The organism is Mesorhizobium sp. M0808 (assembly GCF_040320025.1).
Taxonomy (GTDB): domain Bacteria; phylum Pseudomonadota; class Alphaproteobacteria; order Rhizobiales; family Rhizobiaceae; genus Mesorhizobium.
In genome coordinates, this window is sequence record NZ_JAMYOX010000045.1 from 1 (window position 1) to 40,670 (window position 40,670).

General features: G+C 60.1%; 31 protein-coding genes, 1 tRNA gene and 6 pseudogenes. 12 read left to right on the forward strand and 26 right to left on the reverse strand.

The window, feature by feature from the left end:
* Positions 1-191: 191 nt before the first annotated feature.
* The 3 genes from NKI25_RS30965 to NKI25_RS30975 all read right to left on the reverse strand — a co-directional run bounded on the left by NKI25_RS30965 (position 192) and on the right by NKI25_RS30975 (position 4,573).
* A complete protein-coding gene (locus tag NKI25_RS30965) occupies positions 192-2,048 on the reverse strand; it encodes a TPR end-of-group domain-containing protein (protein WP_352707766.1) in 1,857 nt (618 codons plus the stop codon).
* A gap of 524 nt (positions 2,049-2,572) precedes the next feature.
* The gene (locus NKI25_RS30970) at positions 2,573-3,298 is read right to left on the reverse strand and encodes a phytochelatin synthase family protein (RefSeq protein ID WP_352707764.1); all 726 of its coding nucleotides are present in this window, start codon (positions 3,296-3,298) and stop codon (positions 2,573-2,575) included.
* A gap of 363 nt (positions 3,299-3,661) precedes the next feature.
* The gene (locus tag NKI25_RS30975) at positions 3,662-4,573 is read right to left on the reverse strand and encodes a LysR family transcriptional regulator (protein WP_352707762.1); all 912 of its coding nucleotides are present in this window, start codon (positions 4,571-4,573) and stop codon (positions 3,662-3,664) included.
* A gap of 168 nt (positions 4,574-4,741) precedes the next feature.
* Here NKI25_RS30975 and NKI25_RS30980 point away from each other — a divergent pair, with 168 nt between their 5' ends.
* Positions 4,742-5,440 carry a type 1 glutamine amidotransferase domain-containing protein gene (locus tag NKI25_RS30980; RefSeq protein ID WP_353000251.1) on the forward strand — a complete coding sequence of 233 codons (699 nt, stop codon included), beginning with the start codon at positions 4,742-4,744 and terminating at the stop codon, positions 5,438-5,440.
* A gap of 220 nt (positions 5,441-5,660) precedes the next feature.
* Here NKI25_RS30980 and NKI25_RS30990 read toward each other — a convergent pair.
* From NKI25_RS30990 to NKI25_RS31010, 5 genes and pseudogenes are all read right to left on the reverse strand, one after another.
* Positions 5,661-5,928: pseudogene (locus NKI25_RS30990) on the reverse strand (IS481 family transposase); the annotation flags it as partial.
* Between the two features lie 201 nt (positions 5,929-6,129).
* Positions 6,130-6,582: a YidB family protein gene (locus NKI25_RS30995; protein WP_352707758.1), complete on the reverse strand. Its 453-nt coding sequence runs from the start codon at positions 6,580-6,582 to the stop codon at positions 6,130-6,132.
* Positions 6,583-6,935: 353 nt separating this feature from the next.
* Positions 6,936-7,805 carry an MBL fold metallo-hydrolase gene (locus NKI25_RS31000; RefSeq protein WP_352594034.1) on the reverse strand — a complete coding sequence of 290 codons (870 nt, stop codon included), beginning with the start codon at positions 7,803-7,805 and terminating at the stop codon, positions 6,936-6,938.
* Positions 7,806-8,467: 662 nt separating this feature from the next.
* The gene (locus tag NKI25_RS31005) at positions 8,468-9,028 is read right to left on the reverse strand and encodes a hypothetical protein (protein ID WP_353000253.1); all 561 of its coding nucleotides are present in this window, start codon (positions 9,026-9,028) and stop codon (positions 8,468-8,470) included.
* A 7-nt stretch (positions 9,029-9,035) separates the two neighbouring features.
* On the reverse strand, positions 9,036-10,211 hold the full coding sequence (locus NKI25_RS31010) for a zinc-dependent alcohol dehydrogenase (RefSeq protein WP_352625317.1): 1,176 nt from the start codon (positions 10,209-10,211) through the stop codon (positions 9,036-9,038).
* A gap of 1,667 nt (positions 10,212-11,878) precedes the next feature.
* Here NKI25_RS31010 and NKI25_RS31015 point away from each other — a divergent pair.
* From NKI25_RS31015 to NKI25_RS31030, 4 genes and pseudogenes are all read left to right on the forward strand, one after another.
* Entirely contained in the window at positions 11,879-12,403 is a 525-nt protein-coding gene (locus NKI25_RS31015; protein WP_352784238.1) for a YciE/YciF ferroxidase family protein, read from the forward strand.
* A gap of 133 nt (positions 12,404-12,536) precedes the next feature.
* Positions 12,537-12,710, forward strand: a pseudogene (locus tag NKI25_RS31020) (septum site-determining protein MinD); the annotation flags it as partial.
* Positions 12,707-12,979 (forward strand): cell division topological specificity factor MinE, encoded by a 273-nt coding sequence (gene minE / locus NKI25_RS31025; protein ID WP_352594038.1) that lies wholly within the window; start codon positions 12,707-12,709, stop codon positions 12,977-12,979. The pseudogene NKI25_RS31020 and the gene minE, both read left to right, overlap by 4 nt.
* Complete coding sequence (locus NKI25_RS31030; protein WP_352625313.1) at positions 12,976-14,142, forward strand: beta-glucosidase; 1,167 nt, start codon at positions 12,976-12,978, stop codon at positions 14,140-14,142. The genes minE and NKI25_RS31030 overlap by 4 nt, the downstream gene beginning before the upstream one ends.
* A gap of 75 nt (positions 14,143-14,217) precedes the next feature.
* On the opposite strand, the pseudogene NKI25_RS31035 reads toward NKI25_RS31030, so the two are convergent.
* The 3 genes and pseudogenes from NKI25_RS31035 to NKI25_RS31045 form a co-directional block, all read right to left on the reverse strand.
* Positions 14,218-14,442, reverse strand: a pseudogene (locus tag NKI25_RS31035) (DUF982 domain-containing protein); the annotation flags it as partial.
* Positions 14,443-14,535: 93 nt separating this feature from the next.
* A complete protein-coding gene (glf, locus tag NKI25_RS31040; protein WP_353000255.1) occupies positions 14,536-15,678 on the reverse strand; it encodes a UDP-galactopyranose mutase in 1,143 nt (380 codons plus the stop codon).
* Between the two features lie 2 nt (positions 15,679-15,680).
* Positions 15,681-16,934, reverse strand: a complete 1,254-nt coding sequence (locus NKI25_RS31045) for a glycosyltransferase family protein (protein WP_353000257.1) — start codon at positions 16,932-16,934, stop codon at positions 15,681-15,683.
* Positions 16,935-17,272: 338 nt separating this feature from the next.
* Here NKI25_RS31045 and NKI25_RS31050 point away from each other — a divergent pair, with 338 nt between their 5' ends.
* Positions 17,273-18,196, forward strand: a complete 924-nt coding sequence (locus NKI25_RS31050) for a glycoside hydrolase family protein (RefSeq protein ID WP_353000278.1) — start codon at positions 17,273-17,275, stop codon at positions 18,194-18,196.
* Between the two features lie 425 nt (positions 18,197-18,621).
* Here the strand turns inward: NKI25_RS31050 and NKI25_RS31055 are convergent, their stop codons facing one another.
* The 7 genes and pseudogenes from NKI25_RS31055 to NKI25_RS31080 form a co-directional block, all read right to left on the reverse strand.
* The gene (locus tag NKI25_RS31055) at positions 18,622-19,548 is read right to left on the reverse strand and encodes an ArsR/SmtB family transcription factor (RefSeq protein WP_353000259.1); all 927 of its coding nucleotides are present in this window, start codon (positions 19,546-19,548) and stop codon (positions 18,622-18,624) included.
* A gap of 184 nt (positions 19,549-19,732) precedes the next feature.
* Entirely contained in the window at positions 19,733-19,858 is a 126-nt protein-coding gene (locus NKI25_RS36585) for a DUF982 domain-containing protein (RefSeq protein ID WP_502897048.1), read from the reverse strand.
* A 316-nt stretch (positions 19,859-20,174) separates the two neighbouring features.
* Positions 20,175-20,536: pseudogene (locus tag NKI25_RS31060) on the reverse strand (ABC transporter permease); the annotation flags it as partial.
* 106 nt (positions 20,537-20,642) lie between these two features.
* Positions 20,643-20,798 carry a hypothetical protein gene (locus NKI25_RS31065; RefSeq protein WP_353000261.1) on the reverse strand — a complete coding sequence of 52 codons (156 nt, stop codon included), beginning with the start codon at positions 20,796-20,798 and terminating at the stop codon, positions 20,643-20,645.
* Between the two features lie 640 nt (positions 20,799-21,438).
* Positions 21,439-22,314 carry a carbohydrate ABC transporter permease gene (locus tag NKI25_RS31070; protein WP_353000263.1) on the reverse strand — a complete coding sequence of 292 codons (876 nt, stop codon included), beginning with the start codon at positions 22,312-22,314 and terminating at the stop codon, positions 21,439-21,441.
* Complete coding sequence (locus NKI25_RS31075; protein ID WP_353000265.1) at positions 22,311-23,201, reverse strand: carbohydrate ABC transporter permease; 891 nt, start codon at positions 23,199-23,201, stop codon at positions 22,311-22,313. The genes NKI25_RS31070 and NKI25_RS31075 overlap by 4 nt, the downstream gene beginning before the upstream one ends.
* Positions 23,202-23,244: 43 nt before the next feature.
* Positions 23,245-24,537 (reverse strand): ABC transporter substrate-binding protein, encoded by a 1,293-nt coding sequence (locus NKI25_RS31080; protein WP_353000267.1) that lies wholly within the window; start codon positions 24,535-24,537, stop codon positions 23,245-23,247.
* A gap of 448 nt (positions 24,538-24,985) precedes the next feature.
* Here NKI25_RS31080 and NKI25_RS31085 point away from each other — a divergent pair, with 448 nt between their 5' ends.
* From NKI25_RS31085 to NKI25_RS31095, 3 genes are read left to right on the forward strand one after another with little or no spacing between them, the layout of a single operon-like run.
* Entirely contained in the window at positions 24,986-25,861 is an 876-nt protein-coding gene (locus tag NKI25_RS31085; protein WP_353000269.1) for an ROK family protein, read from the forward strand.
* The gene (locus tag NKI25_RS31090; protein WP_353000271.1) at positions 25,858-26,628 is read left to right on the forward strand and encodes a GntR family transcriptional regulator; all 771 of its coding nucleotides are present in this window, start codon (positions 25,858-25,860) and stop codon (positions 26,626-26,628) included. The genes NKI25_RS31085 and NKI25_RS31090 overlap by 4 nt, the downstream gene beginning before the upstream one ends.
* Before the next feature lie 39 nt (positions 26,629-26,667).
* Positions 26,668-27,459: a sugar isomerase domain-containing protein gene (locus NKI25_RS31095; RefSeq protein WP_023722251.1), complete on the forward strand. Its 792-nt coding sequence runs from the start codon at positions 26,668-26,670 to the stop codon at positions 27,457-27,459.
* 89 nt (positions 27,460-27,548) lie between these two features.
* Here NKI25_RS31095 and NKI25_RS31100 read toward each other — a convergent pair whose 3' ends face one another.
* The 4 genes from NKI25_RS31100 to NKI25_RS31115 form a co-directional block, all read right to left on the reverse strand.
* Entirely contained in the window at positions 27,549-29,594 is a 2,046-nt protein-coding gene (locus NKI25_RS31100) for a CHASE2 domain-containing protein (RefSeq protein WP_353000273.1), read from the reverse strand.
* Between the two features lie 15 nt (positions 29,595-29,609).
* Positions 29,610-30,434: a FecR family protein gene (locus NKI25_RS31105; RefSeq protein ID WP_023678725.1), complete on the reverse strand. Its 825-nt coding sequence runs from the start codon at positions 30,432-30,434 to the stop codon at positions 29,610-29,612.
* A complete protein-coding gene (locus tag NKI25_RS31110; protein WP_352843927.1) occupies positions 30,431-31,705 on the reverse strand; it encodes a tetratricopeptide repeat protein in 1,275 nt (424 codons plus the stop codon). The genes NKI25_RS31105 and NKI25_RS31110 overlap by 4 nt, the downstream gene beginning before the upstream one ends.
* Positions 31,706-32,191: 486 nt before the next feature.
* Positions 32,192-33,379 carry a magnesium transporter gene (locus NKI25_RS31115; RefSeq protein ID WP_352848921.1) on the reverse strand — a complete coding sequence of 396 codons (1,188 nt, stop codon included), beginning with the start codon at positions 33,377-33,379 and terminating at the stop codon, positions 32,192-32,194.
* A 247-nt stretch (positions 33,380-33,626) separates the two neighbouring features.
* Between NKI25_RS31115 and NKI25_RS31120 the strand changes: the two are divergent.
* Positions 33,627-34,499, forward strand: a pseudogene (locus NKI25_RS31120) (TIM barrel protein); the annotation flags it as partial.
* 602 nt (positions 34,500-35,101) lie between these two features.
* Here NKI25_RS31120 and NKI25_RS31125 read toward each other — a convergent pair.
* Entirely contained in the window at positions 35,102-35,350 is a 249-nt protein-coding gene (locus NKI25_RS31125; protein ID WP_352843925.1) for a helix-turn-helix transcriptional regulator, read from the reverse strand.
* Between the two features lie 132 nt (positions 35,351-35,482).
* Here NKI25_RS31125 and NKI25_RS31130 point away from each other — a divergent pair, with 132 nt between their 5' ends.
* Positions 35,483-36,223, forward strand: coding sequence for a hypothetical protein (locus NKI25_RS31130; protein ID WP_353000275.1), 741 nt, complete (start codon positions 35,483-35,485; stop codon positions 36,221-36,223).
* A pseudogene (locus tag NKI25_RS31135) lies at positions 36,156-36,382 on the forward strand (DUF2274 domain-containing protein). Before NKI25_RS31130 ends, NKI25_RS31135 begins: the two are co-directional and overlap by 68 nt.
* Before the next feature lie 21 nt (positions 36,383-36,403).
* Here NKI25_RS31135 and NKI25_RS31140 read toward each other — a convergent pair.
* The 3 genes from NKI25_RS31140 to NKI25_RS31150 form a co-directional block, all read right to left on the reverse strand.
* Positions 36,404-37,291, reverse strand: coding sequence for a LysR family transcriptional regulator (locus tag NKI25_RS31140; protein ID WP_352578513.1), 888 nt, complete (start codon positions 37,289-37,291; stop codon positions 36,404-36,406).
* A gap of 307 nt (positions 37,292-37,598) precedes the next feature.
* Positions 37,599-39,782, reverse strand: a complete 2,184-nt coding sequence (locus tag NKI25_RS31145; protein WP_352843249.1) for a calcium-binding protein — start codon at positions 39,780-39,782, stop codon at positions 37,599-37,601.
* A gap of 634 nt (positions 39,783-40,416) precedes the next feature.
* Positions 40,417-40,491, reverse strand: a tRNA-Gln gene (locus NKI25_RS31150).
* Between the last annotated feature and the right edge of the window lie 179 nt (positions 40,492-40,670).

The window sequence follows — 40,670 nt, forward strand, 5'->3', positions numbered from 1 at the left end:
ACCCCCAGCCCTGTGCAGCTTCAGCCGGTCCGACTGCTTCGCAAACCTGCCAAGCAGGCGAGCCTTCTTGCCTTCAACCTTGACAGGGAACATGAGAGACTAGCGGCTATTCATACTCCCCTGAGAGACACGATTGTGCGGCCAAGGTCAGGCATGTGGCCGGTCATCGCTTGTGAGGCAGGGCTTAATGGCTAAGCTGCCAGCTCCAATACGCGCTGCCAGCGCGGATGTTCGTGCAGTGGCGCAAAGTCAGAATCCTGCTTCACCCACGCTTTGGTCTCGTGATTGGCGTGAGGCAGCAGGCGTTCCAGCAGATCGAGCGCCCGATCGAGTTCGCCGAAATAACAGCAAAGGCAGGCGGTGTTGTACTGCGTCAGGATATCGTCCGGATCGATAGCCAGTGCCCGTGCGGACCATTCCCTTGCACGCTCGACTTCTCCAAGGAAGGCGAGAGCATTGGCACCGAGATAGGCCGGCCGGGGGTTCTCAGGGTACTTCGCCAATTCGCGTTCGGCGCGTTCCACGCCTCTGCGAGCCGCATGCCTTTCGTCTTCCGGCCGCCCTAAAGAATGATAAACCTGCAAAAGCAGGACAACGGATTGGTAGTCGTCTGGCTTGATTTCGGCTGCACGTTCGTAATGGTCGGCAGCTTGCCCGAGCTTGCCTTGCGCATAGCAGGCGCGCGCGTAGAAATAGTGCGCTTCGAACAGATTGGGATCACTGGTGATTGACTGTTCGAACTCTTTTTCGGCCTCCTCATATCTTTGGCCGACCGAGAGAGCGAGACCACGCGACGCGTGTGCTTCGGCCAGCCCACTTTCGATATCGAGCGCCTTGCCGCTGTTGGCGAGAATGCTCTCGAGCGAGACCTTCTCGTCGTAATTTAGGAAGAGAAAGGAGTCGCAGTCCGCAATGCCCGCATAGGCGCGCGCATAGAGAGGATCGAGCTCGATTGCCTTGCCGAACATTCGCTTGGCCAGCACATAGTAGGTCTTGGACGTCCGGTGGAAAAACTCTCTCCCCCTCAGATAATAGGTATAGGCCTCGACATTGTCAGTGGGAGCCGCCTTGATCGCCTTCTTTTCGGCTGGCAGCAGCTTGACCTTGAGCTGATCGACAATGGTGTGAGTGATCTCGTCCTGGATGGCGAAGATGTCGGTGAGTTCGCGGTCGTATCGATCGGCCCAGACATGACCGCCATCCGCCCCGTCGATAAGCTGTCCCGTGATGCGGACGCGCTGACCAGCTTTGCGTACACTCCCCTCAAGCACGAATTTGACACCGAGTTCCCGCGCCACTTGCTGCACCTTCACCGGCTTGCCTTTGTAGGTGAATACCGTGTTGCGGGCGAGGACGTGGAGGCCAGAGATTTTCGACAGGTCGGTGATGATGTCTTCGGTAATTCCGTCGGAGAAATACTCCTGCTCGGGGTCGCCGCTCATATTTGTGAACGGCAGGACGGCGATTGAAGGTTTTTCCTTCTCGCGCCTCTCAGGCGATGCTGTCAGTGCGCTGTTCTCGAAGCTGAACGGTGCGGCGAGTGCGACGTGGTAGACTCTGACCGGCCGGTCGATGTTCTTGAGTTCGTGTTCCCCCGTGTCCTCGAAATCCAGATCAAGATTCTTGCCGAGATGGTCGCGAACCGCGCCGGAGATCGCGATGCCTCCGGGCCGGGCGATGCTTTCAATTCGCGCCGCGACGTTGACGCCGTCGCCATATATGTCGTTGTCATCGAAGATGATGTCGCCAACATTGATACCGATGCGAAATTCGATGCGCCGCTCCTCTTGCACGTCGGCGTTGCGCTCGCGCATGCGGCGCTGGATGTCGGTCGCGCAGGCGACCGCGTTCACCACGCTCTGGAACTCGACCAGCATGCCGTCGCCGGTGAGTTTCACGATCCGACCCTGGTGCTCGGCGATCTTGCCGTCGACCAGATCTCGCCGATGCGTCTTGAGCGCCGAAAGCGTACCGCCCTCGTCGAGACCCATGAGCCGGCTGTAACCGACCACATCAGCGGCAAGTATTGCGCTAAGTCTTCGTTCCATGCGCGGCTAGCCTATTTTACGGCGAGTCAGGGTAGCAGGTTCTCACAGCAGCGGCATCACGCTAAATCCGCTCCTCGTAATATTCGGAAGAGAGAGCATTGAAACTTAGGTGCAGACGAGGCGTGGTCACGGAGATGACAGCGGAAGCGATGAAAGCCCGTGCGTCAAAAGTGTCACCGCGGCCTTTGGATTTTTTTACGGCGATCACGGAGCGTCCGCTTACTGCACCTATCCGAAGTCGACAGGCACGTTCTGGAAGGTCCGCTACTGGCGCACCTTACTCGTTCCAGTGGACGAGGCGAACAGCAACAAACCATCCATCTCGGCCATTGGCGGCAGCCAGTTGGTAGAGTTTGACCCTAGAACGCCAGCGTGTGAGACCACCGCCGCCGGGGCGAGCGCATGCCGGGTCGGCACCCACCGGGTTCATCGGCGGGCGGGGGCGGGATGGTTTGTGGGGTCCCGCATCAATGCGCGTGACCCCTCGCTCACAGACTGGATGATCGCGTTGAAGGCGGTGATCACTATTGAACAGAAGCCGCCGATACCAGGACGAAGCCGCGGGTCTTGTTCTCGTTGTCGGAGTCCTGGGTGTTCATGGCATCGAAAAGCTCAGATGTCTTCACCCACACTGGAGGGTATTTATACCGTGCGACATCAAGGATGAGGAAGCGGTCTGATTTCCCATCATAGGCTGCTAGCGGCGAGATATGGCCGCCCTTCTCCTGTCCGATTGCCTTACGGAGGTAATTGACGATCACGAAATGGTTCGACTGGCCGAGATGGGAACTCGCCAGCTTGCGGAACTCGTCGACTGAGCTGTCGGCGGCATGATGGACTTCTGCCTTGACCGGCTGCGTCGCAAGAATTCCACCGATCTGATCGAGGGTCATACCTTTCTTCGCCAAAACATCTCGGGCGAGAATGGCGTCCGTTCGTTCATCGAGGACATTGTCCTGCGTGAAAGTGCGATATGGCTCGTACTCCGGAACCGAAGGCGCCGGTACATTGAGCGCGTTCAGCACCATGACGATGCTGGCGACACCGCAATAGGACTGTGTCTTCTGCGTCAGAAAGTTGCTTGCGAGAGGGAAATAGGCCTCCCGTGCATCGCTTTCGACGAAGTAGTTTTCGCCAATATCAGAACTAAAGCCGGCCAGATTGTCAGGAAGCTTCAGGGTTTCGGCGCTTGCGCTGGTGACGAACAGCCCCAATGCGACCACTGCCCCATGAACGAAGTGCTTAGACATGGCAACGTCTCCGCTGGGTGATCGTGCCACTATACCAGAAGGACGGGCGTGTATCACCATCCCCGTTCGGGGTCGAAGGTCGGGTTCGAGAGGAGGGGCCGTATCCGGCGCGCCCGGCCGACAACTTCGTTCAAAGTTCGGGATCTCCTCATGGCCGGCTGCTCTCGCCGCCAAAACCATCCAAATCGCTCTGAACGACCGAGTTCGACCCTTTTGGCGGTCGTTCAGTTGCGAGCGTCGCATGACGCGATCTGACCCAGAGTTGCCCTTCATCAGCCCATTTCGCTGCCTGACAGCCGACATTCGCGGCAACCGGCACTGATGGCTCTTGGCGGACAGCAACACGACTACAAGAAAGCCAACTTAGGTGGCTTCCGAAGTCATTTCCTTTGCCAGTTCGCCGATCATCGAACGCAACCACCTGTGGGCCGGGTCGTGGCGGTAGCGAACGTGCCAACCCATCTGCACTGGAAAAGTGCCGAGGTCGACGGGCGCGGGTAGTACCTTCAGGCGCGGATCCCGCTCAAGGCTCCGGCAGATGAGGCTCGGCAGCGTTGCGCAGTAGTCCGTGACGGCAAGCATCTCAGGCACGGCTAGGAAGTGCGTGACAGAAACGGCAACCTCTCGCTTGAGGTTTTGTTGCTCCAATGCCTGGAAGAGGCCCGCTCGCAGCCGGCCCGGTGGGAGCACGTTCACGTGCTTGAGTCTCTCGTACTGATCTCGGGAAATACGGTCTCGTACGTCGGGATGGTCCTTGCGCACCACGCAGGCGAGCCCATCGTCGATAAGATGCTGGACGACAAGATTGTCCGGCGGATCGATGATCCGGCCAAGCACCATCGCCGTGGTACCGGAAATGATGCCGGTTTCGGCGAGATCGTTGCCAAAAGCTGTCATGCGGAGCTTGATGCCAGGCGCTAGCTCCCGGGTCCTCGCGACAAGGGCCGGCATCAACACAAGCTCCACGTAGCTGTTGGGAGCAAGCGTGAACAGTCGTTCGGCCTTTGCTGGCTGAAACTCCTGCTGGTTCAAAATGAGATCGTCCAGTTGCGCCAGCGCTGCTTCGATTGTCGGAGCGATCTCCTCGGCCAGTTGCGTCGGCTTTATGCCGTACCTTTCCCGGATGAACAGCGGATCCCGCAGGGTGTCGCGCAGGCGGTTCAACGAATTGGACAGCGCCGGCTGGGTGATGCCCAGTCGCGCTGCTGCCCGTGTCACGCTTCGCTCCTCCATCAGGGCCAGGAAAACCGGGAGCAGGTTCAGATTGTATCTCATCGAGATATAATCCCATCTGAATATCTAAAATCAAAGAAGTAAATTTCTGAAATATGTGGGCAGGTGCGATTATCGGCTCATCGACAAGCCGATGCGGCTGATCGAGCTTCAGTGCAACCGGCCACGGCGCCTCATGGCGCGGCATCACCTGACGAAAGGATGCAAACGATGAAAGTGCTAATGGTACTCACCTCCCACGACGTTCTCGGTAGCACCGGCAAGAAGACCGGCTTCTGGCTCGAAGAGCTGGCAGCGCCATATTACGTTTTCAAAGACGCCGGTAACGAGATCACCCTCGCCTCGCCGAAGGGCGGCCAGCCACCTCTCGACCCGAAGAGCGACGAGCCGATGTTCCAGACCGACCTCACGCGACGCTTCAACGCCGACGAGGCTGCCAAGGCGCACCTCGCAGAAACTGTGCGCCTGGACAGCGTCGACCAGAAGGACTTCGATGCGGTCTTCTACCCCGGCGGCCACGGCCCCTTATGGGATTTGGCCGAAGATCCGAATTCGATCAGATTGATCGAATCCTTCATCGCGGCCGGCAAGCCGATCGCCCTCGTGTGCCATGCACCGGGCGTCCTGTGTCGCGTAACCAATCCCGACGGCACGCCGTTCGTTCAAGGCCGATACGTGACCGGCTTCACCAGCAGCGAGGAAGAGGCTGTAGGCCTCACGCAGGTCGTGCCGTTCCTCGTCGAGGACGAGCTCATCAGCCTCGGTGCGGTCTTCTCCAAGATCAAGGACTGGGGCGTGCACACAGTCGTCGATGGCCAGCTCATCACCGGTCAGAACCCGGCATCATCGAGTGAGGCAGCGGAGGCGCTTTTGGCTGCTCTGAGCCAAATGAAGGCAAAGACCGCCTGAGCGATTGGAAACATCGTGATCTGCTAACGGCTCGCGTCGGCAGATCACCTTCGGAGGCCGGAGTTTGTCATGTCCTGCCGTCAATTCCACGATATTGCTGTCGGATGCCCAGCAGATGATCGAGAGGTCGATGGCCGCCGCTCGCGCGCTGAATGTTCCCTGCTCAATCGCTGTCGTCGACTCGTCTGGGCATCTGCTGTCCTTTGTTCGCCAGGACGGGGTCATGGCAGGATTGCGAAAGGGCGATGCGGGACGCGTCGTCGATGCAGACATGGACGAACTCCCAGCCGGCGCCCCGAGACTTACCCTTTTGCGGATCACCGGTGATGCCTGGCCGACTTGGCTGAAGCGGTCAAGCTTCTTGATGTCGATATGATCATCTCGCCGGGGTTCTCGCGCTCGTAGCGTCGGACCGGTTCGGTCCGGCTCGATATCGCTCAGCCGCGACAGCCGGCACGCTTGAGAACCCGCCTGATGGTGGCGGGCGAGCCGCTCACGCGCTACTAACGGCGCGCTCGCGAGCGGCTTCGTAACCCCCGAGCTACACCACCTGACGGGACAGGACCGACGAGCCTTCCCAAGGCCGGTAACTTGGCTGGCGGGCTGTCCAACTGGGTGCGTCCGAGCAATTGGATTCCCGGTGTAGAGTTGCCACCCTGGATCTCCGGCTGCATTCCTAGCTGTGTCCCCTAGGATACATTGTCGAGCAGGGTCGACTTATCCAAGCCTTGTGTCGGCTCAGGCGTCCATTCACCATTCGGCGTCATCTCGTTGACTGTCTCGGGTAGATCCCGCGCAATGCTTCTGATTAGCTCCTCGCGCGAAAGACCCGTCTGCATCGACATGGATCTGAGTGTACCTTCGTCCATTGCCGCTTCGACTTCCCTTGGCTCGATCGGTTGGTTTGGCCCGCTGCCAACCCACGAGTCGACCTTCGATCCTGCCCCCACCTCCCTGAACCGTTCGAGGATCTCACCAAGGTCAGCCCTCGACACGCCATTCGTTATCTGAGCCAGAATTCTGCGTTGTGGGTCGTTTGGGTTAAGATACCCTGCTCCCGGAATCAATTCACAGAGCTTGTCGCGATTTTGGTATGCCAGAACGCCAAGCATCGCGATCGCCAATCTTCCCAGATTTGCCATTGGTCTCCTCCACGGTTTTGGCCCATGAGCGAATCGAAGCCAAGTCTTGGCGGATGCCGACGCGTGTGGGCTCGAACAACTTCTTGCCGGTCGGCTCGACGGCGGAGAGGACGCGTCCTCGGGGTACTCGTTTTCCATCTGACGTCTTCTCCTGACGCGGAACTTCGGGGCGCTTGGCCGCAGTCGCCCTGCGCCGATCGAACGCCCTAACCCGGCGCCTTCCGGGTTTGTTCCGCTTGTCAGAGTTTGTCGGCGACGGTGGGGGGCGCGACCCGACGGGTAACTCTACCGGCTCGAGAAATAGAGTCTGCCCAACTTGACGATATTTCAGAACGACGGCGGCTCGGTTAGCCTCAGCTACCTTGGACTGCCGCCGGCTCGCGCACGAATTTCAATTTCGGCGGGACGGCGAACACCCTGAACCGCTCAGCCAGGCTGTCAAGAGCTTGACGCATGCCCACTCCCGCAGCAGCCGCACCGTGTCCACTGATGACCATCTGCGGGTTCAGGGCAGCCAGGTGCTTCACGGATCTTTCCGCCGCATCCCAGTCCGGCGTGAAGTAGCGCGGCGGACCGTGCATCTCAAGATCCTGAACGGCGACCTCATAGACTGACTCCTGACCGGTGGTGATGAAAGCGTCCCCTACGATCAGCGAGCGGTCCTTCTCGCGCCAGAGCGAGATATGCCCAGGAGCGTGCCCGGGTGTGTGTAGCCATCGCCATCCGGGCATTCCGGGGATCGATCCGTCGGCAGGTAAGAGTTCCAAACGGTTGCCAAGATCAATTGGCCCGCGTGGAAAAAGCGGCGAAAGCAGCGCCATAAGTCCACCCCCGACCCAGGGATCCGGTGGCGGATAGGATGCGGTTCCGTCCAAATAGGGGCGCTCGAGTGGATGCGCGAAGACAGGCACGTCCCACTTATTCGCAAGGTTTAGAACCGTTCCCACATGGTCGAAATGGCCGTGGGTCAGGATGATCGCGGCTGGCCGTGCGTTCGTGCCAAACCGCTTTTCCGCGACCGCAAGAATGCTGCTGCGGGACGTCGGCAACCCGGTATCAATCAGCATCCAGTTCCGATCTCCGCTGCCCGGTGCGCCGAAGAACACGACATTGACGATTGCTAGCCTCAGATAGCCCAAGTCCGGTGCGATGCTCCAAGCGCCGTCGCCAAGATCCTCGCGCCTGGCGTGGTCGATCTCGGAAAGTCGAATCTGAACGGTCATGTGATCCCGTGCCTCTCTTGTTGCTGAGCAGCCGCTCGAGTAGATCGGCGGCGGTGGTACATCGCCCCGAACTTGGCACGTCCCTCCTTGTTCCTCATTCGCCACCCAGCTCCGGACAGTCCACCACAGGAACAAAGGCTCGACCAATCGGTTCGGCATTACCCGGTCACGCAAGGACGAGCTGGACTGGACAACGAAGATGGCGCGCGCCCGATTGGATGCGGCATTTCGCCAACGCGGTTCCCGGTCCTAACAAGACGGCCGAGTTAGAAGCCGACTGCTGAAAGGAGACTTCGAATGAGCGAAGTGGGGCGCAGGGACGAGCACCAGGTGGAGGCTCCGGTTCCGCAAGCTTCGCGCTTCGCCAGTTTTTCATCGCAGGCTTTGAGTGCTCTCGCACCGGCGCAAGGACGGAGTTCGCCTCGATCTTATTCGTGCGACCTCGCATAATTTGCATGCCCTGGGCGACTACCGCGGCTGCGCCGAACTCGGCCTTCGCACCATCCGCGACGGACTGCGGTGGCAGCCAAATGTCCGGAATACTATTGTCGATGTCGCCGAGAGACCTTTTGGCAGTGGCGCCCGACCGGCTGCCATCCTGTTGACCCACGGCCATTTCGGGCAGCGGCGACGGCAGAGAAGGAGGACAGGCGTGGTGCCGGTCAACCAGGACGTCGGTTCTGGCCGGCAGATGTCGACCTCTCCGTCCGCGCAAGGCCCCGCACGGCGGCCACTCCGCGTGGGAAGCCGCTGCGGTTGCTAAAATCCTGCGGTTGCGCGCGGCCGCGAGCGTGCCGGGCGCTTACCTTTTGGGCGCTCAACCAATCGATGAGCGTCACACCGGCGATGAGGACCAGAGCAAGGCCGACATTGTCACGTTTTGGATTGTCGCGCCGGAACGCCGGCAAGAGTGTTGCTATGTCGAGCGCGTCACCGGCCACACGGCTCCAAAGGCCTGCCTGTTTGTCTACCGACAGCGAGAGAATGCCGCTGCTGACTTCCCGCGCCCCGTAGGCACGGATGATGCTCTCCTTGCCGCGCATTCCGAGTGCGCGGGCGATCCGCTCGGAGGCCACAAGCTCGGCGACACCCAGCGCTATGCTGAACCAGCCGAGTTTGCTTGCAAGCATATCGGAGGCTGTGAGCGCGGTCGGGCCAGACTTTACCACCCTGGGGTCGCTTGGCGATCTGCTGAGATTGCCGAATTTGGTAAGCATGTTCATGGCTCTCCTAGGGCTTCAGTACGACTTTGACGCAACTATCCTGCTTGTCGCGGAATACCTTGTACATCTCGGGTCCTCGTTCGATCCCGACCGTGTGGGTGATGACGAAGGAGGGGTCGATCTGACCTTCTTCGATGCGGCGCAGCAGGTCGTCGGCCCAGCGATTCACATGCGTCTGGCCCATCCTGAAAGTCAGGCCCTTGTTCATGGCCTGGCCCATCGGGATCTTGTCGACGAACCCGCTATACACGCCCGGGATTGAGATGACGCCGGCCGGCCTGCAGACATAGATCATCTCCCGCAGCACGTGTGGGCGATCGTTTTCCATCAGCATGATCTGTTTCGCGCGATCATAGAGAGTGTCTGGTTGGCCAAGTGACACATGGCTTTCCATCCCGATGGCATCGATGCATTTGTCCGGCCCTTTGCCACCCGTAAGCTCATTCAGCGTTTCGATTACGCTCGCGTCCTTGAAGTTGATTGTGATGGCGCCGGCTGCCTCAGCCATGGAAAGGCGTTCCGGCAGGCAGTCGATCGCCACAACCTGCTCGGCCCCGATCAGGATGGCGCTGCGTATGGCCATCTGCCCCACCGGGCCACAGCCCCAGATCGCGACCGTATCGGACGGCTCGATGTCGCACTGAACAGCAGCCTGCCAGCCGGTTGGAAAGATGTCGCCGAGGAAGAGGACCAGCTCATCGGAGAGGCCGTCCGGTACCTTGATATGCGTGGCGTCGGCAAACGGCACGCGAACATATTCGGCTTGTCCGCCCGGGTAACCGCCGGTGAGATGGGTATAGCCAAACAGCCCGGCCGTGGTGTGCCCGAATGCTTTGTCGGCGATATTCTTGTTGCGGTTGGTGCGTTCGCAAACCGAGAAATTCTTGCGCTTGCACTGCTCGCATTCACCGCAAATGATTGTGAAGGGGACGACGATGCGATCTCCCTTCTTGAGGGCGCCGTTTACGCCGGATCCAACTTCCACCACCTCTCCCATCATCTCGTGGCCCATTATGTCGCCAGGCAGCATCGCCGGGATGAAGTTGTGATAGAGGTGCAGATCCGAGCCGCAGATCGCGCAGCTGGTCACCTTGACAATGGCGTCGCGCGGGTCCTCGATTTCGGGATCGGTAACCTGGTCGCAACGTATATCTTCTTTTCCATGCCAAACGAGAGCCCGCATGCTTCATCTCCTGTGGATGCCCGTCTGCAGCGCCGCCGGCAACGCCCTTGGCCGAACTGACGCCGCGCAAACGGGTGCTGAGAAACGGCTGCTTCCTTCATTCCGGAGCCAACCCCGGCCGATTTCCTTCGGACTATGGAGGTTTCCTGCGCCGAACCCGTGAGGCAGCATCGATGTTCCCGCGTCTTTAAAAAACTCGGCCCCGCATTATCAGAAGAGTCGGTTTTCGCGGAGCACCAGGGTCCTTTCACAGCCGTCGCTGCCCGGTTGGGACATGGACTCCGGCTCAGCGGTTTGTTTCACCGGGTGTGGCGGCTTCAGGCCGAAGGCCTTGCCCTGGACGCAGCCGAACTAGGGTCAGTGATCTGCCGGGACATCAGTGATCTTCTTCCTATGTACCCACAGGACCAGGCTGGCAGGCCCATCTCACCTTCACATCCAGCAATCGCAGCTAGCGCCAGGGCAGACCTGAATACTCGAGGGAAGTTGCCCGGACATGGACACAGGGATTTTCAAATCGGGATCGGCAGATATGGATGTCATGCGCTGGGTCCGGACGTGTCGGTGCACAAGCCGCGAACAGGACACGAGCCTTTTTTGCACCAGAGCTGGAACAACAGCGCCGGAGCAAGGTTTGATTCCTGCAGCGTTTTCCTCCAGCTGCCTGATCGGGGTTGTCCGATCGGCCCGCGCCTATTCCCGGGCGCGGGCCATGTCAACGACATACATACCCCGAAAAATCCTATGAAGGCGGTGAAAGACCGGGCCGTCCCGTTGAACCGGATCCGTGGGCGCCGAGCAAATGCGGTTGCGCGCTGGGAACAAGTGAGAAGCCGCCTCAGTCGCCCACGCGCCAGCGTGCTGGAGCTTCTCGGCGAAGCGTCGCGCGGACGTTGAAGGAAAGAGGCGATCACCTGCACGACGAGCAGCCGACTGCAACCGTGCGCAGCAATCCCTGATCCATTGCGCGCGAGCCGTGAGCACCCCCCCGCGGGTGACAGAGAGACTGGAACAGCACAACGTCCGCCAAACTCGAAGTGGCCACGGGAACGCGCGCCTTGCTGGCGGTTGCCGGATTGCGGAACTGGGCCTGAGCCAGGTCGACGTGGGACCCGAGGCGATTGCGATCGCATTTCGCATAAGGCCTTGGACTCACAATGGCAGAACGTCGTAAATGGGGCGGGTTCGAACGTCGGGGAGGCCTTTAGTGTAGGCGCGCGTGGCGCGAGGTCGCATCTGACATTAGCGGGTATGATCGAAGTCCACGGCGAGACCACAACTGACCGCATGGCCAGCGACCATGTTTTCGAGCTCGCGGTCTGAAATCGAGGGCGTCGGAACAATTTGCCTCGGCGCTATGAAGGTGAGCTCTGTCGAGATCAGGCGGTGGCGGCGACTTCGCGTGCCGACATATTTTTCGATAGGATCTTCACGCCGTCGCACCACACACCTCCAATTCAACTTCACCCCACATCAATTGCGGAAGTTTCTCAGATGCGCATTCACATCGGTTAACCGGACCAAAATAGACGCGCCTCCACTCAAGAATGAGCAGTTCGTTCCAGCTTTGGCAGGACAAGCGAGTTGTGGGCCATGGTGAAGGAACAACAAGGCACTGGCCTCGTTAGAGCCGTACATCCATCGATAGCTTTCAACAGGAGATGAGAATGGCGACGACGAGAAGATCACAAGGCAGCTCCAAGGGCTTGGAAGACCTTTTCTACGATGGTCTGAAGGACATCTACTACGCCGAACGGAAGATTCTGACCGCGTTAAAGAAAATGGCAAAGGGCGCAGAGTCCGAGGAGCTGAAGGCCGCGTTCGAAAAGCATCGAGACGAGACAGAAGGTCAAATCGATCGCCTGCAGCAGGTTTTCGACGCGTTTGGCAAGAGGGCTCAGGGCAAGACCTGCCCAGCGATCGATGGCATGATCGAGGAGGGGCAGGAGATTTTGGAGGAATTCGGAGACGCTCCAGCATTGGACGCAGGGCTCGTGGCTGCAGCCCAGGCCGTCGAGCATTATGAAATCGCGCGCTACGGCACTCTTGTGACGTGGGCGGGCTTGCTCGGCCTAAGAGACGCAGTCCCACTTCTGGAACAGACTCTGGAAGAAGAAAAAGCCACCGATGAGGCGCTCACCCAACTCGGCGAAACTGGCGTCAACGAACGGGCAATGCAGCAGGCCGCGTGAGGTGGCGTATTGCTGGGGTGGCCAATCCGAAATTTGCATCTTCTTGAGCAGCGCAAGGAGCGAATTCGGATTTGGCCATTTCCTCTGTCGCTTGCCTGTCGAGCACACGTGTTTTGGCACCAACCGCATTGTACTACTGCGCGCATCCAATGTGGGCGCGCCGGTTACGCTCAGCGAAAACACCAACCCCGCCGCACGCGCCTATATCGACGCGGCAAGAAGACTCGAGGGCGAGGACCTGCCGGTCATTCTGCCTTTCGAGCGGAGGGGCCTCCTCGACCGGCTGTTGGGAAGGAGGGCAGCATGAACCTGCTCGATATCTTCAAGCGCCGCGGCAGCGCGCCCGTGGCGCGCGAACGCTTGCAACTGCTGTTGGCTTACGAGCGTCGAAGCCGCAACCAGCCCGATCTCGTCTCCGTGTTGCGCGAGGAGATCATGGCGGTGATCGCCCGGCAACGCCAACATGTCGACGTGATGGCAGCCGAATCGAAATCGAAGAGGCGACCGAACCCGGCAAAGGGCGATCGCCGAACGCAAGTGCTTGCGCCATCCCTGGCCGACAGGATGCCGGTATGAACGAGGAACCGGCTCGTCGGCCTGCGGCAGATCCTTCTGGCATCGACAGCTTTTTCATGGCTGGTTTCGAGTGTTCCTCGCATCGTCGTGCCGACGGGGTGCGCCTTGATCTGATCCGTGCGACCTCACATGACACCCATGCATCCGGCGACTATCGCCGCTGTGCCGAGCTTGGGCTTCGCACGATCCGCGACGGCTTGCGCTGGCACTTGATCGAAACAGCGCCGGGAGTGTTTGACTGGTCGAGCTGGATGTCGGTGATCGAAGCAGCCCAAGCGGCCGGGGTGCAGGTTATCTGGGATATCTTCCACTATGGTTCGCCAGACCACGTCGACCAAGGTGGCCTCGGCTTTGTCGAGGCCTATGTCCGTTTCGCCGCGGAAGCTGTTCGGGTTCATCGCTTAGCCACCGGAGTGGCTCCCCTGGTATGTCCGATCAACGAAATTTCGTTCTTTGCATGGGCGGTGGAGGTCGGCTATTTCCCGCGCGTCGGGCAGAACAAGCGGGGATGGTTCAAACGCCACCTTGTCAGGGCAGCGATCGCCGGGATCAGAGCAATGCGGGAGGCCGAACCCAGTTGCAGGTTCATCTGGGCTGAACCGCTCATCCATATTGCTCCTCGTGACCGCACTCGCGCCGAGCGGCGGCGCGCCGAAAATGCTCGTCAGGGCCAGTTCGAGGCTTACGACATGCTGGTCGGGCGCGCGGAGCCGGAGTTGGGTGGCAGCGAGGACCTTGTCGACGTCATAGGCCTCAACTTCTATCCGCACAACCAATGGTACTTGAATGGGCCAACGATACCGATGGGGCACCACGAATACCGGGCGCTTTCGGAAATGCTGGCCGAGGTCGACGAGCGCTACAAGAAGCCGATGTTTATTGCCGAGACCGGCGCCGAGGGCTCAGGACGGCCGGCTTGGCTCCATTATGTTTGCGACGAAGTGCGCGATGCGATGAGCCTCGGAGCACCTATTCAGGGCATATGCCTGTACCCGGTGACGGCCTACCCCGGTTGGGACAATTCGCGCCACGCCGAAGTAGGCTTGTTCTCCACCATTCATGCGGACGGTTCGCGCACTCTTCACAAGCCCCTTGCCGACGAGTTGGAACGCCAGCGCCGATTGTTCGAGGCCTTCGAAAACGAGCCAGCAGGCGCGGTATAGCCCCGCCGATAGTGCGCCGCGCTTTACTGGCATCGGCAACGCGGTAAGCCTAAATCTGTCCGCCGAGATAGACGCCTCCTTGGCCGCAGCGATGATCGCCTCGCGTGCGACCCTTGGCGACTTTTCGCCGCGCACGACGGCAAGGCACGCCTCGATTGTTGCGAGTCTCGACTTGCAAGCCGGCCCCGGCCAATCCTTCAGCAGAACCTCGGCCGCGTCCGTTGCCGACACAACAACCCTGTCGCGATCGATCCGGCCGGGTTGAACGACTACCGGCTTTGTGAAACGTCTCGTACGCACGACCCCTCCAACGGCATATTAGTTTCGGCTGATCTTTGCGCCATCTCAAATGTTAATGGTCGCCGCGAACGCAGCTTAGTCCCGGCGCATCGTTCACTCCGCCGCCTCGCGCTGCGTCGGCATCTGCCCGATGCCGTTTGCCGGCATGCTCTTTTGAATGCGCGCGAACGTCGCCAAAGCCTGCCCGACGACCTGATCCATATTGTAATAGCGATATGTCGCCAGACGTCCGACGAACCAGACCTGTGGGCACGCCGCTGCCAACGCTTCGTAGCTCTTGTACAACGCCTCGTTTTCGGGCCGCGGCACCGGGTAATATGGATCTCCGATGTCCGAGGGATATTCGTAGGTCAGGCTGGTCTTCGGACTCTTCTGTCCGGTCAGATGCTTGTACTCGGTGATGCGGGTGTAGTTTTCCGTCTGCGGATAGTTGACGACGGCGACCGGCTGAAACTCCTCGCAATCAAGCGTCACGTGCTCAAAGCGCAGCGAGCGGTAAGGCAAGCGACCCAGCTTCCAATCGAAAAATTCGTCGATTGGCCCGGTGTAGATCATCCGCTGGCACGGAATCTTGTCGCGAATCTCACGATAGTCGGTCTGCAGCATGATCTTGATCTTGGGATTATCCAGCATGCGCTGGAACATGCGCGTATACCCGCCTGCCGGAATTTTCTGGAAAGTGTCGCCAAAGTAGCGATCATCCCGATCGGTCCGCGTTGGCACCCGCGCTGTGACTGATTTGCTCAACTGGGAAGGGTCAACACCCCACTGCTTCCTGGTGTAGCCGCGGAAGAATTTCTCGTAGAGCTCCCTGCCCACGGTGCTCACGACGACGTCTTCGGCTGTGCGGACTTCTTCCACCGTCTCTCGCCGGGAAGCGAAGAACTCCTGCAACTGCTCGGATGTCAGCTTAAGGCCGTAAAGGCGGTTTATGGTGTCTAGATTGATCGGTATCGGCAGCAGCTTTCCGTCGACCAGCGACAGCACGCGGTGTTCGTAAGACCGCCATTCGGTGAACTGCGACAGGTAGTCGACGATCGATTGGGCATTGGTGTGGAATATGTGCGGCCCATAGCGGTGGATCAGGATCCCCGCCTCGTCATAACAGTCATACGCATTGCCGCCGACGTGATTTCGTCTGTCAACGATTAACACGCTTTCTTGTCGTTGCGATGCGATGCGTTCCGCCAGCACGCTGCCGGCGAAGCCGGCGCCGACGATCAGCCACTCGAACATGCTCACGCTCCCCTCAGCAACGGCACGACGCTCTTCATCGCCTGGGCGCGCTGGATGTGGGCCGCCATCGCATTCCAGGTCTTCTCCCAGGACATGTCGGCGAGGTAGGCGTCGGCTTTCTCCACCAGGAAATCGCGGGGACGCGCCAGGATGGATCGAAGCTTGGCTTCGATATCCTCGGCGTCGACAATGTCGACTAGGCCTTCGGCGCCGTAGGTGCGCACGACGTCGACGATCGCTGTGGAAACCACCGGCAGTCCTGCCGCCAGGAATTCAGGAGTCTTTGTCGGACTGATGTAGCGTGTCGCCTCATTGAGCTTGAAAGGCATCCAGCCGGCACTCCAATGCCGGAGGTAGCGTGGCAGGTCGGCATAGGACTTGCCGCCCAGCCAATGCAGGTTGCTTGCCGTGGGCAGCCTCGCCGGATCGATCTTGACCACAGGGCCGAGCATGACGAATTGCACGTCCGGCATTGCTGCAGCCGTCTCCGCTACCAATTCGACGTCGAGCCGCTCGTCGATGACCCCGAAATACCCCACTCTCGGGCGAGGTATGTTGGCCTGGTCGAGTGGGTCCTCACCCGGCTCTCTCGCCTGATGGAAATGTGCAACGTCGATGCTGCTTGGGAAAGGAAAGATCGAACGATGCAGGCTTCGCTTGGCCTCGTAAAGGCTCTGCCCGCCCGTGAAGACGACATCGGCACGTTGGAACAGCGCCTTTTCCAGCTGATTCAACTCTGCGGGTGCGTTCTTGAACGCGGAGAGTTCATCCATGCAGTCGTAGACGCAGACGTCATAGGCGAGATGGTCGCTGAAACGTAGTGCCATGGGCGTGTAATACCACGCGGTTAACCGTTCATGCGGCGTAGAGGCGACGATCTGGTCGACGAATCTGCGCTGGAGCGCATCCGCCTTGGTCGCGGACGTGCCGACTGGAATAACCGGCGTCACAATTTTGATCGTAGGTGAAACATCGTTCACCCGCATCGAAGCGTGGCGCCTTTCGTCGAAGATCGGCTCCTCGAAATAAATTAGCTGCTGCTGTTTTGAGGCGAGCGTCAGGATCTGTTGCGGTCTTTGGAATACAAAATTCCATCGGAGGTGGGAAAAGCAAAGTAAAATTGACGACTGTACGGTGGTATCTGGTTTTAGGGGGGTGCCCACCGCCATTTCCATATAGAAATCCTTCGTTACAATTAGAAATTGCCTCGGATAACATACGTTAATCGAGGCAGCTTCGATGAAATTCGCAGCCATCTCTATAACTTTCATCCCAGTAAGTTGTTCCATAGTTCCAAACTGTCTCGGGCAAGGCCAGCGGTCCGCGCCATTCCGGCCATGGCTCAAGAGAGAAGGTCAAGCCGAACGACCCTGCATCCGGCTGACATGATGGCCGCTCCAGAAGCTGAAGCCCCGCGCCGTGCGTGACCTCACCCAAAATGTGGCGCATTGCCACAGAACGGTTGAAATCGTTCAATCGTTCAACAACCGTTCATGGGCGGAGTTATAAATGAGGGCTGCGAATCGATTCGGCTGAGTCACGCAGACGGTCCAAATCAAAGGGGTCCGCGAAACAATCGCGGGAATGCTTGGGAATGAAGATCGACTTTGAAACCAACGTCTTTCCATTGTTTCACCCGCAGGCGGTGGATGATGTGAAGGACCCTTGTCCGGTGTTCGATGGCACGCTCTGGCACGTCTTCGGCTCCAGCGGCACCGTCACAACCGAGAGCTGGAAAATCCTCCACGCCACAGCGCCGGATCTTTATGGACCCTGGATAGAGCACGAGGCGATCGTTTTGCCGGTAACCGGATCGGGCATTGCGGCGCCCGGCGTCATTCATGAGTGCGGCGTCTTCCACATGTTTATCCAGACCGAATTCATGAAGTCCGGCGGACGTTGCGAGCACGCGGTCTCCAATGACGGCTTTCATTGGGTCGTGCTCAATCCGGCGATATTGTCGCTGCCCGACACCGATGAGGACGGCATCTACGATCCCCACCCCGCAATCATCGGCGGCAAGCGCTATATCGTCTATTCAGGCATGCCCAAATTCACCAGGGTGCCTCAGCCTGATGTCTATCTGGCGCGCAGCCAATCCGATTCTTGGTTCGGGCCATGGAAACGTCTCGGCAAGATACTCGATCATCTCGACGTGCCGCATCACAATGCGCGCGAGCACCCCGATTACGAGTGGGGGATAGAAGGGGCGCAACTGGTTGAATTGCCGGATGGCCGCGTGCTTCTCAACGCTACCTGCTTCCTCCCCGACGGCCCCCGTGGAAGCCGTCAACGCGTTTTCTTTGCTATCGCCGATAGGGTAGAGGGTCCTTATGTCTCTGTCGGCCCCGTCCTTGATCCTGGCGAGCCAGGAGAGAATGGCCATTCGACCGTAATGATCGAAGGCCGGCAATTGACTTTGTTCTACCAGAGCAGACGCGAGACGACGAACCACCGCTGGCGATATGGTCTGGCCAAGTGCGACTTGGATCGGCTCATACTTTCCAGAGTTGCCTAGAGAACGTGATCCAATCGTAGCCGCTGGGCTACCCACCTCGTCCAGGTCGCATTGCCCGACGGACGCCGACAAAAACCCAAGAAAGGCACAGATTAAGCTCGCTCATCACAATGGTGCTGCCAGTCGCCGTTTCTGATCGATGGTCGTCCAGCGATAACCGATGGGCTAGATGTCCCAGGCTGATGACGTAGGCAGTCGGCGAAGCCGGCGACGAGGCAGGTTGAGAGTAAAAAAGGTAAGTTGGTCGCGTCAGATAATATATTTAAATTCTCTCGTCGAACTCCTCGGTGAGACCAGTCGTGCCAATCGGTTTCTCAGCGCCGGTGACAAGATAGCCGCAAGTCTGACAATTGGATGTCGAGTTGGCTCAATGAAAGGAAGCAGCTGAAATTGGGTCACTATTTTTCTAACCGGGGTCGATGATATCAACCGGTTTTGATCCTGAGCAGGATGTCCTGATCGTAATTTCCAAAGCCCTTGCCGAAAATGTTGATGCCGCCGGGGCGCTTGGCGTCGTCCTTGACGCCGATACGGAGACGGATTGAATGATGGTTCTTCAGGTCAAGTGCGGCGAGGCCGGTTTCGGAAATCCTGACCCCGTCGATATAGGTGCCTTCATTGACAATTCGCCAGTTCTTGAGCTTGCCGTATTGCGAGCCCTTGAGCTTCCACCATGAGGGCGTAAAGACGCCGCGCTTGTCGCCGAAATCGCCCGGCGACGTCCAGGTGCCGACATCGACGCCATTGATCGTCAGCGTGATGTCAGAGGGCCAATCGGCGCTGGTGCCCGGCACCTCCGAGGACAGCTCAATCGCCACTTCGAGTTCGGTGATCTCGGCATTGGCGAGCTTGGCATTGTTGGGGAACTGGTATTCGACAAAGCCGCGCGTGAACCACAGCAGCCCGGCTTTCATGCGGGCCGGATCGAGGAAAGTGTTGGGAACATCGAGCAGACCAATGATGCCGTCCGGCGAACAAAGGCCGCAGGGCGCGGTAACCTCGAAGCCGGTATAAAGCCCGATCGGCATCGACACTTCCATCGCGTCGTTCTTGACCGCACGATATTCGCCCTTGAACACGACGAGCACTTCTTCGGCGGTCGGATAACAGATTTTCTGATTGCCTTTCTTCGCCTTCCGGTTCTCGGTGCGGATCAGCCCCGCATCCTCCAGCACCTGGATGTTGGTCGAGACGGTCGATTGCGGCAGCGACAGCACGGCGGCGATTTCGTTGACATTCATCGGCCCTTTCTCATGCAGCAGTTTCAGCATCGAGATCCGCGCCGAGGAGGCAAGCCCCTTGAGCACGGCAATGCCTTCCTCAGGTTGGATCACCAGAAAATTGCCACTCATGAATTTGCCAGTCTATGCTCGTGGAAGAAGCTATCGCCTCGCCAATTCGTGTTCGGTAAGCTTGCGTTGGTGCGCGGGACCGTTGCAACGGCGTTGAAGGAAACGCCGAGCCGGCAATTTGGTTACATGCACGCGGCTACACCTTCGGTACGCATTGAAGCCACACCGCAACAAGGATGTTTGGCTACAGGTCTGAAATTGTTCGCCGCGCAATGTTGGCGTCCTTGGCTGCGGTAATGGACGCCTTACGCGCTATTCTTGGTGGCTTTTTGCAGCGCAGGTTGGCAAGGCACGCCTCGATTTGCAGCAAGCCGCGAGTCGCAGCGAGGCTTCGGCCAATCCTTCAGCAAAACTTCGACCGCGTCCGATACCGCGAAAGCGGTCCTTAGAGCTGCGGGCCTGGCGAACTGATCGCATTGCTGTTCCGTCCGCTTCCGTTAGTTCTGGAACACGAAGTCACAATCAAGGTTCGGCGGCCGCAGCAATGTCTCCCTCCCAATGCATGGCTGCAGATCGGTGCGCACCGATCGACCCTCGCCCCCTCCGGGAGGCCGCGGGCGCGGGGACAGCTCTTGTGGCGCAGATCACGACACGGGCGGTGCGCCCCTTTCGACGCAAAACGCAGGTCACGCGGAGACGCGTCGGCCGGCAAGTCGCGCCTGTAGGAGCACAGCCGCCAGCAGAAAAAAACGCGGATGACGCTCTGCCAATAGGCTGAGAGGGAAATCCAGCCCAGGCCGTTCTCGAAGTTCAGAACATTGAACAGGATACCGAGCAGCAGCACCCCGGCTAACGTCGTGATCACCGAGCCGGAGCCGCCGGTCAGCACTGTGGCGCCACAATAACCGCGGCGATGGCAAACAGCTGCCAGCCAACCCCTTATGGGCTGCCCGGCACCAAACTGGGCGGCAAGAATGACGCCGGCCAGCCCCGCGAGGCCGCCACTGGCTAGGTAAACCATGAATTTGGCGCGATCGGCCCGGAGGCCATCAGCCGCGCGGAATGTCCTGACAAGACGGCAGCGGGCTGGGAGCGGGTGGGCAGACCGGCCGTGAGGACGCGTCACACGCGATGAGCGCCGGACGCGCTAGTCGTTAGCCGGCCTGAATTGGTTTGCCCTTCTTCTTCCGGGGCAGCTTGGTTTCCGCGTCCGCAGCAATCGGCTTCGACGGCGATGTTTCAGCGGTCAGTCGCTGCTCGCGCAATCGCGCAGTTTTCGCCTGGCGTGCAAGCCGCTCGGAGTCGGTCAAGGTGCGAGCTGCGATTGTGGTGCGCTCATATCTTTCCTTGTCGATCCGTCGGGTGCCCACGCTTTGCCCTGCCGCTTTTGCTTGCCTCGATGGCCCGCGCCTCTCGAAAACGCGTGCCGATCGGGCCCTTCAATCTGCCAGCAGTGAGTGAGGACCGCTGCCGGCACCGAACCACCATTGCGGCATTGTGTTCCTCTGCCTCCAAGAAAAACCAGTATATGCAAAAGCTGAACGTGAGAGGCCGTAGCGGCGTCGAGCGGCGGCCCACGCGGGCCAATCAGGAGCTATGGACCTGCATATCGCGCCGGCGCCATCGGTTCGGGCCGACCACAATTCGCCTGGCTCATCCACATTCCTTAACGGCGGCCGCAACAATGCGTCCGACTTAAGTTCGGCTGCAGTCACACGCATTAGACCGACAATAAACTGCGTTCCCGGGCAGGGTGGAAAGCCGAGTATAGCCCCATAACATCATCAAGACCCTTCTGAGGCTCTGGCTGTAGCTGAGGCGGTGGGGGTATTCGCGTCCAGGTTCGCTGATGAACTGATAGCTTTCAGAACGCGGCTATCTGCCTAGCTCCGTTCTGCGCACCAGCGCGTCCCGATGACAGCCAGGCGAATGCCGGCCGTGCCGCGGACGCTACCCCTTGACTGCCGAGCCGACGATCGAATCCACGAAGAAGCGCTGCAGGAAGGCGAATAGCACCAATGGCGGCAGCACGGCGAGCGTGGCGCCGGCCATGACCAGTCCTGTATTGAGGGCGCCTCTGTTGTAGCTGAGCAGGCGGCTGAGGCTAATGACGATCGGATAATCCTCTGCATTGCCCTGCAAAACTGTCAGCGGCCACAGATAGCTGTTCCAATGATAGACGAAGGCAAACAGCGCCAGTGCCGCGATCGCGGGCGCCACGCTCGGCGCGACGATCTTGAACAGGATCAGAAGTTCCGACGCCCCATCCATCCGCGCGGCGTCGATCAAATCGTCCGGCACGCCGGCGATGAACTGGCGCATCAGAAAAATACCGAACGCATTGGCGAGGTTGGGCACGATGATGCCGGCAAGGCCGGCATTCAGGCCGATCGATCCGACGAGACGATAAAGCGGAATCAGCGTGACGATCGGCGGCAGGAACATGGTGGCGATCAGCACCGAAAACAGCAGCGAGCGGCCGGGAAAGTGGTGCTTGGCGAAGGCATAGCCAGCCATCATGCTGGTCACAAGAATGCCGGCGGTGGTGATGGTGGCGATCACCAGCGAATTCCACATCGAGCGGCCGACATTGATCACGCCGGACACTTTCTCGTAGGCTTCGAGGCTCGGCGTGCGCGGTATCCACACCGGCGGCACCTGCATGGTTTCGGCCGGGGTTTTCAGGCTGGAGAGCACCATCCACAACAGCGGGAAGGCGGAGGCCACGGCAACCAGCAGCATCACCGTCGCGAGCAGCGCCCTGCGGCCCGCCGGGCGTTTGCGCGCCAACCGGCTCGACCATCCCGAGCGGCCGGGCGCGCTCATTCCGCGTCCTTCCGGTCGGCATAGGCGAACAGCGCGCACACGACGACGATCAGCGCCAGCATCAGCATCACTGCCATGGCCGAGCCCAATCCGCCTTGCGCGCGCTCGATGCCGACACGGCGGATATGGTAGGTCAGCACGTTAGTCGAGCCGACCGGCCCGCCTTGGGTGATCAGCGCAACCGGCTCGAATACTTGCACGGCGTTGATGATGGCGATTACGGCGCTGAACAGGAGCGTGCGCCGCAGCAGCGGCAAGGTGATGAAGCGGAACTGTTCGCGCCGGTTGGCGCCGTCCAGCGTCGCCGCCTCGTAAAGGCTGCCCGGGATCTGGGTCAGCCCGGCAACCGCCAGCACCGTAAAATAGCCGATCTGCTGCCAGACGTTGAGGACCACGATCGAGATCAGCGCCGAGCTTGGCGAGGATAGCCATGGTTGCGCGCCGATGCCGATCAAACCGAGCATCTGGTTGAGCGGCCCTTCGCTCGGCGAATAGAGCTTCGACCAGACCAGCGTCACGGCGATCATTGGCACCATGTAGGTGGAAAACAACACTGTCCTGAGTGCCGTGCCGCCTGCGACATCACGCTGGTAGACCATCAGGCCGAATGCTAGCGAGAGCGGCAGGATGAGGACCACCGACAGCGCGGTGTAGATCGCGGTGTTGAGCAGCGCTCTCTTGAAATCCCGCCCGACCGAGGTCGGGCCGAATATTTCGCGAAAATTGTCGAAGCCGATGAAGCTCGCATTGGAAAAAGGCGTCTGCGTCGACCAGTCCTGGAACGACAGCCAGATGGTGAGCAGCATCGGCAGCAGGATGAAAACGCCGATCAATGTCACCGCGGGCGCCAGCATGATGCCCGCCGAGGCACGATAGGTCTTGATCATCGCTCTGCTTCCAAAGCGCCGAGCTCTCGAAACAGCGCCTTCACTATTTGGCGGCACGCTCCAGGATCGAAACGGCATCGGCCTGCGCGTTCGCCTGCGCATCCTTCGCCGAGAGCTGCCCATACTGCAACGCTTCGAGCGTTTGCTGCAACGACTCGCTGAACTCCTGGCCACCCGGCACGACAGGGAAGGGCTTGGCGTCGGCAAGCACGCTGACATAGCCGGACAGGAACTCGGAGCCGAGCTTGTCCTTACGGGCTTCGATATCGGAGGCACGCGACGGCAGGATGCCCATCGACATCAGAATATCCGACATGGCCGAGGCGCCGTTCTTGCCGGACTTTGGATTGTTCAGCCATGCCAGGAAATCCCATGCCGCTTTTTGCTCGGCCTCACCGGCATTGGCGTTGACGACGGTCATCCACGAATAGGAGATCGAATGCGGCTTGTCGCCGCTCGGACCGACCGGGATCGGTGCGGTAGCGATGTTGGAGAACTTGTCGCCCATGCCGGTCTTCAACGCGCTTTCCCACCAGTTGGCCATGATGATCATGCCGGTCTTGCCGGAGACGAAATTGTCAAGGAAGGGACCGGTGGTGTTGGCGTCGGCGGTGGCCATCGCCGGATCGCTGGCGCCGGACTTGATCAGGTCCTCGTAGAGCTGGAAAGTCTCGCCGGCTTGAGCACTGTCGAGCACCGGCTTGCCGTCCTTGACCAAGTCGCCGCCATTGGAGACCAGCAGCGAGGCGAAGGGATGGACGACGCCCGCCGCCCAGGAGTTGATCATGCCGAAACCTTGCTGGCCGGCGTCTTTCCTGGTCAGCTTCTGGACCGCATCCTTCAATTCGGACCAGGTCTTCGGTGCCGCCGTAATGCCTGCCTGCTTGAACAGCTCCTTATTGTAGTTCAGCGCATAGACGTCGATCTCGTTTGGAATGCCGTAGAGCGTGCCACCAACGGAGGCTGCGCTGACGACACCGGCCGGCCACGCACTTTTGACCTCGCCGGCAACCGTGTCGGGGGCTGGCGCGACCAGCTTGTCTCGCGCCAGTTCGGGCAGCCACAAATCGTAGATGCCGCTGATCGTCGGCCCATCGGAACTGCCGCCTTGGGAACGCAGTGTCGTCAGGAGGTCGCCGAAGGGAACGGCGCGGACGGTGACGGTCACATCCGGATTGGTCTTGGCGTAGTCCTTGGCCGCGGCGTCAAGCAACGCCACCGTCTCCGGCGACCAGTGGGTCAGATAGGAGATGTTGACCGACTGAGCCCAGCCGACGGTGGGCGATGTCAACAACCCTGCAGCCAGTGCCAGTTTCGAAATCCAAGCCAAAGACATCCGGATCCTCCGCGTAGCCGCACAGCGATATCAATGACGTTATGACAACCTGAAGCAATGATGCAAGCGCTATCTTCCTGGAGAGTTCCTGCCGGCGCTGCGGCGATTTCTTAGTTCGATCTATAAGTGCGTGATCGCATTTTGAAAACAGTCAATTATGTGAAATGGCTCAAGCTGTTTCTCCGTGCCGGCCAGGCCCAAACATGCGGCGAGGCTGTTGCGATGGAAGTCATGTCATTATAATGACATTAAGCCACAGGGATGCGGCTGTCGACAAGAGCGGGAGACTGAGCATGTTTTCGATTCATCGACACGACGCGCTCAGTCTGCTCGGCGGCTTTGCCGCCGCGTGCACCGGGGCATGTACCGCACTGCCGAACAGAGTCGCCGACACCTTGAGGAGCTGGCGTTCCGATGACCGGGCGGCTGCCAGTCGCAGCCGCTCTCCATGACACGCGTTCTCGCCATTGATCTTGGCGGCACCAATTTGCGCGCCGCTATCCATACCGGCGATGTTCGTTGGCTGGAGATGCTGGGCCGCGAGCCTGCGCCGGCAAGCCTTGATGCCTTCGTCGCCCGTATCGGTGCGTTGCGAGCCGAGGCCGGTCCGGTCGACGCCCTCGGGCTTGCGGTGCCCGGACTTGTCGAGGGCTCGGTCTGCCGCTGGATCCCGAACCTGCCCTATCTCGACGGCATCGACATCGCGGCCTTGTTTCCTCGTCTGCGCGTTGCCGTTGGCAATGACGCGCAGGTCGCCATGCTGGCCGAGGTGGTCGAAGGTGCCGCAAAGGGCCTCTCCGATGCCATCCTGCTGGCGATCGGCACCGGTATGGGCTCCGCCGTTCTGGCCAATGACCGCATCGTTGCCGGCGCACGTGGCGGCGCCTGCTCATTCGGCTGGGCCTGCGCCGACATCGAGGATGAAGGCGAGGACCGCAGCGGCTGGCTGGAGCGCTTCGCCTCTGGGCGAGCGTTCGACGCCGCGGCGCGCCAGATCGGGCTGGCCGATGGCGGCAGGTTGGTCGAGGCCGCGCGGGCTGGCAACACGGCCGCACTTGACGCCGTGGAGCTGCCGGCGCGCCGGCTGGGCACTGCCCTTGCGGGTGCGGTCGCGCTGCTCGATCCGCAGGCGATCCTGATTTCCGGCGGTCTTGCCGATGCGCTGAACGTGATAGGGCCGCCGCTGCTTTCGGCTTTGAAGCGTCAGCTGCCGCCGCATCTGCGCGATGTCGTTCTGCGGTCCGGCGAATTCGGCTCCCGCGCCGGTCTCGTCGGCGCCTCGCTGGCTGGTCTCGCCGGAGCACAGTGGAGGCAGATAAGATGAGCGAGCCGAGCTTTCAGCAACCGGACCGCAGAAGGCCCGAGCCGCTCTGGTATCAGGTGGAGGGAGCGATCCGCGCCATCGTCAAGAGCGGCGAGTGGGCGACCGGTGACCAGATTCCGGCCGAAGACAGATTGTGCGCCTTGTTCGGGGTGAGCCGTATCACGCTACGCCACGCCTTGCGCAATCTTGAGGAGCACGGGCTGCTCAGGCGCGAACATGGCCGTGGCACCTTCGTGCGCTCCACGACCCTGGTCGCCGGCACCCGCGAACTGACCAGCTTCACCCAGGAAATGGGCAATATGGGCGTGGTCGCCGGCTCGCGCTTACTCGACTGCAGCCTGACCACCGCCAATGCCGCCGCGGCCGGAGCGCTGGAGATCGAGGAGGGTGATCCGGTGGTGCGCATCCGGCGGCTCAGGCTCGGCAACAACGAGCCGATCGGCATCCAGACGGCACAGCTATCGGCTGCGCGCGTGCCCGGCTTTCTCGATGCCGGGCTGCTGCAGGGCTCGCTCTACGAAGCGCTGGAACGCCATTACGGCATCGTGCCGGCCGCAGCGCGCGAAAACTACCGTGTTGGCGCGGTCGGGGCGGCGGATGCCGAGTTGCTCGATCTGCCCACGGGGAGTCCCGCTTTCGTGGTCGAGCGCATCACCACCGACGAGCGCGGCCCGTTCGAATTCACCGTCTCGATCATGCGTGGCGACCGCTATGAAATCCGCTCGACGCTGCGCGCCGGCCGCGCCCCGCCAAACGCACGAAGCTGAGCCATTACCCAAGCCGACTTACATAACAGGAGTACCGACGTGTCCGATCTCTACATACCTCGCCTTGCCGCTCTCATCGAACAGGCCTCGAAAGCCAATGCCGAAGCCTTTGGCGAGGCGGCCAGCCGCTTTGCCGACACGCTCGAGAGCGGTGGGCTGGTTCATCTCTACGGTTCGGGCCATTCGGTGTTGCCGGTCCAGGAAGTGTTTCCGCGCTACGGCAGCTATGTCGGCTTCAATCCGCTGACCGACCCGCGCGTCATGTGGCACAACGTGCTCGGCGCCGGTGGCGTGCGCGAACTTCTGTGGCTGGAACGGACCGAGAAATACGCCGAGAAATTCCTCGACCACCAGCCGCTGAACAAAGGCGATTCGATTATCATCTTCGGCCACAGCGGCCGCAATTCGTCGGGCATCGATACGGCACTCTACGCGAAAAAACGCGGCATCTTCGTCGTCGCGATAACTAGCAAGAACAATCTCGACAAGCCGGCGACGCACTCTTCCGGCAAACGGCTTGCCGATGCCGCCGACCTTGTCATCGACACCTGCTCGCCGATCGAGGATGCCATCGTGCCGGTCGAGGGCTGGAGCCGGCCGGTCTCCGGTTCGTCGACCGTGCTTGCCATGATCCTGGCGCATGAGCTGATCGCCCGCACCGCCGAGGCGCTTTCGAAACGCGGTATCGAGCTGCCGGTTTTCGCCTCGCCGACAATTGCCGGCGTCACACTGCACGACACCGACGTCATCTATGGGGTCTATCGCGAGAAAATGCTCGAGGCTCAGAAGAAGCATCTGCCGACCTTCCAGGCGACCATGCGCGGCGAATGACAACCGGGGAGGGCACGCAAACCGCTGGGCCCCCCAAGCGGTCATCAGTTCACAATGCAGGTCGGCACCCCGCGATCCGCTTGATCCGGTCAGCGTGTGCTTCGGGTCCGGGGTGCAACATCAGGGGGGGCCATTTGCACGGACAGCGGCGAACCAACCACCATGGCAGGGGCGCCAGATTGCTCACCACGTTGGCTCCCTGCTTCGTGGCTCATCCGTTGATGAGTGGCTTGCATCTCCGGAACGGTGAAAACCGGCACCTCGCCCTTGAAACCCTGGAGCTCAAATGCGCCCGCCTGGACGACCGGCATCGATGCTCCTTCCGCAAAGCCGGGACCAAGCACCAGGGGAATGCCCAGCTTCTTGGTCGTCGACTCGAGCCGTGCCGTGCGGTTCACTGGCGAGCCGATCGCGGTGTAATCGAAGCGCCGTTCGGAGCCGAAATTGCCTACCGAGCAAATGCCCGTCTCGATGGCGACGCCGATTGCGATGGAGGGGTGGCCGTCCGCGCTGAAGGCGGCGTCTTCACGCTTCACCCGTTCGATCAGGGCAAGCCCCGCGTCGAGCGCGCGCTCGCGATGGTCCGGCTGATCAAGCGGCGCGTTCCAGAAGGCGAGCACCGCATCGCCCATGAACTTGTCGATGGTGCCGTCGCGCTTGAGGATCTCATCGGTCGCAATGCCGAGGAAGTGGTTGACCACCTTGGCGATTTCCTGGGTATCGAGCTGTTCGCTCATCGTCGTGAAGCCGCGTATGTCGCTGAGCAGAATTGTGATCTCGCGCTTCTCGCCGGACAGGATCGCTTCGGTGTCCGAGCTTGCGAGGCGCTGCACCACGGAGGGCGACAGATATTGGGAGAACTGCCGTGCCAGGGTGGACCGGCGCTGCTCGCTGCGCCTGTAGAGGACATAGCCTTCGAAGCCGGCTACCAGGATCGTCGCCAGCGCCGGCTGCAGCGGGTCATAGAGTGCACCCTGCAGGCTGTATTCGAGAGCGCCGAAGACGAAGGGCGTGACGGCCAGCAGCGCCAGGGCGAGGGCACCAAGCACGACACGCCCGGCGAGCACTCCGGAAAGCCCGATGAAAACGACGGCACTAAGGACAAACCAGAGCCGCTCCACCGTGCGCGCATGCGTTGGCTCTGCAAGGTAGCGCCCGGCCAGCAACTGGGCGATTGCATCGGCGTGGATGTCCGCGCCTGGTCGCGCTGGACGCGTCGGGGTGGGCAGATACTGCGTCAGTCCCACGGCCGACAGATCGACAATGGCGATGGCCTCCCGCAGCCGCGGATCACTGTCGCCCGAAAGGATGGTGCTGGCAGATATGCGCGGCGTATCGGTGGCGGTTTCCCAGAGGCGGATGCTCCCCTCCGGCTCGAGCGGCACGATGGCGCCGGCCATCCTGAGTGCGTCGAACCCGGCGGCATTCATCCGGGCTATGTAACCGTCCTGTCCGGCGTAAAGGCGCAGGAGCTCGAGTGCGAAGGACGGCCACAGCTGCACGCCTTGAGCGGTGTTGCGAAGCCACAGCAGCGGCACATGGCGCAGTACGCCGTCGGGATCGGGCAAGGTGCGAATTACGCCGAGGCCTGCGGCAGCGTTCGAGAATTCCGCAAGTGAGCCGGTCAGGCCGGTGAAGCCGGGAAGTGTGTCGGGTACCTGCCCGACGATCGACCAGCCGGCTTTGGGTTCTGCTTCTGAAACCGTCGCCTCATTGCCCAGGCTGACGGCAAGCGCCGTTCGATTTTTGGCCAGCGCCGCTGCCAGGCGCTTGTCTCCGGCGATGCCCTCAGGCGAGGTGTCGGCCTCGGGGAGTACCAGCGCAAGTCCGACCACCGCCGCGCCGGATTCGGTGATGCGATCGACCAGGTCGGCCAAGAGGCCACGGTTCCAGGGCCATCGCCCATGTGCCTTGAGGCTGGCGTCGTCTATCGAGACGATCACGACAGGATTGCTCGTCGCCTGGCGTGGGGCGAGAAACTGGTAGAAGTCGTACGTCCGCTCACGCAGGCGCGACAACGGCCCGTCAAAAGCCAAATGACAAGCGAGCAGCAGGAGCACGACCGCAAGACCGGATATTTTGCGCCTGCCAGCTTGCCGCCAATCAGCCCAGCGCCAACCGACCAAGAGGCTCATGTCGTGCGGCCAGGCCTAATTGCAGTAGTAGCAGCAACCCTCACCCTCACACTCGCCCTTATCCACGCCCCCGCCCACAGGTGGTGTTAGGCTGTCGGGGAACTCCATGACCACTCCTGGCAATGCGCCGTCCGTGGACTCGCAGACCTTGAGCGAGCCGCCGAGTGCCGACGCACAAATCGCGCTTACGTCCAATCCAGGACCCGGTGCGCCTGGCAGGCCGGTGCCGGCTATCCGGTCGATGCTGTCCAATATCGGGAAGGTGTCGATTCCGCCGTAGCCGGTCAGCAGCTTGCCATCTTCCGATGTGCAGGCGTAGCCCGGGTTTGTGATGACCAGCCGTTTGCCATTGATCGTACAGGTCATGCGGCCGGCGCGCAGTATGCCGACGGTCTGGCCGGCTGCCACCAGCACTTCGATGATGCCGCCTCTCGCCCCGAGTACCATGTGCGGGGTCGCAACCTGCATGACGCCCCCTTTCGAAACCTGGCCGCCATAAAAACGGGCCAGGCCGCTGTTCATCCCGATGTCGATCTTTCCCGATCCGGAGCCCGGATTGTAGACGAATTCATCGATCGTCAGGCTGGTGTTCGGACCAATCTTGGCGCTCGATTCATCCCGGAACACCAGCATTCCAAGACCGGTGGGATTGCTGCGCAGCTGGTCGCCGAGTTCGACGCCGGCACCAACGTTCATTGTCCCGCCGTTGTTGCGGACGATGTTGGTCTGATAGGCCGTCATCGACCCGACCGTCTCAGCGGCGGATGGTGCCGCGAAGGCAAGGCAGGCGATAAAAATGGCGATCTGACGGTACGGGGTCCTCATCGCGGCCTCTTTCAATTGAGCGTCAACGTATAGCTCATGAGCATTTCGAACGATTTTCGGTCGCGGTTGGCGATGTCGAAGTTGGTTTCGCGATAGGCGAGATCGACGCTGATCTTCTGCGCCTCCGTCAGCTGAAAATCGCTTTCCGAGGCAATGCGCCAGAAGTCGCTCTGGATATTTGTGCCGATGCCGACGGACAGATCGGGAGTGTCGCTGTGGCCGGCCGAAAAGGCGACCTGGTGCGACCATGCGAAAAGATCCGGCACGTTCATCAACAGGCCGCCATAGCGGACCTCGCCCGTGTAGCTGCGGCCGATTTCGCCAGATCCGGAGGCGAAGTCATTCGAGCCGACAAAGCGCAGTCCGAGCGCCTGGCCATTGCGGAAGCGGTAGCTGCCGCCTGCCTCATAGAAAACCCTGCTATCGGCGAAAATGCCTTGCGAGGCGCTTAGATCGATGTAGCCGCCGCCGGCGAAAAGCGTCGTCTCGACCGTCGGGCGCACGAGAAAGCGTCCACTGAGGCCGATGCCGGTTTCGTGGATATCGCTGTCGAAACGATCTGTAACGATAAACGCCGAAAGCAGCAGGCGCAGCGAATCGATCCCACTGTTGGGCAAGCCCTTGTCCCAGGTGATCGCGGCGTTGCCGTGGATGAAGGTCTCCTTGCTACCTGGAACCGACAGGTCTTCCGTGAAAAAGCGCTGTGTCGCCGTCAACGACCCTGAAAGGACGAGAGCGTCAGCACTTGGCGTGCCGAGGTCCCACCGGACAAAGCCTTCCGCCCGCCCATAAGGCGAGACGAAGCTGTCGTCGTCCTGCGCCCCGCCCGGCTCAAAATCGGTAAATGCGCTGAACACGCCACCGGTCAGGGCGAGTTCCCAGGTGACGCCACGCAACGCGCGCTCGATGCGGGCGAGCAGGCGAACGGCTTCCTGCTGCTCACTTGCGGTCAGGCCGCCGACTTCGATGCCATACTGCACCTGCCGCCGGGCCAATTCATAAGAGCCGACGTGGTAGTACAGCCGGCTGGCCGCAAGCCGGGCGCGCGCATCGCGGGGATATTTGATCAGATACTGCTCGATTGAGGAGATCGCCTGATCGTATTGCCCTGCGTTGACGGCAACCGTGACGAACTGGGCGAGGGTTCCGTTGTCGGCCGGACTGGCGATGCGGGCCGAAAACGCATCGTCATAGGCCGTAAAAAGACCTTGTGCGCCGGCCGGCAATACGCCGGTACAAAGCAGCGCTGCGGCGAAGCCGAAGATCGTTCGAAACGAAGATTGCATGCCGAGAACCCACCCCAAACCCGACTAGTGCGAAGGACTTAGCACGACCACAAGAAAAAGGCGACTGAACGGTCGCCAGACCATGCGAGTCTCAGCAGCTGTTGCAGCTGCGCAACAAACCATCGGGGTTATTCGTATTTCGGCTACGCCGGTTGTCAAGACGTCTTCTCAGCGTTGCTGTAACAATTGAAGTATTCGGCACCGGCGGCAACTAACTCAAATCATCAGCAGTCGTTGATCGCACGCCCGACAAGATTAATATTGTTTGCGCGATTCTGCGCGTATCTGGTCACTAAATGAGCCATCAAGTTCACCCACGGCTCATCCAAAGGTCTTCCGTGGCAGTGCGCAAGCGATCGGAGAGCTGCCGCGAGGTACTTCTGACGACGCGTACGCGATGCGGCACGGCTCTCGCTATTTCGTTGAACGCGACGAGGTCAGCTTACCGCCCCCGACTCCCAGGGATGCGTCACCGGACGCGTCTTGCTACAGCACGAGCATGGTGGCCAGCCCCAGCATCAGGCCCATGCCTACAATATCGGTCACGGTGGTGAGGAAGATCGCCGAAGCGACGGCCGGATCGGCGCCGACCCGGCGCAGGCCCAACGGGATCAGCACGCCGGAGATTCCGGACATGAGGCACGATCCGGACATGGCGAGCAGGATCACAAGTGCCAGCATGGGCGCCTGGGCCGCCGACTCCGGTTGCCGCGAGGCGTAGAACCACATCGCCGCAGCTGCAACAAGGCCGACGAGCACGCCGTTGGCGATCCCGAGCGCGCCCTCCCGCATCACCAGGTGCAGCTTCGGTCGTTTGTCCACATCCCCCAGGGCAAGGCCACGCAGCGTCATCGCCAGTGCCTGGCAGCCGGTATTTCCGCTCTGCCCGGCCAAGACCGGGAGGAACGCTGCCAAGGCGACGATCTTCTCGATCGTGCCTGTGAATGAACTGACCACGAAAGCGGCCATGAAGGCCGTCAGCAGGTTCAGCTGCAGCCACGGATGACGCTTCAAGAAGGCTGAAAACAGCGGCGTAAAAGAACGCTCCTCCTTCTGGACACCCACCATCTGGCCAGACTGGGCAGAAATCTCGATGATTTGCTGCTCGAACAGCCGCCAGCCGCGAACCTGCCCGAGCAGCCGGTTGTCCGCGTCCACCACGGGATAGACAGGGTAGTGACGGCGTACCGCCGCCTTGCAGGCGTCGCTCAAAGAGAGACCGACGTTAAGAGCGAACGGCTTTGGCAGCATGATCTGATCGACCATCGCGTCCGGTTCGCTCAGCATCAGATCGCGCAGGACCACCAGGCCAACCAATTTATCGCCTCCGTCCGAGACGTAGAGATAAGTGAGCTCGGTCGGCACCTGGGCGCGTCTGACCGCCTCCACTGCGGCGGCTACCGTCGTCGCGACAGGAACGCTGGCGGGAATCGGGTCCATCAGTTCGATGAGCGAATCGGGGATCACGAAATCCTTGCCATCGGTATCAGGCTTGATAGGCCTCATATGCGCTGGCAAATGCTCCGCCACCTTGCGGGCGTGCCCATCCGGCAACAATTTTAGTGTGTCCCGGATGAACTCGGGAGACTCTCGAGCAAGCAATTCAGCCGCGTCGTCGGGTGCTCGAGCACGCAGCGTGCGCACCAACTTCTGAACGTCGTTCTCTTCTTTCATCTGCTATGGCCCCCAATTGAAAGTCACATAATATGTAAAGTATCGGATCGCACCAGTGCGGAAATACAACAGCTTCCTCCGGCCCCAGCAGTCCGGTTTATGGTTCTCGAAGTTATTGCGGGCCACTATGACTTGATGTACGCCGACTGACAGCAGCGGTGATCCTGCAGACGCCATCTCACCTGGGGTGATCCGGACCGCCCGAAATTTCCGGCTGGACTCTTATGGGCCGTCCTGGGAAATGCATATGGGCAACATCGTTGCAGCCGGCTTCAATTCAATCTCTGCCAATGGCAGGTTGGAAAGCCTTGCAGCGGACCTTCGCAGCTTTGGCGAGATGGGCGTCGAAGCCGTCGAACTGGGACTGACGACCTCGACCTCATAGCGGGTGGCCCTGTCATCGCTGAGAGGGGCGACAGGCTTGTCGCACTGACCAGCCAATTCGATTTCCGCTATACGGTTCACGGCGTCGTCTCATCGAACCTCATGGATCCGGCGGTCTGCCGCTACCAGATTGATGCCGCCAAGGCTCTGGTCCAACTCTGCGACCGGATCGATGCGCGCGTGCTTGTCCAGCATAGCGGGCATTTTCGCGCCGACCAGGTTCTCGAACGAGCCGGTGCCGAGGAACGCGAACGCGAAGCGTTGTTTTGAGCTTGCCGAGTTCAGCAAGCCCTATGGTGTGCGCATCGCCTTCGAGAACCTCTTCGCCATGGAACCGGGTCACTCCCGGCAGAGGTGGCGCAGACGGTGAAGGCGGTCGGCCATCCCAACCTGGTGGCGCTCATCGATTTCAGCCACGCCTACATTGAATCCACCCATCGTGGCCTGAACTTCCGCGAGCAACTGCGGGCCATGGCGCCAGTGGCAGGGCACCTGCACGTCCATGACTCCTTCGGGCGCCCGCAGGGCTTCCACAGAACTATCTCCCGCAGGAGGATGCAGCGCTAGGGATAGGCGACCTGCACATGCCGCTCGGCTGGGGCGATATCGAATGGATGATATCTTCAGCGAGTTAGTCTTCTTGCCAGGGACCGTCCGCATCATGGAAATTGGACTTCGCTATCGCAACGAGCAGCCCGATTGCCAGGCCCGGGTAAAAAACCTCATCGCCTTAAACAATCGCGCTGAGCGCGGAGTAAAGGTCCGGCCTTGCGCAGCAAAAGCACCAACAGGCAACGAGGTGGTGCAGAGCCTCATTGACGGCTTCAGTGACTGCTATGGCGTTGATAGCTGGTTCAGTTTTACAGTCCGCCGGAATATAGCGTTTGGAGGGGCGGTCGCGTATCCGCCCTCCGCTTTTTCAACATCATCAGCGTGTGTTGTGACAATTACCCGGCCGCATGCGATCTTGGTGCGCTCTTGTTTGAAGATGTCATGGTATCGAACGACCGAGAACAAATACACCTCAGACCTACCTTCGAATACGGCAACGATTTGATCCCGGCTTACGCCGTTTCTGCCAAAGGTATCGGAGATACCGCCACCGAGAGGAAGCAGCAACGAGTCGCTTCCTCGTTCCTCGATTCCTCGATCTGGAATGGGAGCGCCTTTGGCACAGACTCGAAGGTTAATGAATGCGTCTTTGATAAGTGCCGGGGTAGATCGGGTTTCTTGAGACGAAGATGGAATTGGACGCCGCCCGATGCGCGACGACGGACTTGCCGCGAACAGATGACAAACCGGTCAGCGGCAGCGTAGGACCGTTCATGGCGGGTGAATTCATTTGTCGTCAGATCGGCGGGCGAGCCGAACTCCAGGCCCGCCGCCATTCTCGGGGATGAACTCGACGCCAGCGGCCTCGAGGGCACTGCGTATTGCATCAAGGTTGTTCCGATGTGGAATGCGCGCCCCACGTTCGAAATCAACGACGGTTGCTCTGGAGACGCCGGCTGCCGTTGCAAGTTCGCTCTGGCTCCAATCCAGCATCGCCCTGGCTCCCCTGCATTGTTCCAAGGAAATTAAGCTCATCGGCTGATGTCAGTCTTTTTGGTTGACTTTCGCCTGAGAAATCAGGCAAAATGGGAGACGCTAGGACGGCTGAGCAGGTGTTGCTGCACCTACCCAGCCTGACCGCAACCCAAGCTGATTGGAGCTCGGATCATGGCTGATTCCGACAATACCACGACTCTGCCTTCCGTCACCCGCAGGCGAGTGCTTGCGGGAACAGTTGTGGCTACTACCGCGTGGACGCTCGAAGGTAACGCCTCCGCAGATGGCGCCGGAAGTATGAATCTACGATCTGATCCTGCACTGGCGCTTTGGCGGGAATGGCAGAAAGCCGACAAATTGGCCGGGCAGCTCTGCCGCATGCAGCAGCACCTGGAGACGAGGCTTGCTGAGAGCATCGGCTTTCCATGTGTGACCGTCCGCCTGCCAGAGGGAGAGGACGTGACCGTCCACTCGATCGGGGCGGTCAATGATGTACTGGGCAAAGGGCCCGATATGGCGGCTCTCCGCGAGAAGGCCGCAGCTGATTTCGCGGCACATCAGGCCCGCTGGGATGCGGCTGCCGAGGAGATCGGTTACAACGCTGCACTCACGGCCGAACGCGAGGCTGCCGACCAGACGAAGGATCTTCTGGGAGCCTTCTCAACCACCCACGCTACCACTCTTGCCGGTGTGGCGGGCAAGCTCGATGCCGTGTTACGGGAGGGCGAAGCCTGGGAAGAATGCTCCGAGTTTCCATGGCCGCAACTCCGCTCAGCGCTCCGTGATCTGGTGCGCATCTCCGAAGAGTTTGATGCTGACCGGGTGCCGCGTCTAGGTATGCGGCATGACCAAGCTGAAACTCTCCGCCATTCCCGACGGCCGGCCGGTCAAGATCACGATCGAACTGCTTGACGCCGTTCATCGCGATCTCATCACCTATGCTGAATTGCTCGGCCGCGAGACCGGACAGATAGTCGCCGATCCGGCAAGCTCATAGCGCCGATGCTGACCCGGTTCATGGCAACGGATAGAGCCTTTGCTAGAGCCCGACGAACCCTGAAGGCGGGATGACTATTCGGGTCATTGCGGCCGTCAGGACGAATACCGATCGCGCAGGAACGCGATGAAGATCGGCAGGGCAGGATTGGCGTTGTCCGGGCGCCAACGGGCAAAGTTGCAGATCTGGATTGGCTTGCCCCCGATCCGCAGCTTACGGCAGACGGCACCTTCAGGAACACCGTTGGCATCTCCGTCGTGGATCAGAGCGACTCCCAGACCGTTTCCGACAAGGCGCAGAAGGATGCCCGCACTGACGTGATGTTCGACGATTGCGGGAAGCTGCACGCCATTTCCAACAGCGTCGGCGAGCAGAAATGCTTCGCCCCTGCGCACAAGCAGCGTCTCCTGGCCTAGCTCCGACCACTCGATCACGGGACAGTTTGCGAGAGAATGATTTGAAGCAGCAACGACGGCCAGAGTATCCTTCCACAACATTAGTTCGAATGGGCCGCCATTGGAGCGCGAGGAGGAGGTCACGGTGACGTCGACCTCGATGCCGCCCAGAGCAGCGCTAGGCTCGGGGTGGGACCCCTCTATCAAGCTAACGGTCACATTTGGATGACATTTACCGAACTCGATGATCGCATCCAGCGCCCGCCCGGCGAGGATGAGTCCGTTGGAGCCGATGGAAAGCCTTTGCTGTTCATTCTTAATGCCGGTCCTGGCCAGCGTCAGAGTATTGTCCAGTTCGAGCAGCACGGAGCGCAGACGATCGAGGAAACGCTCGCCGGCCGGGGTTGGCCCAACGCCGCGGGCATGGCGATGAAATATCGTCGTTCCCATCGCGTATTCGAGATCGCGTATGCGCCGGCTGAGCGCAGTGTGATCGATCCCGGCGCGCCGCGCCGCGCGCAGAAAGCTGCCCTCCTCTGCGACCACAAGCGCATAATTGAGTGTCCTGAGTTGAATGGAGCTCCGCATCTTTGCTCAAGGTCAATGCAGCGACAAATCGCTGACGTTTGAGCGCTTTTGGCCGTGGCGTGCTATCCCCAGATCTCAGTATTGACATTGAGTGAAACGATCTAGACTAGCCTAGGCCTCCTTTAAGGAGATCACGAGGGTAATGACGATACATTCCACTTTTCGGGCGAACCTTATGGAGAGTACGTCGCGCCAGCCCCAGGAGAAGAGCGCCACCCGGACTGGTTACTTCGCTTGGAAATCCGGTGCTTGAACAAAGATAGAGCGGCGGACCGGCTCGAGCTGAAGGTCCGCCGTTCCGGGTCATTCAGATCACAAGGAACGAAGCTGCTGCAAGCGACAGACCTGGAGAGAGAGTGGCGAACTGTATTTGAGCTGCCCCGCCGATCCCGTCGCTGTCGAAAGAGAGCGCCCCGGTTGAGCTGTTGTAGATGATATGGTCGGAGCTGTCATGCGCAGCCGTGCCGGCAAAGAAAGCATCGGATGAAAGGCCACCCAGCTTAAGCCCGGCAAAAACGGCGTCGTCGAGCTGGATCTTGTCCTGAAGCTTGTTGAAGTCGGTGATCCTGTCGATATTGCCCGCTCCAAGAGCGCTGTTGAACACGAAGGCATCATTGCCTCCGTTACCGGTCAAGATGTCGGCACCGCCGCCACCATTGATGATGTTCGCGCCGGCGTTGCCCTGGATGGTCTGGGCAAAGGTATTGCCCGTCAGGTTGATTGCAGACGTACCGGACGGGCTGGTGGTGGCGAGAAGCTCGATCTGTGAACTGGCCGAAAGCGCATGGCTCACAGCAGCGAACACCCTGTCTGTACCGCCGCCGACCGCCTCGTAAACTCTGTCGCCGGCATTGTCCACATAGTAGGTATCGTTGCCGCCATAGCCGACCATCGTATCAGCGCCACCGCCGCCATTAATGACATTGGCGCCGGCGTTGCCCCCGATGCTCTGGGCGAACTCATTGCCGGTGAGGTTGATTGCCGATGTGCCCGACGGGTTGGTAGCAAGAAGCTCAATCTGCGAGCCGGCCGAAAGCGTATGGCTCACAGCAGCGAACACCCTGTCTGTACCGCCGCCCGCCGCCTCATAAACTCTGTCGCTGGCATTATCGACATAGTAGGTGTCGTTGCCGCCATAGCCGACCATCGTATCGGCGCCACCGCCGCCATTAATGACATTGGCGCCGGCGTTACCCCCGATGCTCTGGGCGAACTCATTGCCGGTGAGGTTGATTGCCGATGTGCCCGACGGGTTGGTAGCAAGAAGCTCGATCTGCGAGCCGGCCGAAAGCGTATGGCTTACAGTAGCGAACACCCTGTCTGTACCACCGCCCACCGCCTCGAACACCCTGTCGCCGGCATTGTCTACATAGTAGGTGTCGTTGCCGCCATAGCCGACCAACGTATCGGCCCCACCGGCGCCGTTGATGACATTGGCACCGGCATTGCCCTGGATAGTCTGGGCGAACGCATTGCCGGTCAGGTTGATCGCCGTGGTGCCGGACGGGCTGTTGGTGGCGAGAAGTTCGATTTCCGATCCGGCCGCAAGCGCATGACTTACGGAGGCGAATGCTTTGTCGGTACCGCCGCCCGCTGCCTCAATCTCCTTGTCGCGGATGTCATCGACATAATAGGTGTCATTGCCGCCATAGCCGATCATTGTGTGGCCGCCGGCCCCGTGAAACACATCGTCGCCGCTGGTGCCATACAAGGTGTCGCTTGTGTCGACGGGAGGCGGAGTGGTCCCCGTCGTTGCAAGGTTGTGTTCCCGGAAAACGGCCTGCAGTTCCGAAGAGCTCTCCAACGCTGTGTCGCCTCGCTGTGAACCCCAGGCGTACGCGTAGTCGAAGGCGGGTGAGGGAACCAGCTTGGCCCAGTGCTCCATCATAATTTCCATCTGGGCGGCGGTGGGCACTACATATTTGCCACCCATATCGGTGTTATACTCGCCACCTCCAAACGCCTGGTAACCCGGAACGATCTGGCTCGTCGGGATGCCCGATGCCTGAGCGGCGGCAACGAATTTATCGATCATGTTGTAGTCGACCGGGCCATCCGTGCGGACCGGATAGACATCTATGCCGTAGTAATCGATACCCGTATTGGCGGGATTGTACGTGCCCCTGAAATCCGGATTCGCCGACGTGCCCAAGCTCATCATCGTGATGTAGGTCTTGGCGCCTGGAAAATGCTCATGGATCCAGTCGGATTCTGCCTTCAGATTTGCGGCAGAGGCGTAGGTACCCCATTGGCCGGTGGGATCCGGCTCGTCAACCAGGAAGAACCCAAATACGTTCGGATTGCCGAGGAAAGGAGTAACCTTGTCGATAAAGGATTGGGTTACTCCGTTGGCCTCGTCGAGGTAGACCAAGCCTTTCATGCCCTCTGGCAGCTCGTTGACCTGGTCAACATATTGCACGCTAGCCAGATTGAATCCGGCTTTTGCAATGTCCGTGCCTGATCCGCCCGACGTGTAATGGAGAGTCGCCATCCATAATCCCTCATTTTGATTCGATAGCGCCCCGCGGATGCCTGCCTACTAGAAGGTGTATATTAGCGCCAAATCACATACCTGCACGCCGTGATAGAATGGTTGATCGGTGGCAGGATTCTCACGTTGCGGCGAAAAATATACTTACGGATAGTCGGACATTGTGCTATAAAATCAAATTTAACTTCAGATATGCCCACGTTGTTTTCTGAGAGACGCTTATTGATATTTCTACTAAATTCTACTTGTTGCTGACAGCACAAGATAACATGATCGCTGCCGTTTAAAAAAGAAATTGAATTTTATTAAAATTAGGTTTGATGATCGCACCGGTTGCTATTAGAGAAGGGTTGGAGGCGCTGACTTATCTGAAGAAGAGTGAAAAAATCTGATATTTTGGATTATAAAAGTCTAAACTGTAAGATCGAACGCCAAACCGAGGCCAAAAAACTGCTCATCTCCACAAGATGCATTTGACTGTCGGCCAATTGAGCCGACATTAAACTAAGATGCCAGCCGCATCGCGCTCTCTGCCGGAGACACCAATTTGTTGTGGACAGATACCGCAGATGTCCGCGACCAAGGTGTGTCTGCAACTGAGATTACGCTCGGGGGATCGTCAGAATTGGAGAACTGGCTGGGGCGCCAGGATTCGAACCTGGGAATGTCGGTACCAAAAACCGATGCCTTACCACTTGGCGACGCCCCAACAGCCGGAGCCTGCCCGCTGTGCGCGCGGCCTTATAGGACGAGCCGGGAGAAAGCTCAATGCCGACATATCGACTTGTCGTAAGCAGATGAGTTGTCCGGGTTAGGTAGCAGACGAGTTGTCCGGTTTGATCTTCAGCGAACGGAGGCTGGGGATGAGACGGGCAGCATGGCTACAGG

Excerpts from the sequence above, each read along its gene's own strand:
- NKI25_RS30965 (WP_352707766.1), bottom strand. The coding sequence starts at position 2,048 with ATGGAACGAAGACTTAGCGCAATACTTGCCGCTGATGTGGTCGGTTAC.
- NKI25_RS30970 (WP_352707764.1), bottom strand. The coding sequence starts at position 3,298 with ATGTCTAAGCACTTCGTTCATGGGGCAGTGGTCGCATTGGGGCTGTTC.
- NKI25_RS30975 (WP_352707762.1), bottom strand. The coding sequence starts at position 4,573 with ATGAGATACAATCTGAACCTGCTCCCGGTTTTCCTGGCCCTGATGGAG.
- NKI25_RS30980 (WP_353000251.1), top strand. The coding sequence starts at position 4,742 with ATGAAAGTGCTAATGGTACTCACCTCCCACGACGTTCTCGGTAGCACC.
- NKI25_RS30995 (WP_352707758.1), bottom strand. The coding sequence starts at position 6,582 with ATGGCAAATCTGGGAAGATTGGCGATCGCGATGCTTGGCGTTCTGGCA.
- NKI25_RS31000 (WP_352594034.1), bottom strand. The coding sequence starts at position 7,805 with ATGACCGTTCAGATTCGACTTTCCGAGATCGACCACGCCAGGCGCGAG.
- NKI25_RS31005 (WP_353000253.1), bottom strand. The coding sequence starts at position 9,028 with ATGAACATGCTTACCAAATTCGGCAATCTCAGCAGATCGCCAAGCGAC.
- NKI25_RS31010 (WP_352625317.1), bottom strand. The coding sequence starts at position 10,211 with ATGCGGGCTCTCGTTTGGCATGGAAAAGAAGATATACGTTGCGACCAG.
- NKI25_RS31015 (WP_352784238.1), top strand. The coding sequence starts at position 11,879 with ATGGCGACGACGAGAAGATCACAAGGCAGCTCCAAGGGCTTGGAAGAC.
- minE (WP_352594038.1), top strand. The coding sequence starts at position 12,707 with ATGAACCTGCTCGATATCTTCAAGCGCCGCGGCAGCGCGCCCGTGGCG.
- NKI25_RS31030 (WP_352625313.1), top strand. The coding sequence starts at position 12,976 with ATGAACGAGGAACCGGCTCGTCGGCCTGCGGCAGATCCTTCTGGCATC.
- glf (WP_353000255.1), bottom strand. The coding sequence starts at position 15,678 with ATGTTCGAGTGGCTGATCGTCGGCGCCGGCTTCGCCGGCAGCGTGCTG.
- NKI25_RS31045 (WP_353000257.1), bottom strand. The coding sequence starts at position 16,934 with ATGGCTGCGAATTTCATCGAAGCTGCCTCGATTAACGTATGTTATCCG.
- NKI25_RS31050 (WP_353000278.1), top strand. The coding sequence starts at position 17,273 with ATGAAGATCGACTTTGAAACCAACGTCTTTCCATTGTTTCACCCGCAG.
- NKI25_RS31055 (WP_353000259.1), bottom strand. The coding sequence starts at position 19,548 with ATGAGTGGCAATTTTCTGGTGATCCAACCTGAGGAAGGCATTGCCGTG.
- NKI25_RS31070 (WP_353000263.1), bottom strand. The coding sequence starts at position 22,314 with ATGAGCGCGCCCGGCCGCTCGGGATGGTCGAGCCGGTTGGCGCGCAAA.
- NKI25_RS31075 (WP_353000265.1), bottom strand. The coding sequence starts at position 23,201 with ATGATCAAGACCTATCGTGCCTCGGCGGGCATCATGCTGGCGCCCGCG.
- NKI25_RS31080 (WP_353000267.1), bottom strand. The coding sequence starts at position 24,537 with ATGTCTTTGGCTTGGATTTCGAAACTGGCACTGGCTGCAGGGTTGTTG.
- NKI25_RS31085 (WP_353000269.1), top strand. The coding sequence starts at position 24,986 with ATGACACGCGTTCTCGCCATTGATCTTGGCGGCACCAATTTGCGCGCC.
- NKI25_RS31090 (WP_353000271.1), top strand. The coding sequence starts at position 25,858 with ATGAGCGAGCCGAGCTTTCAGCAACCGGACCGCAGAAGGCCCGAGCCG.
- NKI25_RS31100 (WP_353000273.1), bottom strand. The coding sequence starts at position 29,594 with ATGAGCCTCTTGGTCGGTTGGCGCTGGGCTGATTGGCGGCAAGCTGGC.
- NKI25_RS31110 (WP_352843927.1), bottom strand. The coding sequence starts at position 31,705 with ATGCAATCTTCGTTTCGAACGATCTTCGGCTTCGCCGCAGCGCTGCTT.
- NKI25_RS31115 (WP_352848921.1), bottom strand. The coding sequence starts at position 33,379 with ATGAAAGAAGAGAACGACGTTCAGAAGTTGGTGCGCACGCTGCGTGCT.
- NKI25_RS31125 (WP_352843925.1), bottom strand. The coding sequence starts at position 35,350 with ATGAGCTTAATTTCCTTGGAACAATGCAGGGGAGCCAGGGCGATGCTG.
- NKI25_RS31130 (WP_353000275.1), top strand. The coding sequence starts at position 35,483 with ATGGCTGATTCCGACAATACCACGACTCTGCCTTCCGTCACCCGCAGG.
- NKI25_RS31140 (WP_352578513.1), bottom strand. The coding sequence starts at position 37,291 with ATGCGGAGCTCCATTCAACTCAGGACACTCAATTATGCGCTTGTGGTC.
- NKI25_RS31145 (WP_352843249.1), bottom strand. The coding sequence starts at position 39,782 with ATGGCGACTCTCCATTACACGTCGGGCGGATCAGGCACGGACATTGCA.